Origin of the sequence: Curtobacterium sp. MCLR17_042, from assembly GCF_003234695.1 — a bacterium.
Classification (GTDB): domain Bacteria; phylum Actinomycetota; class Actinomycetes; order Actinomycetales; family Microbacteriaceae; genus Curtobacterium; species Curtobacterium flaccumfaciens.
The window spans coordinates 57,672-115,342 of the sequence record NZ_QKTD01000012.1; the positions used below are offsets into that span (position 1 = coordinate 57,672).

49 protein-coding genes and 1 pseudogene (2 of these 50 cut by a window edge) are annotated in these 57,671 nt (G+C 70.9%); 36 read left to right on the forward strand and 14 right to left on the reverse strand.

Translation table 11 applies throughout. From position 1 onward, the window contains the following. Positions 1-1,302, reverse strand: partial view of a CDP-glycerol glycerophosphotransferase family protein gene (locus tag DEJ02_RS12715; protein WP_111033324.1) — the beginning only. It extends 1,428 nt beyond the left edge of the window; 1,302 of the gene's 2,730 nt are visible here — the first part of the coding sequence; it begins with the start codon at positions 1,300-1,302; its stop codon lies beyond the left edge, outside the window. A 117-nt stretch (positions 1,303-1,419) separates the two neighbouring features. Between DEJ02_RS12715 and DEJ02_RS12720 the strand changes: the two genes are divergently transcribed. Both DEJ02_RS12720 and DEJ02_RS12725 read left to right on the forward strand, forming a co-directional pair. Continuing rightward, entirely contained in the window at positions 1,420-2,982 is a 1,563-nt protein-coding gene (locus tag DEJ02_RS12720) for a glycosyltransferase (RefSeq protein ID WP_181440353.1), read from the forward strand. Beyond that, positions 2,979-4,718 (forward strand): glycosyltransferase family 2 protein, encoded by a 1,740-nt coding sequence (locus tag DEJ02_RS12725; RefSeq protein ID WP_111033326.1) that lies wholly within the window; start codon positions 2,979-2,981, stop codon positions 4,716-4,718. Before DEJ02_RS12720 ends, DEJ02_RS12725 begins: the two co-directional genes overlap by 4 nt. On the opposite strand, the gene DEJ02_RS12730 is transcribed toward DEJ02_RS12725, so the two are convergent. Beyond that, positions 4,708-5,580: a DUF6270 domain-containing protein gene (locus tag DEJ02_RS12730; RefSeq protein ID WP_111033327.1), complete on the reverse strand. Its 873-nt coding sequence runs from the start codon at positions 5,578-5,580 to the stop codon at positions 4,708-4,710. The genes DEJ02_RS12725 and DEJ02_RS12730 overlap by 11 nt on opposite strands. A gap of 20 nt (positions 5,581-5,600) precedes the next feature. Further along, positions 5,601-6,716: a glycosyltransferase gene (locus DEJ02_RS12735; RefSeq protein WP_111033328.1), complete on the reverse strand. Its 1,116-nt coding sequence runs from the start codon at positions 6,714-6,716 to the stop codon at positions 5,601-5,603. A 50-nt stretch (positions 6,717-6,766) separates the two neighbouring features. On the opposite strand from DEJ02_RS12735, the gene DEJ02_RS12740 reads away from it, so the two are divergent. Beyond that, complete coding sequence (locus tag DEJ02_RS12740) at positions 6,767-7,345, forward strand: SGNH/GDSL hydrolase family protein (protein WP_111033329.1); 579 nt, start codon at positions 6,767-6,769, stop codon at positions 7,343-7,345. An 18-nt stretch (positions 7,346-7,363) separates the two neighbouring features. Here the strand turns inward: DEJ02_RS12740 and DEJ02_RS18500 are convergent, their stop codons facing one another. The 4 genes from DEJ02_RS18500 to DEJ02_RS12755 all read right to left on the reverse strand — a co-directional run bounded on the left by DEJ02_RS18500 (position 7,364) and on the right by DEJ02_RS12755 (position 13,063). Further along, positions 7,364-7,519, reverse strand: coding sequence for a hypothetical protein (locus DEJ02_RS18500; RefSeq protein ID WP_175529707.1), 156 nt, complete (start codon positions 7,517-7,519; stop codon positions 7,364-7,366). A 146-nt stretch (positions 7,520-7,665) separates the two neighbouring features. After that, entirely contained in the window at positions 7,666-10,254 is a 2,589-nt protein-coding gene (locus DEJ02_RS12745; RefSeq protein ID WP_111033330.1) for a glycosyltransferase, read from the reverse strand. Then, positions 10,254-11,708 (reverse strand): glycosyltransferase family 2 protein, encoded by a 1,455-nt coding sequence (locus DEJ02_RS12750; RefSeq protein WP_111033331.1) that lies wholly within the window; start codon positions 11,706-11,708, stop codon positions 10,254-10,256. Before DEJ02_RS12750 ends, DEJ02_RS12745 begins: the two co-directional genes overlap by 1 nt. Beyond that, entirely contained in the window at positions 11,705-13,063 is a 1,359-nt protein-coding gene (locus DEJ02_RS12755) for a hypothetical protein (RefSeq protein ID WP_146249285.1), read from the reverse strand. Before DEJ02_RS12755 ends, DEJ02_RS12750 begins: the two co-directional genes overlap by 4 nt. Positions 13,064-13,116: 53 nt before the next feature. Here DEJ02_RS12755 and hisD point away from each other — a divergent pair, with 53 nt between their 5' ends. From hisD to DEJ02_RS12770, 3 genes are read left to right on the forward strand one after another with little or no spacing between them, the layout of a single operon-like run. Further along, complete coding sequence (gene hisD, locus DEJ02_RS12760) at positions 13,117-14,424, forward strand: histidinol dehydrogenase (RefSeq protein WP_111033333.1); 1,308 nt, start codon at positions 13,117-13,119, stop codon at positions 14,422-14,424. Positions 14,425-14,437: 13 nt separating this feature from the next. Beyond that, entirely contained in the window at positions 14,438-14,938 is a 501-nt protein-coding gene (gene nrdR, locus DEJ02_RS12765; protein ID WP_111023127.1) for a transcriptional regulator NrdR, read from the forward strand. Continuing rightward, positions 14,935-16,011 carry a quinone-dependent dihydroorotate dehydrogenase gene (locus DEJ02_RS12770; protein ID WP_111033334.1) on the forward strand — a complete coding sequence of 359 codons (1,077 nt, stop codon included), beginning with the start codon at positions 14,935-14,937 and terminating at the stop codon, positions 16,009-16,011. The genes nrdR and DEJ02_RS12770 overlap by 4 nt, the downstream gene beginning before the upstream one ends. A 234-nt stretch (positions 16,012-16,245) precedes the next feature. Here DEJ02_RS12770 and DEJ02_RS12775 read toward each other — a convergent pair whose 3' ends face one another. After that, on the reverse strand, positions 16,246-16,821 hold the full coding sequence (locus DEJ02_RS12775) for a DUF3043 domain-containing protein (protein WP_110860179.1): 576 nt from the start codon (positions 16,819-16,821) through the stop codon (positions 16,246-16,248). A 52-nt stretch (positions 16,822-16,873) separates the two neighbouring features. Between DEJ02_RS12775 and DEJ02_RS12780 the strand changes: the two genes are divergently transcribed. From DEJ02_RS12780 to DEJ02_RS12805, 6 genes are all read left to right on the forward strand, one after another. Then, complete coding sequence (locus tag DEJ02_RS12780; protein ID WP_071405429.1) at positions 16,874-18,325, forward strand: dipeptidase; 1,452 nt, start codon at positions 16,874-16,876, stop codon at positions 18,323-18,325. Between the two features lie 58 nt (positions 18,326-18,383). Next, on the forward strand, positions 18,384-18,752 hold the full coding sequence (locus DEJ02_RS12785) for an iron-sulfur cluster assembly accessory protein (RefSeq protein ID WP_035808216.1): 369 nt from the start codon (positions 18,384-18,386) through the stop codon (positions 18,750-18,752). A gap of 292 nt (positions 18,753-19,044) precedes the next feature. Next, positions 19,045-19,947, forward strand: coding sequence for a cytochrome c oxidase subunit II (coxB, locus tag DEJ02_RS12790; protein ID WP_027465265.1), 903 nt, complete (start codon positions 19,045-19,047; stop codon positions 19,945-19,947). Between the two features lie 11 nt (positions 19,948-19,958). Further along, entirely contained in the window at positions 19,959-21,695 is a 1,737-nt protein-coding gene (ctaD, locus tag DEJ02_RS12795; protein ID WP_027465266.1) for a cytochrome c oxidase subunit I, read from the forward strand. 4 nt (positions 21,696-21,699) lie between these two features. Beyond that, complete coding sequence (locus DEJ02_RS12800) at positions 21,700-22,116, forward strand: cytochrome c oxidase subunit 4 (protein ID WP_111030352.1); 417 nt, start codon at positions 21,700-21,702, stop codon at positions 22,114-22,116. 158 nt (positions 22,117-22,274) lie between these two features. Next, positions 22,275-23,648 (forward strand): glucose-6-phosphate dehydrogenase, encoded by a 1,374-nt coding sequence (locus DEJ02_RS12805; RefSeq protein WP_071405720.1) that lies wholly within the window; start codon positions 22,275-22,277, stop codon positions 23,646-23,648. Positions 23,649-23,762: 114 nt separating this feature from the next. On the opposite strand, the gene DEJ02_RS12810 is transcribed toward DEJ02_RS12805, so the two are convergent. After that, positions 23,763-25,709, reverse strand: a complete 1,947-nt coding sequence (locus tag DEJ02_RS12810) for a glycoside hydrolase family 15 protein (RefSeq protein ID WP_258378731.1) — start codon at positions 25,707-25,709, stop codon at positions 23,763-23,765. 78 nt (positions 25,710-25,787) lie between these two features. Then, positions 25,788-26,852, reverse strand: a complete 1,065-nt coding sequence (locus tag DEJ02_RS12815) for an App1 family protein (RefSeq protein WP_111033335.1) — start codon at positions 26,850-26,852, stop codon at positions 25,788-25,790. A 270-nt stretch (positions 26,853-27,122) separates the two neighbouring features. On the opposite strand from DEJ02_RS12815, the gene DEJ02_RS12820 reads away from it, so the two are divergent. The 13 genes and pseudogenes from DEJ02_RS12820 (at position 27,123) to holA (ending at position 44,191) form a co-directional block, all read left to right on the forward strand. Then, positions 27,123-27,653, forward strand: coding sequence for a TetR/AcrR family transcriptional regulator (locus tag DEJ02_RS12820; RefSeq protein ID WP_181440354.1), 531 nt, complete (start codon positions 27,123-27,125; stop codon positions 27,651-27,653). A gap of 229 nt (positions 27,654-27,882) precedes the next feature. Beyond that, positions 27,883-28,809 carry an ABC transporter ATP-binding protein gene (locus DEJ02_RS12825; RefSeq protein WP_027465271.1) on the forward strand — a complete coding sequence of 309 codons (927 nt, stop codon included), beginning with the start codon at positions 27,883-27,885 and terminating at the stop codon, positions 28,807-28,809. Beyond that, positions 28,806-29,522, forward strand: coding sequence for an ABC transporter permease (locus tag DEJ02_RS12830; RefSeq protein ID WP_111033337.1), 717 nt, complete (start codon positions 28,806-28,808; stop codon positions 29,520-29,522). The genes DEJ02_RS12825 and DEJ02_RS12830 overlap by 4 nt, the downstream gene beginning before the upstream one ends. After that, positions 29,519-30,247: an ABC transporter permease gene (locus tag DEJ02_RS12835; RefSeq protein ID WP_111033338.1), complete on the forward strand. Its 729-nt coding sequence runs from the start codon at positions 29,519-29,521 to the stop codon at positions 30,245-30,247. The genes DEJ02_RS12830 and DEJ02_RS12835 overlap by 4 nt, the downstream gene beginning before the upstream one ends. After that, the gene (locus tag DEJ02_RS12840) at positions 30,244-31,167 is read left to right on the forward strand and encodes an ABC transporter substrate-binding protein (protein ID WP_111033339.1); all 924 of its coding nucleotides are present in this window, start codon (positions 30,244-30,246) and stop codon (positions 31,165-31,167) included. The genes DEJ02_RS12835 and DEJ02_RS12840 overlap by 4 nt, the downstream gene beginning before the upstream one ends. A gap of 273 nt (positions 31,168-31,440) precedes the next feature. After that, positions 31,441-32,853, forward strand: coding sequence for a cytochrome ubiquinol oxidase subunit I (locus tag DEJ02_RS12845; RefSeq protein WP_071405716.1), 1,413 nt, complete (start codon positions 31,441-31,443; stop codon positions 32,851-32,853). Between the two features lie 16 nt (positions 32,854-32,869). Continuing rightward, positions 32,870-33,874, forward strand: coding sequence for a cytochrome d ubiquinol oxidase subunit II (cydB, locus tag DEJ02_RS12850; RefSeq protein WP_071405715.1), 1,005 nt, complete (start codon positions 32,870-32,872; stop codon positions 33,872-33,874). A gap of 10 nt (positions 33,875-33,884) precedes the next feature. Next, a complete protein-coding gene (gene cydD, locus DEJ02_RS12855) occupies positions 33,885-35,561 on the forward strand; it encodes a thiol reductant ABC exporter subunit CydD (protein WP_111033340.1) in 1,677 nt (558 codons plus the stop codon). Continuing rightward, entirely contained in the window at positions 35,558-37,246 is a 1,689-nt protein-coding gene (gene cydC, locus DEJ02_RS12860) for a thiol reductant ABC exporter subunit CydC (protein WP_111033341.1), read from the forward strand. Before cydD ends, cydC begins: the two co-directional genes overlap by 4 nt. Before the next feature lie 50 nt (positions 37,247-37,296). After that, positions 37,297-39,858, forward strand: coding sequence for a leucine--tRNA ligase (leuS, locus tag DEJ02_RS12865; RefSeq protein ID WP_111023137.1), 2,562 nt, complete (start codon positions 37,297-37,299; stop codon positions 39,856-39,858). Positions 39,859-39,966: 108 nt separating this feature from the next. Further along, positions 39,967-40,755, forward strand: coding sequence for a ComEA family DNA-binding protein (locus tag DEJ02_RS12870; protein WP_111033342.1), 789 nt, complete (start codon positions 39,967-39,969; stop codon positions 40,753-40,755). A gap of 570 nt (positions 40,756-41,325) precedes the next feature. Then, positions 41,326-42,549: pseudogene (locus DEJ02_RS18785) on the forward strand (ComEC/Rec2 family competence protein); the annotation flags it as partial. A gap of 622 nt (positions 42,550-43,171) precedes the next feature. After that, complete coding sequence (gene holA, locus DEJ02_RS12880) at positions 43,172-44,191, forward strand: DNA polymerase III subunit delta (protein ID WP_027465301.1); 1,020 nt, start codon at positions 43,172-43,174, stop codon at positions 44,189-44,191. Positions 44,192-44,368: 177 nt separating this feature from the next. Here holA and rpsT read toward each other — a convergent pair whose 3' ends face one another. After that, on the reverse strand, positions 44,369-44,629 hold the full coding sequence (gene rpsT / locus DEJ02_RS12885) for a 30S ribosomal protein S20 (protein WP_017886662.1): 261 nt from the start codon (positions 44,627-44,629) through the stop codon (positions 44,369-44,371). 222 nt (positions 44,630-44,851) lie between these two features. Between rpsT and DEJ02_RS12890 the strand changes: the two genes are divergently transcribed. Then, complete coding sequence (locus DEJ02_RS12890; protein WP_111033343.1) at positions 44,852-46,018, forward strand: pyridoxal phosphate-dependent aminotransferase; 1,167 nt, start codon at positions 44,852-44,854, stop codon at positions 46,016-46,018. Positions 46,019-46,309: 291 nt separating this feature from the next. After that, positions 46,310-48,157: a translation elongation factor 4 gene (gene lepA / locus DEJ02_RS12895; protein WP_111033344.1), complete on the forward strand. Its 1,848-nt coding sequence runs from the start codon at positions 46,310-46,312 to the stop codon at positions 48,155-48,157. Between the two features lie 7 nt (positions 48,158-48,164). Here lepA and DEJ02_RS12900 read toward each other — a convergent pair whose 3' ends face one another. Then, positions 48,165-48,662 (reverse strand): hypothetical protein, encoded by a 498-nt coding sequence (locus DEJ02_RS12900; protein ID WP_111033345.1) that lies wholly within the window; start codon positions 48,660-48,662, stop codon positions 48,165-48,167. A gap of 131 nt (positions 48,663-48,793) precedes the next feature. Here DEJ02_RS12900 and DEJ02_RS12905 point away from each other — a divergent pair, with 131 nt between their 5' ends. Then, positions 48,794-49,441 (forward strand): DUF1990 family protein, encoded by a 648-nt coding sequence (locus tag DEJ02_RS12905; RefSeq protein WP_035808235.1) that lies wholly within the window; start codon positions 48,794-48,796, stop codon positions 49,439-49,441. A 96-nt stretch (positions 49,442-49,537) separates the two neighbouring features. Here the strand turns inward: DEJ02_RS12905 and DEJ02_RS12910 are convergent, their stop codons facing one another. Beyond that, entirely contained in the window at positions 49,538-50,230 is a 693-nt protein-coding gene (locus DEJ02_RS12910; protein WP_181438084.1) for an HAD family hydrolase, read from the reverse strand. A 28-nt stretch (positions 50,231-50,258) separates the two neighbouring features. Here DEJ02_RS12910 and hemW point away from each other — a divergent pair, with 28 nt between their 5' ends. Continuing rightward, positions 50,259-51,512, forward strand: a complete 1,254-nt coding sequence (hemW, locus tag DEJ02_RS12915; protein WP_111033347.1) for a radical SAM family heme chaperone HemW — start codon at positions 50,259-50,261, stop codon at positions 51,510-51,512. A gap of 42 nt (positions 51,513-51,554) precedes the next feature. On the opposite strand, the gene DEJ02_RS12920 is transcribed toward hemW, so the two are convergent. Beyond that, on the reverse strand, positions 51,555-52,028 hold the full coding sequence (locus DEJ02_RS12920; protein WP_307804735.1) for a DUF4870 domain-containing protein: 474 nt from the start codon (positions 52,026-52,028) through the stop codon (positions 51,555-51,557). Positions 52,029-52,138: 110 nt separating this feature from the next. Between DEJ02_RS12920 and hrcA the strand changes: the two genes are divergently transcribed. The 7 genes in view from hrcA to DEJ02_RS12955 are tightly spaced (at most 38 nt apart) and all read left to right on the forward strand, a layout consistent with a single transcriptional unit that may run on beyond the window. Further along, entirely contained in the window at positions 52,139-53,158 is a 1,020-nt protein-coding gene (gene hrcA, locus DEJ02_RS12925; RefSeq protein ID WP_027465308.1) for a heat-inducible transcriptional repressor HrcA, read from the forward strand. Positions 53,159-53,191: 33 nt separating this feature from the next. Beyond that, positions 53,192-54,304: a molecular chaperone DnaJ gene (dnaJ, locus tag DEJ02_RS12930; RefSeq protein ID WP_017886671.1), complete on the forward strand. Its 1,113-nt coding sequence runs from the start codon at positions 53,192-53,194 to the stop codon at positions 54,302-54,304. Beyond that, entirely contained in the window at positions 54,304-55,041 is a 738-nt protein-coding gene (locus DEJ02_RS12935) for a 16S rRNA (uracil(1498)-N(3))-methyltransferase (protein WP_111033348.1), read from the forward strand. The genes dnaJ and DEJ02_RS12935 overlap by 1 nt, the downstream gene beginning before the upstream one ends. 38 nt (positions 55,042-55,079) lie before the next feature. Further along, positions 55,080-55,433, forward strand: coding sequence for a histidine triad nucleotide-binding protein (locus tag DEJ02_RS12940; RefSeq protein ID WP_027465310.1), 354 nt, complete (start codon positions 55,080-55,082; stop codon positions 55,431-55,433). Then, positions 55,423-56,565, forward strand: coding sequence for a PhoH family protein (locus tag DEJ02_RS12945; protein WP_111033349.1), 1,143 nt, complete (start codon positions 55,423-55,425; stop codon positions 56,563-56,565). The genes DEJ02_RS12940 and DEJ02_RS12945 overlap by 11 nt, the downstream gene beginning before the upstream one ends. After that, positions 56,562-57,023 (forward strand): rRNA maturation RNase YbeY, encoded by a 462-nt coding sequence (ybeY, locus tag DEJ02_RS12950; protein WP_017886675.1) that lies wholly within the window; start codon positions 56,562-56,564, stop codon positions 57,021-57,023. Before DEJ02_RS12945 ends, ybeY begins: the two co-directional genes overlap by 4 nt. A 3-nt stretch (positions 57,024-57,026) precedes the next feature. Continuing rightward, a protein-coding gene (locus DEJ02_RS12955) for a hemolysin family protein (protein ID WP_110864648.1) crosses the window boundary here: on the forward strand, positions 57,027-57,671 show its 5' portion. Its footprint extends 678 nt past the window's final position; 645 of the gene's 1,323 nt are visible here — the first part of the coding sequence; its start codon is at positions 57,027-57,029; its stop codon lies beyond the right edge, outside the window.

The window sequence follows — 57,671 nt, forward strand, 5'->3', positions numbered from 1 at the left end:
CAGGGTTGCGTAGTGGTTCGGCACTTCACCCCGGGCGAAGACGACCTGCTGTCCGTCCACGTGCATCTCGGTGACGTGGCCGCGGGGGATCCAGATCACGCGCCGGCGAACCAGCGGCCGGCCGTAGAAGACGAAGTCCTGGACGGTCTCGAACTCGGGGACGACCTCGTGTCCGTCGACAGCGATCTGTTCCGCCGGGATCTCGCCGGTGAACCAGTACTGGAGCTGCACGAGTTGGTGGGCCTCATCGACCTGAGCGAGGTTGACGGTGTTCGGGCGGTCCGGTTCGTCCCGGTACCCGACGAGCATCGCCCGCCGCACCGCGAACTCGACGGGCAGCAGGTCGAAGGAGCGCACCGCTTCCGGACCGACCCGCTGCAGGACCGCAGCCGCCAGCTCGTGGAACTCGTCGAACGCATCGGCGGGGGCGAGGGCCGAGGGCGACCGGATCGCACGCTCGCGCCGGAAGTACCCGACGAGGTCGTAGAGGACGGTGTTCGCCACCCAACGATCGATGCGTCCGGTCGCCGACGCCTCGTCGAGGAGCCCGAGGTGACCGTGACGGAGCACGTCGGTGTACTTCCGTCGGTCCTCGTGGCTGGTCTGCATGGTGGAGCTGCCGTCGCCGCGCTGACGGTAGCGGTACTTGGCCGAGGCCATCAGACCGATCCGGTGCAGTCCGTTGCGGAGCAGGTAGCGCGCGACGAAGTGGGCGTCCTCGAACGTGGGTCGGACACGACCGTCGAACCGGAGACCCGCCGCCTCGACGAGGTCACGACGCATGAACGCCGCGTTCACGCCGGTCTGCACGATGGGGTCCAACCGCATGTCGACGATGCGCGATCCCTTCTCGAAGCGCTTGCGGGACGGGTGCCCGTCCGTCACGCCGCCGTCGTCGTCCAGGAGGAGCTGATGGGCCGCCAGGAGCGCGACGTCGTCCGACGCGTGCAACTCGATGAACTTCGCGACCTCTTCGAAGTACCGTTCCTCCAGCTCGTCGTCGGCGTCGACGAAGGTGACCCACTGCCCGGTGGCCCGGGCCAATCCGGTGTTCCGTGCGTCGGCGATCCAGGCGTTGTCCTGGTGGATCACGGTCACGTCGGCTCCGGCAGACCTTGCCCAGTCGTCGAGGAGCGACCCGGTCGAGTCGGTCGACCCGTCGTCGACGAACACGAACTGCACACGGTCGTGGTCGAACGTCTGCCGTTCGAACGACCGCAGGAGCGTCGGGAGGTACCGTTCCACGTCGAGCGCCGCCACGACGACGGAGATGAGTGGTGTGGTCCGGATCGCTGAGTCCATCGGTCGATCGGCTCCCTGTCGTCGTGATGCACGTGCTGCGATAGTTTAGGGCTGAAGTCGAGGTTGGCTCGTCGCGCACTGCGCAACCCGAACGTGATGAACTCCAGGAGAAGTGCTGTGGGCGGACCCCTTCCCCTGCTGTCGGTCGTCGTGCCGGTCGGCAGCGTCGGCCCGTGGTTCGACGTCGCGCTGGAGGCGCTCCGGTCGCAGAGCCACCGTCGGCTCGAGATCATCCTCGTGCTCGACGGGCTCAGCTCCGGGGTGACGGAGTCCGTCCGGTCGCTCGCCACCGAAGACCCGCGCATCGTCGTGCTCGAGATCGGGGAACGTGGCGGAGCCGGCAACGCCAGGAACACCGGGCTGCGCGTCGCGACCGGCGACTTCGTCGTGTTCGCGGACGCCGACGACCTCGTGCCGCCCGCTGCCTACGAACGGCTCCTCGCCGTGTTCGCCGAGTCCGGTCCGGTGCTCGTCAGCGGGAGGGCTGAGCAGTTCACCGGGGACGGGCGCGAGTCGACCTACTGGACGACGGACGACGCACTCTGGACGACCGGGGGGACCGGCCTCCGACTCTCGGACACGCCGCAGCTGGCCTTCGACCACACACCCTGGAACAAGGTCTTCAACCGCACGTGGTTGCTCGAGTCCGGCGTCGAGTTCCCGACCGGCACCACCTGCGAGGACGTTTCCTGGTGGGCGCGGCTCGCGGTGGGAGCGAGGGTCGACGTGCTGCCCGAGGTGGTGTACCGCCACCGGCGACACGACGAGTCGGTGACGTCGGGCATCGGCCGGGGCGACGACCTGGACGACTGGGTCGAACAGACCCGTGCAGCAGTCGAGACGTACGCGGCACACGGGGCGGACGGGGCGACGACGGCTTTCGGACGGCGGCTGATCCGCCGAGAGGCGTGGACGCGGGTCCGCGGGATCGGCGTGCTCGACCCGGCCGGCGCCCGCCTGCTCGCCGATTTCGTGCGGTGGATCGGCACCTGGGTCGACGAGACCGAGTTCGACGACCTCAGCGCCTACCCCGGCGCCGCCTACGCCCTGCTCCGGGCGAAGGAGCCGGGACTCGCGGCCGAGCTCGTCGAGACGTTCGACCGCCCGGCAGAGGACGTCGTCCTGCGGTGGGGCAGTCTCGCCGCCGAGTGTGAGCGGGCCCTCGGTCCCGACACGGAGCGCGGCGCTGACCTGTGGCGCGAACGCCTGTTCCGGCCGGTCGTCGATGCCGCACAGCGTGGCGATCCGCTCCCTGTCCGTCCAGAGCTCGTCGCGGCGTTCTGGGACGAGTTCGTCGGCCGTGGGCTGGACGAGCACGAACAGGTCGTGCTGTCCGCGTTGCGGGACGGAGCAGTGGACGACGTCGTGTTCCTCCGACGCAATCGTCGCGTCCGTGCGACCGCCGACCGACGCCGTGGTGGTCTCTGGATCAGCATGACGGGTCTCGAGCACCCGGCACCGGGAAGTGTCGTGCTCGAGCGCGACGGAACCCGGACGGCAGTGCACCGGGGCGTGCTGTCATCGGACACGGTCGTGTCGTCGGCGAGGCCTCGGCCGGGTGACAGGTGGAGCGTCGAGTTCACGCTGCGCGACGGGCGGATCCACCGTGTCGAGGTGGCCGTCGCACCGTCGGCACTGCGCCGCGTCGCCGCCGTGCTCAGGACGAGGAGTCGGCCGTGAGCGCACAGCTCTCCGTCGTCATGCCGGTGCACGACGTCGCGCCGTGGATCGAGGAGCAGCTCGACTGTGTCCTGCGGCAGGATGTCGACCTCGAGGTGATCGTCATCGACGACCGGTCCACCGACGAGACGGTCGCGATCGTGGAGCGGATCGCGTCCGGCGACCCCCGTGTGCGACTGCACCGATCCCGAGCAGCGGGGGGAGGCGCCGCCCGCAACCAGGGGATCGACCTCGCGCAGGGCGAGTACCTGGTGTTCGCCGACGGTGATGACCTGGTACCCGACGGGGCGTACCGGACGCTCATCGACGCAGCCGAGCGCAGCGACGCCGTGATCGCGCTCGGCCGGCACCTCAAGTTCAGCTCCGGGTCGACCTGGGAGCCCATGTCCAGTTCGTACGACGTCCTGACCGAGTCGGTGACGGACCTCCAGGCCATGCCGAGGCTCTTGGCGAACCGCGCGTGCTGGAACCGGGTCTTCCGCGCCGACTTCCTGCGCGCGTCGGGCGTCCGGTTCCCGAACGCCCCGCGCTCCAACGACATCGTGCCGATGGTCCGCGCGTTCCTCGCCGCGGACCGTGTCGCGGTGGTGCCGGAGGTCGTCTACCTCTACCGCGAGCGTCCGGGAGCCTCGTCCATGACCGCGAGGGCGTCGGGCATCGATGGCGTGCTGAGCTACTTCGATCAGGAGATCGAGGTGGCATCACTGCTCGCCGACGCCGCCCCGGAGGTCCGCCGCGCGCACGCCGAGGTCGTCCTCGACGCCGACGGGTACGTCCACCTCGAACGGTTCCTCCGCGGCCAGCCGGATGCGAACGACCTGCACCGGGTCATCGGAGCGGTGCACGATCTGCTCGCGGTCGTGCCGACCGCCGATCGTCAGGCGCTCCGTGCCGAGCGACGAGCGCTCTGGTTCGCGGTGGCCAACGGAGCGGGGGAGATCGCCGTGCGCCTCGCGTCTGCGCTGCACGACGCGCGCGACGACCGCGACGTGCCGCCGGTGCTGCTCCGCGCCTGGGTGGACGTGATCCGCTCGGTCGGTGTGCTCGGAGAGGAAGCGGTCTTCGCACTCGGTCGCGGATCCCTCGTGAACGACGGGCCGTTGGTCCTGCTGGCGAACCGCGCGGAGCACACCGACGTGTCGGTGCTCGGATCCGCCGTCACGGACCTGGGTCCGCTGACGGCAGGGGTCGAAGGGAACTCCGAACTCCTGCGCGCGATGGCGGGTGCCGTCCACGGGCAGGACCCGCTCGCAGTGCAGCTCGTCTCGATGGTGCGGCACCTCGCACCGCTCGTCGTCGACGAGGCGCACCCGGACGCCGGCGGCCTGACCTTGAGCGGACCCGTGGCCGGGACGGTGCCTGACGGGGTCTCCCTCGACATGGTCCTGACCGCAACCCCGACCGAAAACGCCACTCTGACCGGAGCCGGGGCAGCGGGTACCCAGGCCGTCCTCCGGGTCGATCACCGCTCGTCCCGCTGGTCGCTGCGCCTGGAGAACGGCGACATCGCCACCGGCAGACACCGTGCCGTGGTCCGGATCTCGTTCCGTGGTCTCGGGCTCGACTTCCCGGTCGTGACCGCGAGGATGCCGCTCCCGCCCGTTCCGAGCGGCGTGCAACTGCAGCCCCTGGCCGACCGTACGGACGGCTGGCGGTTCCTCGTCGACCGTCGGGTGCCGAGCGGGCACTTCGCCCGACGGCTCCTGCGCGCAGCGCGCGCCAGGCTCAGGAACTGAGGCCGGCGAGTTCGTCGGCCGGGTCCCCGGCGGTCAGGGCATCGCCGATGACCATGCGGTCGAGGTCTGCCATGAAGTCCTGGAAGAACGGTCGGCCGAAGTGCCAGGGCGAGATGCCGTAGGGGTGCGCGCCGTCGGAGTGGTACGAACGGTCGCGGTTGTCGATGGTACGGAGGTCGTGACGGGCGGCGATCGAACGGTAGAGCGAGTCGTACCGGTCGTTCTCCCGCAGTAGCCGCTTGTACAGGTCGTCCCGTTTCTGGTCTCCGCGGTACTTCACGAACTCCAGGTCGCCGGTGCTCGTCCGGTAGTACGAGCTGTACCGGAAGCAGTTCAACACCAGGGTCGTCTCCGGGAGCGCCTGTCGCTGCCATGCCACGAGCTCGTCGACGGCCTGCTCGAGGAGCGGCACGTACTCGGCGCTCGCGTTCGCCATGTGCAGGGTCGTGAAGCTCTCACCCGCCGCGAAGAAGTCCGTCTTCCGGAAGCTGTTCGGGTTGTTCGTGATGGTCGCGTCGCCGATCCGCGCGAGCCCGTACCGGACGTCGGAGTAGAGGTCGAACAGCAGGTAGTCGGGCGCGAACGACTCGAGTTCTGCGCGGTCCGACTTGGCGATGTCGCGCGCCATCGTGCGCGCCCCGTGCTCGTTGACCTTGTCACCCGGCTGGATCCGTTGCGCGATGTCCGGAGCGACGGGCGCCGACAGGAAGCTCACGAGACCGGTCTGCCACGCGAGCGGACCGAGGTCGTAGACGTCCTTGTAGTGCGGGTTGTTCCGCGTGATGAACGCTTCTCGCGTGACGCACGAGCCGATGATGGCCACCTTGATCCGTGACACCGAGTTCTCCGTTCGATCGAGCATGAGCCAGCAACAAGGGTTGATTATGCCTCAGGGCGCGTGGCGGTCCGCGTCGGCAGGCCAGCCGTCGTGTGCCGCAGGAGCGCCTCGTACCGGCGGGAGACCGCGAACGGCGCGAGCCGGGCCGTGAACCCGAGTGCGGCACCGCCTTCCGGCAACGGCTCCGACAGCACCCGGGCGAGCGCGCCGGCATCACCGGGTTCGAACCACCGGACCCAGGCTTCACCGCCGAAGTCGCTCCGGAGGTGCGCTTCGTCGGGCAGCACGACCGGCACGCCGAAGGTCGCGGCGAGGTGGAGGCTGCCGGAGTTCAGGACGCGCCGGTACGGCAGCACCGCGACGTCCGCGGCGTCGAACCAGCGCTTGACCTCGGCGTCGGCCACGTAGTCGTGGTGACGGACGGTGCGGAGCCCTTCGGGCAGGAGCCGATCGATGGTCGCTTCGTCCTCGGCCGACGTCCTCCCGGCGAGCAGGAGGACGAACCGGTCGGCGGCGGACGCCTGCTGCAGGGCCTCGATCAGGACGTCGACTCCCTTGTACGGACGAATCTGTCCGAAGAAGAGCACGGCGACGTCGTCGTCATCGAGTCCGAAACGTGCTCGTGCCTCCGTCCGGGACCCGTTTCCGTCGTAGATGCCGCGGTAGCTCGGGTGGGGGAGGTGTTCGACCGTTCGCCCGGAGAGGTCGTAGAACGGTGCCACCACGTCGCTCGTGCGGGAGTTCATGACGTGCACCGTGTCCGCGGTCACGGCCAAGTAGCGGTTCAGCGCGATCTCTTGCTCCTCGTGCCGGACGTCGTGCGCGAGCGCGTTGTGGATCGTCCAGACGACTCGTGCGCCGTGTGCCCGCGCTCCGTCGACCGCGGCTCGGAACCGACCGAGTCGGGCAACGGCCTCGGCGGCGTCGTCCGCACGCTGCACGATCGGAGCCGTCCAGTGCACGTGCACGACGTCTCCGGTGCCGAGGGAGCTCAGGTCGTGCTCGAAGCGCTCGAGCCTCGCGGACTCGAGGACGTCCCAGCCCGAGGCGCGGGGAGCCAGGAGCATGAGGTTCAGGTACGGGTTGTCGCGGTAGACGGGGAAGACCGCGAGCCGCGGTGGACGGCCGTCGCGAGGACGCGAGCGCGCTGTTGGAGCCACATGGCGATCCTACGAGGGGTCGCCGGTGCTCCGGTCGATAGCATCGAGGGATGTTCAGAGCTCGATCCAAGATCACCACCGATACATCGCTGACCTTCGCCGTGTCGGGTGACTCGGTCACGGCCCGCCCCGAGTCCTGGCGTGACCAGCTCGGCGATCGCCGTCTTCGGCTGGTCGGTGGCTTCGCCGAGGACGGTGCGACGTCCGAGCGTGCGTTCGGCCAGGTCCGTCGTTCACTGGCTGACGTGCTCGTGGTCATGATCGGCATGAACGACGTCAGGGAGGGCGTGCCCTTCGAGGAGATGACCGCGAACATCGAGAAGATCGTGCGGTTCGCGGAGTGTCAGACACCCCTGATCTGCTTGGTCCCGCCGAACAACCGCACCAACGGCACGGTGAACCAGCGCGCGAACGGGGTCGTGGCGAACCGGCACCTGTTCGACCTCGGAGCGCGACGAGGGTGGGTGGTCGCGGATCCGTTCGCCTTCGCCCGAGCCTCCAACAACTCGTGGGGTGGCGGCATGTCCGAGGACGGCGAACATCCGCTCCCGCACGTCTCCGCGGAGGCGGCGGTCCGCATGCGCCTGTTCATCCGGCAGGCAGCGGCGACGATGGGGCTCAACCAGTGAGATGAGGTCGGTCGGCGCTCAGTCCAGCGTCGCGACGATGTACTCGGCCTCGTGCAGGACCGAGCAGAACGCCAGCCCCTCGTGGTCGAGCGCATCGCGCTTCCGGATGACCGCGCCGCACACAGCGCACTTGGTCGTGAAGGTCGACCGCATTGCATCCGAGAGGAGCGACATGCGAGCAGCCTGCTCCGGCAAGGTGAACAGCAGGCCTCGTTTGTCTCGGAACCTGGTGAACGTGCCCGAAGAATCCGCCTCAGAGTCGAAACACGCTCAGCTCCGCGGGCTCGTGGTGTCCGCTCGCCACGCGCGCCGAGAAGCGCTCACAGCGACCGGACGACCTGCCCCGCCTCCGCCGCAGCCCCGACCACGACGGCGAAGTCCCCCTCCGCGACGGACTGCCCCTCCGCCAGCCACACGACGTTCCGCGCCCCCGGCTGCGGCACGAACGACGAACCACCCGGCCCCGAAGACGGTGCCCCCACGACCAGCACGGTCACCTCGTCCAACCCGCTGGATCCCCGGTACCAGGACGTCGGCATGTCGACCTGCACCACGTGTCCCGCGGCTTCGAGCGCGATGACCAGTGCGGACACGTCCGCGACGCGCGTGCCGTCGTGCTTGACGGCGACACGGAAGCCAGCAGCCCCCTCCTCCTGGACGACGACCGGTCGCGAGGACCGCACCATCACGCCGTGGCCCTTGGGGAGCCCGGGGGCCACTCCGAGGTAGCGCAGTCCGGCTGCGTCGTACCGGTCGACGGCGTCGGCGTCGGGGTACCGCCCGCGCCATCGCTCGTCGAAGATACGGCGGTTGTCGACGCGGGCGTCGTCCCGGCCCGGCGTGCGGCTCTCGTGGTGGACGACGACCGACGACGGGACGACGACGAAGGCGGAGCCCGCCGGTGACGTCGACAGTGCGCGGAGGCACAGGTCCACGTCCTCCAGCCCGTTGGCGTACACGGGGTCGAACCCGTGCCAGCGGATCAGGTCGGCGGCACGGAACGCCGCGGCGGCCGCGGTGATCGCCGAGAACCGCACTGCGCCGGCGGAGCCCGACCCGAACACGCGGTCGGCGTCGTGTCGCGGGTGGTCGCCGAGGAAGTGCCAGGGGAGCACCTTGTCCCCGCCGAAGACCGTGCCGGCGGCCTGCACGACGCCGTCCGGGTACACGAGCAGGGGCTGCGCGCCGAGGACCGACGGGTCGTCCAACGCGCCGACGAGCGGCCGCAGCCAGCCGGTGGTGACCTCGGTGTCGTTGTTGAGCATGACGACGGTGCCGCCCGAGGACCGGGCGAGTCCGAGGTCGCTGCCCAGGGCGAAGTTCCGGTTCCGGTCCTCGCGCTGCAGGACCACCCGGGGTTCGTCACGGAACCAGGCACCGAGGATCGCGGAGACCGATCGCGGAGAGCCGTTGTCGACCAGGACGACCTCGACGCGGTCGCCGTCGTGGTCGGCCGCGCCGAGGACGGCATCGACGGCGCGCCGGGTCATCGTCCAGTCGCGGAACACCGGCACGACGACCGAGACGAGTCCGGTGTCGCGCGTCGGTGCTGCGGACGCCAGGGCGTCCCAGTCGATGCGGTGGCGGGCGAGCGCGACCTCCTGCCACGACGGGGGCTGGGCGGAGGAGACCCGTCGCTGGTCCCGCACGTTGTCGTAGTCGACGCCGATGACGGGGACGTACGCGGGCACCCCGAACCGCTGCCCGATGCGGAGCAGCCACTCCCAGTCGATCCAGCGTCGGAGCGTCTCGTCGAACGGGCCGACCCCTGCGGCGACGTCACGGCGGACCACGAGCGCGTTGAGGTCGATGAAGTTGCCCGCGAGCAGGTCGTCGAGCGTGCCGTCCTCGCCGCGGTACGTCTCGACGGGCGCGGTCCGGTCGTCCGCGTTGTTCGCGCCGACCATCCGCAGACCCGTGTGCACGGCGGGCCCGTCGGTCTCGAGCAGTGCCGCGAGGGCTGCGGTCAGGTGTTCGGGACGCCAGGTGTTGTCGGCGTCGAGGAACGCGACGAAGTCGCCACGCACGGCCGCGAGTCCGGTGTTCCGGGCGGCGCCGGCACCGCCGTTCTCCCGCTCGAGGAGCCGGATGCGCCCGTCTTCGGCAGCGAGCCCGCGCACGACGTCGACGGTGTGGTCGCCGGACCCGTCGTCGACCACGACGAGTTCCCAGTTCGTGTGCTGCTGCCCTCGCACCGAAGCGATCGCCGCACCGACCACGTCGGCGCGCCGGTACACCGGCATCACGATCGACACGAGCGGTTGCTCCGCGTCGCGCCGCGCGGCACCGTGCGGGTACCGGCCGAGGGCCTCGGCGACCTCGGGCCCGTCCCACGTGGACCGGTAGCGTCGCCGGGTGCGGTGCTGCGCACCGGCGAAGGCGCGCGCATCGGCGACGGCTGCCTCGCGTGCGGCGCCCCAGGTGGGAGCGTCGCCACGGCGGCCTGGAGGCACGGGGAGCGTGGTCGCGTCGGTCGCGTTCCGCAGGAAGTGCCGGAGCGCATCGAGCGTGGTCGCCGGGCGGGCGGCTCCCGGCACCGAGGCGGCGTACACGCCTGCGTCGAAGAGCGGCCCGGTCTGGAAGAGCTCGGGCCCCTCCTGGTGCAGGGCGTCGTACCAGGACATCGCGGGGACGGGCTGGTGCTCGCGCATCCACTCGTGCTCGATGAGCGGGTGCAGCGAGAGCCCACGCTGCCCGTCGTTGTGCACGTAGAACGCGACGGCGTCGGCGTCGGTGTCGAACGTCCGTCCGGTCTGTGCCTCGAAGTACACGCGGTCGAGCACCTCGAACTCGGCGATCCGCCGGGCCCAGCGGTCGAGCCGGTCGGTCACGGTCAGCGGTCGGTCCGGGCCCCGGAAGGGTCGGGCGAGGCGCCGTGCGACGCGGCCGATGCCCTTCGCCTCGGCCATCAGCGGCGCCCCGGCAGTCGTGCGGCGACCTTCGCGATCGCCTGGCCGGTGCGGAATGACCTGCTCGCGCGCAGGTCGGTGAGCTCGCGGCGCAGGCGCACGACATCGTCCGCTGCGCTGGCGGCAGCGACGTCGGCGGCCGTGAGGTCGAGGGGGAGCAGCGCCGCCCACCGACGTTCGAGCGCGTCGGCCGTGCCCGCGAGCGGGGCCGTCAACGCGTCCTCGATGGGTGCACGGGCGTCGGTGACCGCGCCCGGTGCGACGACCACGGCGAAGTGGTCCACGACGGCCGCGAGGGTGTCGGCACCCGTCCGGTGCGCTCGCGACGACCACGGCACCGCGTTCTGCTCGGCCCGCACGACCACCAGGTGGAGCGCCCGGCGGTTTGCCGTGACGACGTCCGCGGGCGCCGGGTCCACGAGCACGGCGACGGTGACGAGGTCGTCGGGGCTGGGGTCTCCGGTGGTGACGGTCCACGCGGCCGGTGCCGACGTGCCGGCGGGGAGCCGGGCCTCCAGGTCGAAGCCGTCCCCGAAGGCCGCGTCGACCTGGCGGACGAGCGTGTCGGCGTCCTCGACGTGCCGCAGGTCGACGGCGAGCCGCGGGCGCTGCCCCGAGGGGACGAGGACGTCGGCGAACCGCTCGGTCGCCGTCATGCCGTGCCGCTGGTACGCGGCCACTGCGTCCGGCAGGAACGGGTAGCGACCCTCGAGCACGCGCTGGTGCGCGGCGCGCAGCGCGCTGCGGTTGCCGGAGAAGCTCTTGCCGCCGGCGTGCAGGACCAGCGCGCGGTTGGCGATCTTGGCGAGCCAGCCGTGGGCGGCGATCCGGAGGCAGTAGTCGTTCTCCTCGCCGTAGCCGGGCGCGAAGGCCTCGTCGAACAGACCGTGCTCGGCGATCAGCTCCCGGCGGGTGAGGAAGCAGAAGCCCATCGCGACGGGCAGGACCTGGGACACCGGGAGGAGTGGTGCGAGCTCGCCCCAGACCCGTCGCGTGCGGTCCTCGGTGCGGGCGGCTCCCCGGTTGGTCAGGCGGTAGGGGATGCTCGCGATCGTCGCGTTGTCACTGCGCGCGGTCACGACGCCGGTGCGGTCCTCGTCGAGGACCACGAGCATCGCGTCGAGGAACCCCGCGGTCGGCACGGCGTCGCTGTTGAGGAGCAGGACGGCCTCGGTGCCGGGCTCGTCGCTGCCACGGTCGAGTTCGTCCACGGCACGGTTGCACGTGCCGACGAACCCGAGGTTGTGGTCGTTCCGCTCGTACCGGAACCCGGGGCGATCGCCGATCCGGTCGAGCAGCGCCCGCTCGATTGTGTCCGCCTCGGGCCCGCAGTCGTTGACGAACAGGGCGCGGTGCCGTTCGGTGTCCAGGTGCTCGAGGAGCCCGTCGACGCACCGCAGCAGGGAGTCGAGGTCGCCGTACACGGGCACGACGACGAGGGTGGAGCGGGTCATCGGGTGGACTCCTCAGCTTCGAGTGCACGTGCGAGGGCGTCCACGGCGGTCTCCAGCGGGCCACCGAGCACCCCCGCGGCCAGGGGCACGTGCCGGGTCGGGCCGTGCGCAGCTGCCTGCCGGACGGCGTCGGCGACGGCCAGGCCGAGGGAACGGGCATCGGCGGGGACCGCCTCGAGGTTCGGGTGCAGGTGCGCGCGGGTGCCGCGGAACTCGTTCGTCACGACACGTGCGCCGGACACCGCGCCGTCGAACGGTGGGTGGCTCGGGTGCGGGCTGTGCTGGAGCGACAGCACCACGTTCGTCGATGCGATGAACCGGAAGTAGTCGTCCCAGGGCATGGTGCCGTGCGAGACGAGCTTCGCGTCGCCTCGGCCCCCGTCGAGCTCGACGTCGCCGTGCTGTTCACCGGCCGAGTGGAACTCGACCCGGATGCCGTCGGCGGCCAGCTCCTGCACCGCGACCCGCAGCGCGGCGACGCCGAGGCGGAACAGGTTCCGGTGCTTGCTCGGACGGCCGTAGAAGAGGACCCGGACCACGTCCTCGTGCCCCCGGGCAGCGGCCACGCGTTCGAGCAGCTCGAGGTCGAGGTGCGGTGCGAAGGTGTGCTCGGAGGGGACGTCGAGGCCCTCGACGTCGGCCAGGTACCGGCGCAGCGGCTCGGAGTTCACGAGCATCCGGAAGCCGGCGCGGTAGGTCGAGGCGGCGACCGCGTACTCGGTCGACCACGGGCTGAAGCCGGGTTCGTAGTCCTGCACCAGGTACACGACGCGGTGTCGGGGGACCACCCCGGCGGTGACGGCGACGTCGATCGGGTGCGCGGTCTTCCAGTGCGTGGCGACCCAGACGTCGTCGCGGCCGAACTCGGTGTCCAAGATGTCCTCGCGCCGGACCACGCGGACCCCGGGACGTCCGTCGACGCGCGACTCCGGGAACCGGTCGGCGACGAGCGCCTCGGCTGCGGCGGCACTGTTGCCGGGTGTCGTCCACCGGACCATGACGACCCGGACCCGCCGGCCGAGGCGGTCGCCGAGCGCCAGGGCGACGGCCAGGGCGGTCTGCACCCCGGCGAAGGCGGCACCCTCCCGGAGTTCGTCGACCACGAGCACCACCTCGGGATCGCGGTCCACGGTGCGGATGCCGGCGAGCGACAGGCTCGTCTCCACCAGGCCGTCGAACGGGCGCGCGGCCAGCGGCGCACGATCGCGTTCCCGCCGAGCCACACCGACGTCGACCCGGGACACCGTCCGGCCGAGTCGCTCACGGACGTCGTTGCGGTAGTGGCCGTCGCGGGCGTACCGCTCGTTCACCCGGACGAGGTCGCTCACGAGGCGCCGTGCCTTCTCGAAGTTCATCAGCCCTCACGTTACTGGGCGTCGGCGTTCGGCTCGGTAGGATCGGACCCCTCATGATGCAGCGAATCGACCTCCGCGGCGGCCTCCCCGCCCGTGCCGAACTCCTCCGACTCATGCCCCGCGCCGCGGGTGACGTGTCGCACGCGGTCGACGCCGCGCGCGAGTTGATCGAGGACGTCCGACACCGTGGGGCCGCTGCCCTGCACGACCAGGCCGAGCGCTTCGACGGCGGGGCTCCCACGAACGTCCGGGTGCCCGCTGCCGAGATCACCGCCGCCGTGGCCGGGCTCACGCCCGAGGTCCGGGCAGCCCTCGACGAAGCCGTCCGCCGGGTCCGGGCCGCGAGTGCCGCGCAGATCCCCGCCCCGTCCGTGACCACCCTGGCCGACGGCGCCGAGGTCCACCAGCGCTGGCAGCCGATGCGCCGCGTGGGGCTCTACGTGCCCGGTGGCAAGGCCGTCTACCCGTCCAGCGTCGTGATGAACGTCGTCGCGGCCCAGGTCGCGGGCGTGCCCTCGATCGCCCTCGTGTCGCCGCCGCAGCGCGACCACGGCGGCGCGGTGCACCCGACGATCCTCGCGGCGGCGGGGCTGCTCGGCATCGACGAGGTCTACGCGATGGGCGGCGCCGGAGCCGTCGGCGCGCTGGCGTACGGCGTCGCCGAGATCGACCTCGAGCCGGTCGACCTGGTCACGGGGCCGGGCAACAACTACGTCGCCGCCGCCAAGCGCCTGGTGCGCGGGGTGGTGGGCATCGACTCCGAGGCCGGGGCGACCGAGATCCTCGTGATCGCGGACGACACTGCCGACGCCGGGTTCGTGGCCGCCGACCTCATCAGCCAGGCCGAGCACGACGAGCAGGCCGGCAGCGTGCTGGTGACGACGTCCGCGGCGTTCGCCGACGCGGTGGAGCAGGCCATCCCGGAACGCACGGCGGTGCTCGGGACGGCTGCGCGCCTCCAGACCGCTCTGGACGGACCGCAGTCCGCGATCGTCCTGGTGGACTCGCTGACGGACGCCGCGACCGTGAGCAACGCCTACGGGCCCGAGCACCTCGAGATCCAGACGGTCGACGACGACGCCGTGCTGGCCGACATCGACGCCGCCGGTGCGGTGTTCGTCGGGCCGAGCACGCCGGTGAGCCTGGGGGACTACCTGGCCGGGTCGAACCACGTGCTGCCGACCGGTGGCCAGGCCCGCTTCGGGTCAGGGCTGTCCGCGTCGACGTTCCTGCGGCCCCAGCAGATCGTCCGGTACACGCCCGAGGCCCTGGCCGAGGTCGCGCCGCACATCGTCGCGCTGTCCACCGAGGAGCAGCTCCCCGCGCACGGGGCCGCCGTGACGGAGCGCACGAACCGATAGCCTGGGGAACGACATGTTCTGCCCCTTCTGCCGCCACCCGGACTCCCGCGTCGTCGACTCACGGACGAGCGACGACGGAACCTCCATCCGCCGCCGTCGACAGTGCCCCAACTGCGGCCGACGGTTCTCGACCACCGAGACCGCCTCGCTCAACGTGGTGAAGCGCAACGGGGTCACCGAGCCGTTCAGTCGCGACAAGATCGTCTCCGGCGTGCGCAAGGCGTGCCAGGGGCGCCCGGTCACCGACGGTGACCTGGCCGTGCTCGCGCAGCGCGTCGAGGAGACCGTGCGGTCCTCCGGGTCCAGCCAGATCGACGCGAACGACATCGGCCTCGCGATCCTCGCGCCCCTCCGGGAGCTCGACGAGGTCGCCTACCTGCGGTTCGCGAGCGTCTACCAGGCGTTCGACTCGCTCGAGGACTTCGAGGACGCCATCGGCCAGCTCCGCCGCGACCACCACGCGGCATCCGACACGGCCGCCGGGTCGTCCACACCGTCCGGCACGCGCGCGTGAGCGGCATCGCCGAACGCATCGTGCGCGGCGGCTACCGCGTCGTGTTCCGCTCCGTGTTCGCGAACATGGACCCGGAACGTGCCCACCACCTGGCCTTCGCCGTCATCGCCGGGCTGCCCCGCGTGCCGTTCCTGAGCGGCGTCGTCGAGCGGTACTGCCGTCCCGCGGCGGCCGACGGCATCACCACGATGGGCATCCACTTCCCGTCGCGCTTCGGCCTGGCGGCCGGGTTCGACAAGGACGCCCGCGGCATCGCCGGGCTCGGCCTGCTCGGCTTCGGCCACGTCGAGGTCGGCACGATCACCGCCAAGCCGCAGCCCGGCAACGAGCGCCCGCGCCTGTTCCGGCTGATCGGCGACCGCGCCCTGATCAACCGCATGGGCTTCAACAACCACGGCGCCGCAGCGGCCGCCCGGCGCCTCGAGCGCGCCCGCCGCAACCCCGGTCGCCCCGTCATCGGCGTGAACATCGGCAAGAGCCGGATCGTCTCCGTCGAGGACGCCATCGACGACTACCTCGAGTCCACCCGTCGGCTCGCGACGTTCGCGGACTACCTGGCGGTCAACGTCAGCTCGCCGAACACGCCCGGTCTGCGCGGACTGCAGGAACTCGACCAGCTCCGACCGCTGCTGTCCGCGGTGCGTGACGCCGCCGGTCGCACGCCGGTGCTCGTCAAGATCGCACCGGACCTGACCGACGAGCAGATCGACGCGATCGCGGGCCTCGCGGTCGAGCTCGGGCTGTCCGGGGTGATCGCCAACAACACGACGATCTCCCGGGACGGGCTGACCGCCGATCCGTCCGACGTCGAGGCGATGGGTGCCGGGGGACTCTCCGGTGCGCCGGTCGCCGCCCGCTCGCTCGAGGTGCTGCGTCGCGTCCGCGCCGCGGTGCCCGCCGACTTCTGCGTCATCGCCGTCGGCGGCGTGACCACCGAGCAGGACGTGCAGGACCGCATCGACGCCGGGGCCACGCTCGTGCAGGGATACACGGCGTTCCTCTACGAGGGACCGACCTGGGCGGCGCGCATCAACCGGCTGCGCCGTCGGCGGCTGCGTCGCGCCGCGCGGTAGACGCGACCACCTGACGGACTGGAGGCCCGTGGCGACACCGCCACGGGCCTCCAGTCCGTGCTGGGGGTGCGCCCACGGCCGCTTCGTGAGCAGGAATGGTCGGGTGCGCCCCGCCCACCCGACCATTCCTGCTCACGAAGCACGAGCGGGGGAGTGGGGGAGTGGGAAGTGGCGGAGCGGGAACGACGAAGCGCCGCCCGGCAGGTCGGGCGGCGCCTCGTCGTGTGCGTGTGGCTAGAGCGTGGGGTACTGCCCACGCCGGACCTGGGGCTTCGGCAGCCGCAGGAAGCGCAGCTGCCACGCCCGCGTGAGGATGTAGAGGAACGTGCCGCGCTGGAACTCGCCGAACTTGGTGGTGAGCTTGCGGCGGAGCGACAGCCACAGCACGACGCAGTCGATGATGAACAGCGCCACGAACGCCCACACCAGCAGGAGCGAGTAGGAGGCGATGACGGTCTGCGCGGCGGCGAACCCGACGATGAGGAACAGCACGAGCACGGGCATCATGACCTCGCCGACGTTCCAGCGGGCGTCGATCCAGTCGCGGACGAAGCGTCGCTGCTCACCGCGGTCCTTCGCCGGCAGGTAGCGCTCCTCGCCGTTGGCCATGCCGACCCGGGCACGCTCGCGCTCCGAGTTGAGGCGGGCACGGGCGGCCTTCTTGTCGACCGGCGTGTTGCCGACGAGGGGGCGGCGGTTCGCTGCCTCTCGCTCGCGGCGGGACGGCGTGGGGCGGCCCTTGCCCTGCTCGAGGAGCTCGGCCTCGGTCGGGTTGACGGTCGTGTTGGTCTTGGGGGCTGCCTTCGCCACGGTGCGTTCCTAACGGCGGTGTGCGTGCGGGATCTCCTCTAGATTACCGGGCATGACCGACAGCGAACAGCACAGCCCCGCGACCGACCCCGCGCTCCTCGACGCCCTGCGCGAACACGTGCAGGGTGCACTGCCCACGACGATCGCCGACCTGTCCGCGCTGGTGCGCCTGCCGTCGGTGTCCTGGTCGGCCTTCGACCCGGCGAACGTGCGCGCGAGTGCCGAGGCCGTCGCGGACCTCGCCCGGTCGACCGGGGTCTTCGGCGCGGACGACGTCCGGATCGTGCGGTCCGCGGTGTCCGGGTCGACGGCCGACGTCGCGGAGGCCGACGCGGAGACCGAGCTCGGCCAGCCCGCGGTGCTCGCGGTGCGCCCGGCGCGGAACGGCAAGCCGACGGTGATGCTCTACGCCCACCACGACGTGCAGCCCCAGGGCGACGAGGCCCTGTGGGAGACGCCGCCGTTCGAGCCGACCCTGCGCGGTGACCGCCTGTACGGCCGCGGCGCCTCGGACGACAAGGCCGGTGTGATGACGCACATTGCGTCGCTCCGCGCCGTGCACGCCCAGTTCGGTGACGACCTCGACCTCGGGATCGTGCTCTTCGTCGAGGGCGAGGAGGAGTTCGGCTCCCGCTCGTTCCGCACGTTCCTGCGCGAGCAGAAGGAGCACCTCGCCGCCGACGTCATCGTCGTGGCGGACAGCGACAACTGGTCGACCGAGGTGCCGTCGATCACCGTCTCGCTGCGCGGCAACGTCACCTTCAAGCTCACCTTGACCACGCTCGAGCACGCCAGCCACAGCGGGATGTTCGGGGGAGCAGCCCCGGACGCGATGATCCCGATGGTGCGGCTGCTCGCCTCGCTGCACGACGCCGACGGCTCGGTCGCCGTCGAGGGGCTGTCCTCGTACGAGGCCGACGTGCCGGAGCGCACCGAGGACGAACTCGCCGTCGACGCCGCTCTCGTGCCCGGTGTCCGCCCGATCGGCACCGGCGCCGTGCTGTCCCGCATGTGGTTCCAGCCGTCGATCACGGTGACCGGCATGGACGTGCCGAGCGTCGCGAACGCCTCGAACACCCTGCTGCCGACGGTCTCGGCACGGGTCTCGGTCCGCGTCGCCCCCGGTCAGGACGCCCGGCAGGCGTCCGCGGCCGTCGAGCGGCACCTGCGCGAGCACGTCCCGTTCGGCGCACGGATGGAGATCACCGAGCCGGACAGCGGCGACGGGTTCCTCGTCGACACCGCCGGCTGGGCCGTCCAGGAGGCCCGCACGGCAATGCGGGAGGGCTGGGGCGCCGAGGCGGTCGAGCAGGGCATCGGTGGGTCGATCCCGTTCGTGTCCGACCTCGCCGCGGAGTTCCCGGACGCGCAGATCCTGGTCACCGGCGTCGAGGACCCGGACACCCGTGCCCACAGCCCGAACGAGTCGCAGCACCTCGGCGTCCTGCACCGTGCCATCGCGTCGGAGACGATCCTGCTCGCCAGGCTCGCGACGCGCAGCTGAGGGTGCTTACAATCGACGCCAGGCGCGGTGACCAGCACCGCCCGGAGGGAGACGCGCGATGAGCGACACCATCACCGAAGCACCGGCGACCGAAACGCAGTCGCACGGCGTCCTCCTGAGCGACGCCGCTGCCGGCAAGGTGGCGAGCCTGCTCGAACAAGAGGGCCGTGACGACCTGCGCCTGCGCCTCGCCGTCCAGCCGGGTGGCTGCTCCGGCCTGATCTACCAGCTCTACTTCGACGAGCGCCTGCTCGACGGTGACGTCACCGCCGAGTTCGACGGGGTCGAGGTCGTCGTCGACAAGATGAGCGTCCCGTACCTCGACGGCGCGACGATCGACTTCGAGGACACGATCCAGAAGCAGGGCTTCACGATCGACAACCCGAACGCGCAGGGCAGCTGCGCCTGCGGTGACAGCTTCCACTGATCGCCAGCGATCCGACACGCGAGCGGGGAGCGACCGGAAGGGTCGCTCCCCGCTCGCGTTCGTGTGACCGGACGTGGCGCGCCGGGGCGCGGTGTGACCGGGCGAAATCGTGCCCGCAGACGTGCGGATCGAGGCCAGAACCGTGTCGTGTGTGCGCGAGCGGTACCGAGCTGCGAGTAAGCTAGGAGTGTTCCAATCAAGCTGGGAGCCAGCCATGCGCCGCCTTCGTGCGGCTCGCCGTCGGACTCGACGGGCTGACCTCCGAAGCTCACGTCTTTTGCGAGAGGTAACAGTGCGTTCGAATCGCCGTATACGTTGGGCGGCCGTCCCGGTGGCCGTCGGTCTGGTCATCGCACTGGCTGGCTGCACGCAGCAGCAGATGAACGGATGGCTCCCCGGCACGGAGGAGACGAAGAACGTCACCAACCACACGAGCCGCATCGTCGGCCTGTGGACCACCAGCTGGGTCGTTCTCCTCGCCGTCGGTCTCATCGTCTGGGGCCTGATCATCTGGGCCGCGATCGTCTACCGCCGCCGGAAGGGCCAGACCGGCCTGCCCGTGCAGATGCGGTACAACATGCCGCTCGAGATCTTCTACACGATCGTGCCGCTGATCCTCGTGCTCGGCTTCTTCGCCTTCACCGCGAAGGATCAGGCCGCGATCGAGAAGCCCTTCGCCGACCCGGACGCCACCGTGCACGTGTACGGCAAGCGCTGGGCGTGGGACTTCAACTACATCAACAAGGACAACCCCGAAGAGAGCGTCTACTACCAGGGCATCCAGGCCCAGGAAGAAGAGAACGCCAACGGGGCGATCGACGAGTCGCAGCTGCCGACCCTCTACCTGCCGAAGGGCAAGAAGGTCGCGATCGAGCTCTCCTCGCGCGACGTCGACCACTCCTTCTGGGTCATCGACTTCCTTTACAAGAAGGACATGCTCCCGGGTAAGACCAACTGGGAGTACTTCATCCCGGAGAAGCTCGGCACGTACCAGGGCAAGTGCGCGGAGCTCTGCGGTGAGTACCACTCGCTGATGCTCTTCCAGGTGAAGGTCGTCACGCCGGCGCAGTACCAGGACTACCTCGACACCCTGAAGGACCAGGGCAAGGTCGGTCTGCTCGGTGACGAGTACAACACCAACACCAACGAACCGAACAACAAGGCGCCGGTCGAGGCGTCCAGCGAGAACAAGTAGGGGCTCGTCAGATGACAACGTCACTCGTCGGCCAACCGACCCAGACCTCGTCGCCGGACTTCCAGGCGTCGAAGGTGGGTCGGAAGGGCAACATCGTCGTCCGGTGGATCACCTCCACCGACCACAAGACCATCGGGTACATGTACCTGATCGCGTCGTTCATCTTCTTCCTGCTCGCAGGTGTGATGGCCCTCGTGATCCGTGCCCAGCTCTTCGAACCCGGCCTGCACGTGGTCGCGACGAAGGAGCAGTACAACCAGCTGTTCACGATGCACGGCACGATCATGCTGCTGATGTTCGCGACGCCGCTGTTCTCGGGCTTCGCGAACGCGATCATGCCGCTCCAGATCGGTGCGCCAGACGTCGCCTTCCCGCGACTCAACGGCTTCGCCTTCTGGCTCTACCTGTTCGGCTCGCTCATCGCGGTCGGCGGCTTCCTCACCCCGCAGGGCGCTGCCTCGTTCGGGTGGTTCGCCTACGCGCCACTGAGTGACACGACGTTCACACCAGGGCTCGGCGGCACACTCTGGGTCTTCGGGCTCGGCATGACCGGCTTCTCGACGATCCTCGGCGCGGTGAACTTCATCACCACGATCATCACGATGCGTGCCCCGGGTCTGACCATGTTCCGCATGTCGATCTTCACGTGGAACACCCTCGTGACGGCGCTCCTCGTCCTGATGGCCTTCCCGGTCCTCGCGACGGCGCTCTTCGGCCTCGGGCTCGACCGCGTGTTCGACGCGCAGATCTTCAACCCGGCCAACGGCGGGGCCCTGCTCTGGCAGCACCTGTTCTGGTTCTTCGGGCACCCCGAGGTCTACATCATCGCGCTGCCGTTCTTCGGCATCGTCTCCGAGGTCTTCCCGGTGTTCAGCCGCAAGCCGATCTTCGGGTACAAGACCCTGGTCTACGCGACCATCTCCATCGCGGCCCTCTCGGTCACGGTGTGGGCGCACCACATGTACGTCACCGGCGGAGTCCTGCTCCCGTGGTTCTCGCTCATGACGATGCTCATCGCGGTCCCGACCGGCGTGAAGATCTTCAACTGGGTCGGCACGATGTGGCGCGGTTCGGTCACGTTCGAGACGCCGCTGCTCTGGGCCCTCGGCTTCCTGATCACCTTCACCTTCGGTGGTCTGACCGGTGTCATCCTGGCGTCGCCGCCGCTCGACTTCCACGTGTCCGACTCGTACTTCGTCGTCGCGCACTTCCACTACGTGGTCTTCGGAACCGTCGTGTTCGCGATGTTCTCCGGCTTCTACTTCTGGTGGCCGAAGTGGACCGGCAAGATGCTGAACGAGCGTCTCGGCAAGATCCACTTCTGGCTCCTGTTCATCGGGTTCCACACCACGTTCCTCATCCAGCACTGGCTGGGCGTCATCGGCATGCCGCGTCGCTACGCGACCTACCTGCCGAACGACGGCTTCACCTGGATGAACCAGCTGTCGACGATCGGCTCGATGATCCTGGCGATCTCGTTCCTGCCGTTCATCTTCAACGTCTACGTGACCGCCCGGAACGCACCGAAGGTCGCTGTGAACGACCCGTGGGGCTACGGCCGCTCGCTCGAGTGGGCGACCTCCTGCCCCCCGCCGCGCCACAACTTCACGTCGATCCCGCGTATCCGTTCGGAGTCCCCGGCCTTCGACCTGAACCACCCCGAGGCCGGTGTGCCGATCGGTGTGGGTCCCGCGAAGGACGCCCCCGATGCCCCGACCTACGACGCCGCGAAGGGCGAGGTGAAGTAACGCCATGCGCGCGAACACCAACCTGTTCTGGATCCTCTTCGGGTTCTTCATCCTGGCGGACGCCGCCTACACGATCTGGGCGCTGATCTACTACGGCGAACCCGAGTGGGTGGGCACCGTCGCGATCGGCCTGACCGGCCTGATGTCGGCGTTCATCGCCTTCTACCTCGGCAAGGTGATGGCCTCCCAGGGCGGCGTCCTGCCCGAGGACCGCCCGGACGCCAACATCGAGGACGGTGACGCCGAGCTCGGGCACTTCAGCCCCTGGTCGTGGTGGCCGATCCTGCTGGCCGCCGCGGTCGCCGTGTGCTTCCTCGGCGTGGCCGCCGGCCTGTGGATCGTCCCGATCGGACTCGTCCTCGTGGCGATCACCCTGGTCGGCTGGGTCTACGAGTACTACCGCGGCAACTTCGGGCACTGACCCGGCGCTGCAGCGCACCTGACACTTCGGGCGGCACCAGAACGGTGCCGCCCGAAGTGCGTCTAGGAGACGATCTCCGGTCCCGATCCGGAACAAACGGGCCCGCCCGCGACTTGACTGGAGCGGACCTCCCACCACAGCGAAAGGAGTCACCTCAGGTGACCGACAAGCGCACCCTCATCATCTTCGGCGCGACGGGCGACCTCGCCTCCCGCCTGCTCCTGCCGGGCCTCGGCACGTTCCTGCAGAGCGGCCGTGCCGTCCCCGTGCAGCTGATCGGCACGGGCCGCAGCGAGCGCAGTCCCGAGAAGTGGAAGGACATCGTCACGCAGTCCTTCGCGTCGCAGGACGTCAAGGGGCCGGAGGTCGACGCGACCATCGAGTCGACGCAGTTCATCCAGGGCGACCCCACCGACCCGAAGCACCTCGAGGCGCTCCTGGCCGCGGCCGACTCCGAGCCGATCCTGTACTTCGCCCTCCCGCCGCAGATCGCCTCCGACATCTGCGAGGCGCTCGAGCACGTCGAGCTCCCCGAGGGCACGACCCTGGCCTTCGAGAAGCCCTTCGGCACCGACGTCGCCAGCGCCCAGGCCCTCAACGAGACGGTGCTGAAGCTGGTCCCGGAAGAGCGCGTGCACCGCACCGACCACTTCCTCGGACGCACCACGGTCCTGAACATCATCGGTCTGCGCTTCGCGAACCGCCTGTTCGAGCCGATCTGGAACGCCGACAACATCGAGAAGGTCGACGTCTTCTACGACGAGACCCTCGGGCTCGAGAACCGCGCTCAGTACTACGACGAGGCCGGCGCGATGGTGGACATGATCCAGTCGCACCTGCTGCAGATCCTCGGCATCGTGACGATGGACGCCCCGGCGGACATCGACGCGGTCGAGTTCCGCTCGTCCCTGGCCCGGGTGCTCCGTTCGACCCAGCTCAAGGGCGGCGACCCGAAGATCGCGTCGCGTCGCGCCGTCTACACGGCCGGCACGATCGACGGCAAGGAGCTGCCGTCGTACCAGGACGAGGACGGCGTCGACAAGTCGCGGAGCACTGAGACGCTCGCCGAGATCTCGGTCGAGGTCGACACGGCCCGCTGGAAGGGCGTTCCGTTCACGCTGCGGTCCGGCAAGGCACTCGGCAACAGCCGGAAAGAGGTGCTGATCACCTTCAAGCCGGTCACGCGTCTGCCCTCCGGTCTGAGCGGTCGCCCGAAGGCGGACACGCTCCGCATCGTCCTGAACCCGGACGAGATCGAGCTGACCGTGTCGGCAAACGGCGGTGGCAACCCGTTCGAGATGGGCCAGGTCACCCTGTCGTCGTCGTTCAGCGACGGCGAGCTCACCCCGTACGGCGAGGTCCTGAACGGCATCTTCCACGACGACCCGCTGCTCTCCATCCGCGGCGACGTGGCCGAGCGCTGCTGGGAGATCGTGGAGCCGGTCGTCGCCGCGTGGAAGGCCGACGAGGTCCCGCTCGAGGAGTACCGCGCCGGTTCGCGCGGCCCGGCGGACTGGGAGTCGTCGTCCTGACGGACGCGCTGCCGACGTCCTGAACGGACGCCCTGACGGACGGGAGGCCCGGTGCCAGCTGGCACCGGGCCTCCCGTCCGTCGTGGAGTCGCCATCAGGGCATCGCAAGACGCATCAGGCGGGGGAGCCGGCGCGCTCACCCTCGCCGGTCCACGACCGGGTGCCGCCGTCGTGGACGGGCAACCGCGTGCGGTGCCCGACGGTCGCGCCACGGGCGCGCTCGATGGCGTCCGCTGCCGACACGAGCGTCAGGTGCGACAGCACCTGCGGGGTGTTGCCGATGTGGTGTCCGGTGGCGACGTCGATCTCCTCGGAGAGCATGCCGACGTCGTTCGCGTACCCGACGAGCACGTCCATCAGTCGCTCGGCGTCCTCGACCCGACCCGAGGCGGCGTACTGCTCCACCAGCCAGAACGAACACGCCAGGAACGGGTGCTCGGCGCCGGACAGTCCGTCGAAGCCGGCCGTCGTGCGGTAGCGGAGCACGAGGCCGTCGTCGCCGACCCGCAGGTCCTCCTCGATGGCGCGCACGGTGCCCGTCATCCGGGGGTCGTCGGCGCGGCAGAACCCGACCTGCGGCAGGACGAGCAGGCTCGCGTCGACCTCGTCGGTGTCGTAGTGCTGGCGGAACGAACCGCGCTCCGCGTTCCAGCCGTGCTCCTCGATCTCGGCGCGGACCGTGTCGCGCAGGGTGCGCCACCGGTCGACGGGGCCCTCGAGGCCGAACTCCTCGACCGCGGCGACCCCGCGGTCGAACGCGGCCCAGATCATCACCCGCGAGTGCGTGAAGCTCCGCCGCGGCCCCCGCATCTCCCAGATGCCGTTGTCCGGCTCCTGCCAGTGCTCCTCGACGTAGCCGAGCAGTGCCCGCTGCAGCGCCCAGGAGTCGGCGTTCTCCTCGACCCCGAGCTCGCGGGCGTCGTGCAGTGCCGCGAGCACCTCGCCGAAGACGTCGCCCTGGTACTGCGTCGAGGCGCCGTTGCCGACGCGCACGGGTGTCGACCCGAGGTACCCGGGCAGCTCGGGCAGCTCCCGTTCGGGCAGCTCGCGTTCGCCGGCGATGCCGTACATGATCTGCACGTCGGCGGGGTCACCGGCGATCGCGCGCAGCAGCCAGCCGCGCCAGTGCGTGGCCTCGTCGCGGTAGCCGTGGGCGATGAGCGACGCGAGCGCGAGGGACGCGTCGCGCAGCCACACGTAGCGGTAGTCCCAGTTGCGTTCGCCACCGGGATCCTCCGGCAGGCCCGTGGTCGCGGCGGCGACGACGCCACCGGTCTCGCCGTGGGTCATCGCGCGGAGGAACACCAGCGACCGTCGAGCAGCGTCGGCGTACCGGCCGGTGGTCTGCGCCGGGGCGGTCCAAGCCGTCCACCACGAGATGGTGTGGGCGAGAGCCGCGTCGACGTCGAGCGGCTCCGGCGGCTCGCGGTGCGACGGGTACCAGGTGAGCACCGTGTCGAGCACGTCGCCGTCGTGGATCGTCGTGACGGCGGTGTGCCGGTGGTCGTCGGCGCGGAACCGCGGCCCCCGGACGATCACCGAGCCAGGGCCCGCCGTCGCGAGCAGCGCCGGTTCGTCCTCGTCCCCGATCTGCCGGATCCACGGCAGGGCCCGTGCGTAGTCGAACCGGATCCGGAGCGTCTGCCGGAGCTCGACGGTGCCGCGGAGCCCGCGCACCCGGCGGACGATCGAGGGGCGGTGCGCGCCGACGGGCATGAACTCGGTGACCTCGACCACACCGTCACGGGTGGTCCAGACGGTCGAGAGCACCAGGGTGTCGCCGTGGTACCGCCACTCGGCGGTGGCGTCGTCGTCGACGGGTCGCAGGGTCCAGTGGCCGTGGTCCTCGGTGCCGAGCAGCGAGGCGAAGGTGGACGAGCTGTCGAAGCGTGGCAGGCACGCCCAGTCGATGGTCCCGTCGCGGCCGACCAGGGCAGCGGTGCCGGTGTCGCCGATCAGGGCGTGGTCCTCGATGCGGTTCGGCGGTGTGGTCGGTGCAGCTGGGTGCGGTGCGGCTGTGTGTGGTGCGGCTTCGGGCGGTGCGGCCGGCTCGGTGCTCATGGACCGATCGAACACCCGGTGCCCGAGCGCCGCGGTCGACCACGGGGTTGCCGGGCGGCGATCGTGATGAAGGGTCGCTCAGGCCGGGTCGGAGGCGTCGGACTCGATGATGCCGATCCGCGCGAGTTCGCTCCACAGGCCGGCGCCGTCCGGTGCGTACACCCAGGGTGCCGACGAGTCACGGGAGCGTTCCTGCGCCCGCGACCGGCCACCGGCCAGGACCGCTTCGCTCGTGGACAGCTGCCGGATGGCGACGCCGGCGACGTTGTCCGGGTGCTCCCGCGAGAAGTCGCCGTAGAGGCTCTCGTCGTGCTGTCCGTCGTCGCCGACCAGGAGCCAGCGGATGTCCGGGAAGTCCTTCGCGAGCCGTCGCAGGTTCTCCTGCTTGTGCAGCTGCCCGCTGCGGAAGAACCGGTCGTGGGTGGGACCCCAGTCGGTGAGCAGGAGCGTGCCGGACGGGTACATGTTGCGCGACAGGAAGCGCTGCAGCGTCGGGGCGACGTTCCACGCTCCGGTCGACAGGTAGACCGTCGGGGAACCGGGGTGCTGCGCGAGGATCCGCTCGTACAGCACGGACATGCCGGGCACGGGGCGGCGGGCGTGCTCGGTCAGCACGAACGAGTTCCAGGCGGCGAGCATGGGGCGGGGGAGCGAGGTCACCATGACGGTGTCGTCGATGTCGGACAGCAGCCCGAAGCGGGTGTCCGGGTGCACGACGAACACGTCGGCCTCGACGTCGCGCCCGCCGCCCGCCGACAGCCGTACGGTGCGCCAGCCGGGCTCGAGGTCGATCGGGACGATGGTGTCGACGACGCCGCCACGGTCGGTCTGGACCACGTGGGAGACCCCGCCGGCGGTGACGGTGACCTCGGCGTGGTCGACGGCGACGCTCGTGAAGCTCTTCCAGCCGCGGACGCCCGCGTAGGAGACGTCGGAGGCGAGACCGCGGCGCGTCAGCAGCACACGGCAGAGGATGCGCACCCAACCGGGCGCGCCGTAGCCGGTGTACGGGACCACCGTCGGGACGAGTCCGCGACGGCGCGCACGGTGCTCGCGGAACTCCTGGACGGCGTCCTCGATGCGGGCCGCGCGGTGCAGGAGCGGCTCGGCCAACGACGGCTCGTGGGGCGTCGGGTCGGGCATGGCGTCATCCTCCCACGGGCGGCTGACGAAACCCGCGCGCTGTACAGAACTGGTGCGTCGCAAGTGGTGAGTCGCAGCCACGTTCCAGGTGTGTTCTGCGAAAGTTGTCCCCGTCACACCAACCAACCGCGCTGGAGCGCAAGAGGAGAACACGTGCTCGTCACCGAGGTAACGAACGCTCTGCCGGGGGGATCATCACTGCTCAGGAACGAGCCGGTCCAAGCCCGCAGTTCGGCGCGCCTCGCCGGCCTCCTCGACGCCGCAGCCGCGGTGATCGACGAGATCGGGTTCGAACGGCTCACGACCGCCATGGTCGCCGAGCGCGCGGGGGCGTCGATCGGCACCGTCTACCGGTACTTCCCGGACCGCATCGCCGTGGTCGAGGCACTCGCGATCCGCTGCACCCAGCGGCTCGCCTCCCGCTTCGTCGAGGCGCTCGACGCCAGCGGCGCCGAGACCTGGCAGGACGCCAACGACGCGCTCATCGACATGACCGCAGAGATGTACCGCACCGAGCCCGGCTTCCGGGCCATCCGCTTCGGCGACCCGGCGGACACCGGAACGGGCGACGCGGAGGACCGCATGGGTGCGCTCGGCGCGACCGTCGGCCAGATCATGCGCGACCGTTTCGGCCTGCCGGACGACGAGCGCATCACCCGCGCGTGGGTCGTCCTCGCCGAGTCCGGCCACGCGGTGCTGGCGCGGGCGCACCGCGACCGCGAGCACCCCGACACGGAGCTGATCGAGGAGTACCGCCGGATGAACCGCGCGCACCTGGAATCGGTGATCGCCGCGTCCTGACGATCCCGTCGGACCGGCGCGACACGCCGGAGACCGAACCGACCCGCCCGCGCCTCCGAACACCGAGGCGCGGGCGTCGTCGTCCCCCGTCGGATCGCGCAGTACCGGTGGTGTCCGCGGAACGAACCGTGGTCCGGAACCCGTCACGCGGCGTCGCGACCGAACCGATGTCGGCACCCCCGGGTACTCTCATCCGGAGTCGGGCTACCTCCGAACAGAAGGGCACCCCATGATCGAGTTCCGCTCGGTGCGCAAGACCTACCCGGACGGCACGACTGCGGTCGAGCACTTCGATCTGGTCATCCCGTCCCGGACCACCACCGTCTTCGTCGGATCCAGCGGCTGTGGCAAGACCACGCTGCTCCGCATGATCAACCGCATGGTCGACCCAACCTCCGGGACCGTCGAGATCGACGGCTCGGACGTCGCCGGGATCAACCCCGTCGAGCTCCGTCGCCACATCGGGTACGTCATGCAGAACTCCGGACTGCTGCCGCACCGAAAGGTCGTCGACAACATCGCGACCGTCCCGCTGCTGACCGGCGTCTCCAAGGCCGACGCTCGCAAGCGCGCCCTCGAGCTCATGGACACCGTCGGACTCGACCGTGCCTTCGCCGACCGCTACCCGTCGCAGCTCTCCGGCGGCCAGCAGCAGCGCGTCGGTGTGGCCCGCGGGCTGGCCGTCGACCCGAACATCCTGCTGATGGACGAGCCGTTCGGTGCCGTCGACCCGCTGGTGCGGAACGACCTGCAGGACGAGCTCATCCGCCTGCAGCGCGAACTCGGCAAGACCGTCGTGTTCGTGACGCACGACATCGACGAGGCGTTCAAGCTCGGCGACCAGGTCGTCATCCTCAAGAAGGGCGGCGAGATCGCCCAGCAGGGGACGCCGGCCGAGATCCTCGCCGCACCCGCCGACGACTTCGTCGCCACGTTCATCGGTGCCGGCCGCGGGCGCCGCGCGCTCCGCGTCGAGCAGACCCCGACCGGTCCGATCGTCGTCGACGGTGAAGGCCGCGCAGCCGGCGTGCTGACGGGCCCGGTCGGGGTCGTCGACGCCGCCGAGGCCGTTCCGCAGTCCGACTCCCGAGCAGCAGAGGCCGGAGCGTCCCACGACGCACCGGGTGCCCCGGCGCAGGGTGGGGGCACCCGGTGAAGTGGGTGCTGGCGAACCTCGACACGATCTGGGACAACACGGTCTCCCACCTCGCGATCGCGATCCCGCCGATCATCGTCGCCTTCCTGCTGTCGATCCCGATCGGGTGGCTGGTGGTCCGGCTGCAGCGACCCGGTGGGTCGCGCTTCGCGTCGGGTGTGGGCAGCAGCATCGTGACCCTCGCCGGTCTGCTCTACGCCATCCCGTCGCTCGCCCTGTTCGTGGCGCTGCCGAGCATCATCGGCACCGGCCTGCAGAGCCCGATCAACGTCGTCATCGGTCTGACGCTGTACGGCCTCGCCCTGATGGTCCGTTCCACGGTCGACGGGCTGACCTCGGTCGACTCCGAGACCAAGTCCGCCTCGACCGCCATGGGCTACTCGCCGGCGCAGCGGTTCTTCCGTGTTGAGCTCCCGCTCGCCGGTCCGGTCCTGCTGGCCGGGCTCCGGGTGGTCTCGGTCTCCACGATCTCGCTGACCACCGTCGGGGCGGTCCTCGGCATCCCGAGTCTCGGCCTGCTGTTCACCGACGGCCTGGGGCGCGGGATCTACGAGGAGATCCTCTCCGGTATCGTGATGGTGCTCGTGCTCGCCTTCGCCCTCGACGGCCTCCTCGTGCTGCTCGGGCGCCTGGTGATGCCGTGGACCGGGACGAACTCGGTGTCACGCAGACAGGCTCGCCGAGTCCTGCAAGCAGCGGAGGTCTCCTCGTGATCATCGGTCAGGCCTTCGCGTGGGTGTTCGACCCCACGAACTACGGCGGGTACAACGGCATCCCCACGCGCGTCTGGGAGCACGTCTGGATCACCCTGCTCGCGGTGCTCATCGCCGCGGTCATCGCCGTGCCGGTCGGGTACGCGATCGGCCACACCCGCCGTGCTCGTGGCTTCTCGATCGCGGTGTCCGGCGGAGTGCGGGCGCTCCCGACGCTCGGCGTGCTCTCGCTGTTCGGGCTGCTGCTCGGCATCGGGCTGCAGGCTCCCTTGCTCGCCCTCGTCATCCTGGCGATCCCGTCGGTGCTCGCCGGTGCGTACTCCGGCATCGAGTCCGTCGACCCGGGGGTCGTCGACGCCGCGAAGGCCCAGGGCATGACCGGCTGGCAGATCCTGTGGAAGGTCGAGATCCCGCTCGGGCTCCCGCTGCTGATCGGTGGCGTCCGCGCCGCGGTGCTGCAGGTCGTCGCGACGGCCACGCTCGCCGCGTACGTCGGGGCCGGTGGCCTCGGCGGCTACTTCTTCCTCGGCCTGAAGACCCAGGACTACGCCGAGATGCTCGGCGCCTCCATCCTCGTGATCGCCCTCGCGATCGCGTTCGAGATCGTGTTCGCCGTGCTGCAGCGGGCGGCGGTGCCGAAGGGCACCGCGGACCCGTCGGCCCGACAGCGTCAGGGGTCGCGTGAGCGAGCCCGCAATCCACTCCCGGAAGGAAATCCCTCGTGATCACAGCACCCAAGATCCGCGCCGGTGTCGCCGCCGCGATGGCGGTCGGCGTCGTCGCCGCCCTCGCCGGCTGCGCGTCGAGCGACCCGCTCGACAGCGGTTCCAGCGACTCGTCCGACTCGAAGACCATCGTCGTCGGCTCGCAGCAGTACTACTCGAACGAGATCATCGCCGAGCTGTACGCCCAGGTCCTCGAGAAGGACGGCTTCGACGTGAAGCGCAACTTCAACATCGGGCAGCGTGAGGTCTACATCCCGCAGCTCGAGAAGGGCGCCATCGACGTCATGCCCGAGTACAGCGGCAACCTGCTGCAGTACTTCGACAAGGACTCGGACGCCAAGACCGCCGACCAGATCGACGACGGGCTCGACAAGGCCCTGCCGAAGGGCCTCCGGGTCCTCGACGAGGCCGACGCGACCGACCAGGACAGCTACACCGTCACGAAGAAGTTCTCCGAGGACAACGACGTCACGAGCCTGGCCGACCTGAAGAACGTCGACGAGAAGCTCACCGTGGGGGCCAACTCCGAGAACCAGACGCGGCCGTACGGCCCGAAGGGGCTCAAGTCGGTCTACGGCGTCGACGTCGACTTCAAGGCGATCGAGGACGGCGGCGGTGCCCTGACCGTCAAGGCGCTCAAGGACGACACCGTCCAGCTGGCCGACATCTACACCGCTGACCCGAGCATCAAGGCGAACGGCTTCGTCACGCTGCAGGACCCGGAGAACCTGATCCTGCCGCAGAACGTTGTGCCGGTCGTCTCGAAGAAGGTCAACGAGAAGGCTGCGGACGCGATCGACTCGGTCAACGAGAAGCTCACGACCGACGCCCTGATCGAGCTCAACACCAAGAGCACGGCCGACAAGGAGAAGGCGTCCACCATCGCCGAGGACTGGCTCAAGGCCGAGGGTCTGCTGTAACCACAGCCCTGCGAACAAAGCGACAGGCGTCGGGTGTCCACCCGGCGCCTGTCGTCGTTCGTGGAGCAGGCAGCGCGAACATCCGTGCCGCACGGTTGTGCCGTGCAGGGGCTGTGCACGTTTGTGCACGGACTCGTTCTACAACTTGTCGAAGTGCGATGCAGCGCGATAGCGTTGGGGTGTCCCAAGGGCTGTGACACCTGATGTATCCGTTCCACAGGAAGCAACTGACGTGCACGAACAGCGCGCGGCCACCCGTCTCGGAATCGCCGCATGAACGACCTCCTCGATCCGCTCCTCCTGTCGCGGTGGCAGTTCGGTCTGACGACCATCTACCACTTCCTCTTCGTCCCGCTGACGATCGGCATGGCAGCCGTGGTGGCCGTGTTCCAGACCGCCTGGTACCGGACCGGCCGCGCGCACTACCTGCAGCTGACGCGGTTCTTCGGGCGGATCTTCCTGATCAACTTCGCGATGGGTGTCGTGACGGGCATCGTGCAGGAGTTCCAGTTCGGCATGAACTGGTCGAACTACTCGCGCTTCGTCGGCGACGTCTTCGGCGCACCGCTCGCGCTCGAGGGGATCCTGGCGTTCTTCTTCGAAGCGGCCTTCATCGGGATCTGGATCTTCGGCTGGGACCGGCTGCCGAAGGGCCTGCACCTGGCGAGCATCTGGTGTGTGAGCGCGGGCACGATCATGTCGGCGTACTTCATCATCGCCGCGAACGCGTTCATGCAGCACCCGGTCGGCTTCGCGATGAACGAGGCCAAGGGTCGTGCGGAGCTCACCGACATCTGGGCGGTGCTCGGCAACAAGGTCGCCCTGGCCGCGTTCCCGCACACGCTCTTCGCCTGCTTCATGGTCGCCGCGGCGGTCATCATCTCGGTCGCGGCCTACCACCTGGCCCGCAACCAGAACCTCGAGACGATGCTGCCGGCACTGAAGTTCGGCATGTGGACCATGCTCGCGGCCGGCGCGCTGACCGTCCTGACCGGCGACCAGCTCGGCCTGACGATGGTCGACACGCAGCCGATGAAGATGGCGGCGGCCGAGGCGCTGTACAACACCGCGACCGGCAAGGACGCCTCGTTCTCGATCTTCACGCTCGGCACCCCCGACGGTGTGCACGAGCTGTTCTCGATCCGGGTGCCGTACCTGCTGTCGTTCCTGTCGACGCACACGTTCAACGGCACGGTCGAGGGCATCAACGACCTGCAGGCGCAGTACACGCAGGTGTACGGCCCCGGCGACTACAAGCCGATCATCTGGGTCACCTACTGGTCGTTCCGCTGGATGATCGCCCTCGGTGTCGGCGCGGTCATGGTCTCGCTGGTCGGGCTGTGGCTGACCCGCAAGGGCCGGTTCCCGACGCAGCGCTGGGTGTGGCGCATCGCCACCTGGACGGTGCCGCTGCCGATGGCCGCGATGATCGTCGGCTGGGTCTTCACCGAGATGGGCCGTCAGCCGTGGCTCGTGTTCGGACTGCTCCAGACGAAGGACGGTGTGTCGCCGAACGTGACCGGGCTCGAGGTCCTCATCTCGCTGCTGGTCTTCACCCTGATCTACGGCTCGCTGGCCGTCGTCGAGTTCAAGCTCATCAAGAAGGTCGCGCAAGAGGGGCCCGCCGACCCGGACGAGGTCGACGAGGAGACCGGCGAGGTCAAGCACGAAGTGACGGTCTACTAGAAATGGACGCTGCCTGATGGATCTCCCCGTTCTCTGGTTCGCGATCGTCGGCGTCTTCTTCGTCGGCTACTTCGTCCTCGACGGATTCGACTTCGGTGTCGGCATGTCCCTGCCGTTCCTCGGCAAGGACGACACCGACCGTCGGGTCCTGATCAACACCATCGGCCCGGTCTGGGACCTCAACGAGACCTGGGTCATCGTCGCCGGGGCGTGCCTGTTCGCGGCGTTCCCGGAGTGGTACGCCACGATGTTCTCCGGGTTCTACCTGGCGCTGCTGCTCATCCTCGCTGCACTCATCCTGCGAGGGGTGTCGTTCGAGTACCGGCACCAGAACAAGCACCTCGAGTGGAAGCGCCGCTTCGACCTGATGATCATCGTCGGCAGTGCCGTGCCGTCGTTCCTGTGGGGCGTCGCGTTCGGCAACGTCGTCCGTGGCATCCCGATGGACGCCGGGCACAACTACACCGGCACGATCTTCGACCTGCTCAACCCGTTCGCGCTGCTGACCGGTGCCGCCACGCTGCTGGTGTTCTTCACCCACGGGGTCGTCTTCGTCGCACTGAAGACCGAGGGCGACATCCGCGTCCGCGCCAAGCGTCTGGCGACCCGGGCCGGCATCGTCACGATCGTCGTCGGCGCCGCGTTCCTGGTGTCGATGGCCTTCGTCCGGGCCACCCCGGCCTCGCTGGTGCTCTCCGTGGTCGCCGCCCTCACCCTGGTGCTCGCGGTGCTCTGCAACGCCTGGGGCAAGGAGGGGCGTGCCTTCACCCTGATGGCGGTCACCATCGCCGCGATCGTGCTCGCGATGTTCACGGCGATCTTCCCCGACGTGATGCCGGCCTCGAACGACGTCGCGAACAGCCTGAACGTGTACAACGCCTCGTCCGGGTCGTACACGCTGACCGTGATGAGCTGGGTCGCGCTGATCTTCGTGCCCCTGGTCTTCGCGTACCAGGCCTGGACCTACTGGGTGTTCCGCAAGCGCGTCTCCCGCGCCCAGGTCACCGCGGCCGCGCATTAGGCGGACGACGATGAAGCCCCTCGACCCCCGACTCCTGCGGTTGTCCCGGACGGCGCGCGGCTTCATCGTCGCTGCCGCCGGCACCGGTGTCCTCCGCACGCTCGCGACCATCGCGATCGCGTGGGGGATCGCCGCGGCCGTCACCCTCGGGGTCGACGCCGTCGGCGACGGCAGGGTGCCGGCGGCGTTCGGGCAGGCGCTCGCGTTGCTCGGCGGGGCGTTGGCCCTGCGTGCGGTGGCCGCGTGGGCGACCGACGACCTGGCGGCACGCGCAGCGGCGAAGGTGAAGAGCGAGATGCGCACGACGGTGCTCGCCCGCGCCGCCGAGCGCGGTCCGTCGTGGCTCGCCGGCCGGTCGAGCGCCGGCTTCGCCACCACGCTCGGCCCCGGGCTCGACGCACTCGACGCCTACTTCGGCCGGTACCTGCCGCAGCTCGCGCTCACCGCGATCGCGACGCCGATGCTCCTGGTCGCGATCGGCCTGGGCGACCTGACCAGCGGGCTGATCATCCTGTTCGCCCTGCCGGTGATCCCGGTCTTCATGATCCTGATCGGCCTGGCGACGCAGTCGCTGCAGCGGAAGCAGTCGGACGCCCTCGCGAAGCTGGGTGGCGCCTTCACCGAGGCCGTCGAGGGGCTCGCCACGCTCAAGGTGTTCGGCCGTGCCCGCCGCCAGGTCGGTCGCATCGGGGCGGTCACCGACGAGTACCGCCGGGGCACGATCGGCGTGCTCCGGCTGTCGTTCGTGAGCGGCTTCGCGCTCGAGCTCGCCGCGAGCCTGTCCGTCGCACTGGTCGCCGTCTCGATCGGCATCCGCCTGGTGGACGGCTCGCTCGGCCTCGGGGCCGCGATGTTCGTGCTCGTGCTGGCACCGGAGGCCTTCGCTCCCATCCGCCAGGTCGGCGCCGACTTCCACGCCGCCCAGGACGGCGTCGAGGCCTCGGCCGCGGTGCTCGACGTGCTGGCCGACGACGAGACCGCATCACCGTCCGCGACGGGCAGCAGCGGCGGCTGCGGGACCGACACGGACCCCGCAGCACCTGCATCCGCCCTGGACGTCCGCGGGCTCACCGTCCGCCGACCCGACGTCGTGATCGGACCGTTCGACCTGCACGCCGAGCCCGGCACCGTCGTCGTGCTGGCCGGCCCGAGCGGTTCCGGCAAGTCGAGCATCATCGCCGCACTCCGCGGTGTCCTGCCGCACGACGGTGCCGTCACCGTGCCCGGCCCGGCCGGCGCGTCCGTCGCCGAGCGCACCACCTGGGCCGACCAGCGGCCGCGTCTCGTCCGCGGGACGATCGCCGAGAACGTCGCGCTCAGCGCGACCCCCGACGACGCCGACGTGCGCACCGCCCTGGGCGACGCGGGGCTGGGACTCGACCCGGGCCTCCCGGTCGGCGCCGGTGGCAGCGGACTGTCCGGCGGCCAGGCCCAGCGTGTCGCCGTCGCACGCGCGCTGTACCGCGCGCGCCGCGCCGCCACGCCCCTCGTGCTGCTCGACGAGCCGACGTCCGCGCTGGACGCCGAGTCCGAGGAACGCGTCATCGCGGCAGCCCGAGGCCTGGCGGCCGACGGCGCCGTCGTCGTGGTCGCCAGCCACCGACCTGCGGTCGTCGCCGCGGCCGACGTCCGCGTGGACGTCGGCGCCGGCGGGTCCGTGACGGTCCGCAGGGGGGTGCGCGCATGAGCCGGGAGGCCCGTGGCGGCTCCGTCCTACGGCTCGCGATGCCGCACGGGTCGGGTTGGGCGAAGGCGGTCGCCGCCGGGTCGCTCAGCGCGGTCTGCGCCGTCGCGCTCCTCGCCGCGAGCGGCTACCTGATCACCCGTGCCGCCGAGCACCCGCCGATCCTGTACCTGACGCTCGTGATGGTCGGCGTGCGTGCCTTCGCGCTGGGGCGTGCCGTGCTGCGGTACGTCGACCGGCTCGCCGGGCACGACGCGTCCTTCCGGCAACTGGCCGTGGTGCGGACGGAGATGTACCGGCGGCTGGCGTCGATCGCGCCCGCGGGGCTCGGGCGGACCGGACGCGGTGACCTCATGACGCGCCTGGTGACCGACACCGACCGGCTGCAGGACCTGCCGATCCGCGTGGTCGGGCCGCTCGTCTCCGCGGGGGTCGTCGCGGTGCTGTCGGTCGTCGCCGTGGCGCTCGTGTCGGTGCCGGCGGCGCTGGTGCTCGTCCTCGCGCTGGCGGTCGCGGCCCTGGTCGGCACGATTGTCACCCGGTCGATCGCCGAGCGCTCGGACCGCGAGACCGCCGCCGACCGGGGTCGCGTCGCGGACCTCGTGCTCGACACCGTCCGGACGCTCGACGTCTTCGCCGCGTACGGCACCCTCGACGAGCGGCTCGCGCACATCGCTCGGCTCGATGCGCGCGTCACCCGGGCCGTCCGGCGCCGTGGCACGGTCGAGTCGCTCGTCGGTGCCCTGGTCGGCCTGGTCGGTGGCGGTGCGGTGATCGGGGTCCTCGCCGTCGGTGCCCCCGCGGTGGTGTCCGGTGCGCTCGACGGTCCGCTCTGGGCCCTGGCGGTCTTCGTGCCGCTGGCGCTCTTCGAGGTCGTCGGGACCGTCCCGCTCGCCGTCCTGACGCTCCGCCGGGTGCGTGCTGCGGCCGAACGGGTCGAGCAGGTCGTGCCCGCCGAGGTGCCCGTCGGCATCGTCCCCGAGCCCGACGAGGACGCCGACCCGGCGTCGCTCGTGGTCGAGGGGCCGGTCACGCTCGCCGTACAGGACCTGACCGTCCGCTGGCCCGGTGCTGCCGAGCCCGCGGTCGACGGGGTCTCGTTCACGCTCGCACCCGGTGAGGTCGTCGTGCTCGAGGGGCCGAGCGGTGCCGGCAAGTCGACGCTGGTCGACGCGCTCGTCCGGTTCGTGGAGCACGAGGGCTCCTACACGCTCGACGGCGTCGAGGCGAAGGCGATGCACCCCGACGCGGTGCGGGCCCGGGTCGGCCTGATCGAACAGGACCCGTTCGTGTTCGACCAGTCGGTGCGGCAGAACCTGCTCTTCGCCCGCGAGACCGCGACCGACGACGAACTGTTCGCCGTGCTCGACCGGGTCGGCCTGGGGGACTGGGTCGTCCGGCGGGGCGGACTCGACGCCTCGGTCGGGGAACGCGGCGTGCTCGTGTCCGGCGGCCAGGCGCACCGGCTCGCGCTCGCCCGCGCACTGCTGCACGCGTTCCCGGTGCTGGTGCTCGACGAACCGACCGCCGACGTCGACCCGGACCTCGGGGACACCGTGCTGCGCGACCTCGTCACCACGGCCCGCGCAGCGGGCCGGACGGTCGTCATCGTCTCGCACGTCCCGGTGGCGCCGGACCTGGTCGACCGCACCCTGCGGATGCGGGACGGACGCCTGCTCGCCGGGTGAGCCGACAGGCGGACGCGGGACGGGCCTCCCGGCTTGTATCGTTGACGACCGTGACCACCGAGCAGCACGCCGAGGACCCGAACGCCTACGACTTCCGTCGTATCCAGGAGAAGTGGCAGCCCCGCTGGGAAGAGCTCGGGCTCTTCACCACCGACCTCGACGACACCCGTCCGCGCAAGTACATCCTCGAGATGTTCCCGTACCCGTCCGGCGACCTGCACATGGGGCACGCCGAGAACTGGGCGCTCGGGGACTTCGTCGCGCGCTACTGGCGTCAGCAGGGCTTCAACGTGCTGCACCCGATCGGTTGGGACTCCTTCGGGCTGCCCGCCGAGAACGCGGCGATCAAGCGCGGGGTGGACCCGAAGGACTGGACCTACGCGAACATCGAGCAGCAGAAGGCGTCCTTCAAGCGCTACGCGCCGTCGTTCGACTGGACCACCGAGATCCACACCTCGGACCCCGAGTACTACAAGTGGAACCAGTGGCTGTTCCTGAAGATGTACGAGAAGGGCCTGGCGTACCGCAAGGACAGCTGGGTCAACTGGGACCCGGTGGACCAGACCGTGCTCGCGAACGAGCAGGTCCTGCCCGACGGCACCTCGGACCGCTCCGGCGCCGTCGTCGTGAAGAAGAAGCTCACGCAGTGGTACTTCAAGATCACCGAGTACGCAGACCGGCTGCTCGACGACCTGAACCAGCTCGAGGGGCGGTGGCCGGCGAAGGTCATCGCGCAGCAGCGCAACTGGATCGGCCGCTCGGTCGGTGCCGACGTCGACTTCGTGATCGAGGGCCGCGACGAGCCCGTCACGGTCTTCACCACCCGCCCGGACACGATCCACGGGGCGACGTTCCTGGTCGTCGCGCCGGACTCCGACCTGGCGGCTGAGCTGGTCGCCGACCCGTCGGTGCCGGCCTCCGTCCGTGACGACTTCGACGCCTACCTGACGGCGACGCAGAAGACGTCCGAGATCGACCGGCAGAACGCCGACCGCCCGAAGACCGGCGTGCCGCTCGGCCGGTCCGCGATCCACCCGCTCACGGGGGAGCGCCTGCCCATCTGGGCCGCCGACTACGTGCTCGCCGACTACGGCCACGGCGCCGTGATGGCCGTGCCCGCGCACGACCAGCGCGACCTCGACTTCGCGCGGGCGTTCGACCTGCCCGTCAAGGTGGTCGTCGACACGAACGCCGCCGTCACCGGGGCGATCCCGGTCATCCCCGAGGGCGCGACGCTCGACGACTTCGACGTGCCGACCCTCGACCCGGTCGCCACCGGCGAAGCGCTGACCGGTCAGGGCCGGATGATCAACTCCGGGCCGCTCGACGGCATGTCGAAGCAGCACGCCATCACCGCTGCCATCGCGCTGCTCGAGGAGCGCGGCACCGGCCGTGCCGCCAAGACCTACCGCCTGCGCGACTGGCTCATCTCGCGCCAGCGCTTCTGGGGCACCCCGATCCCGATCATCCACGGCGCCGACGGTACCGAGCACCCGGTGCCCGAGGACCAGCTGCCGATCGTGCTGCCCGACACCGAGGGGCTCGACCTCAAGCCGAAGGGCACGTCCCCGCTCGGTGGCGCGACCGACTGGGTGAACGTCCCGAACCCCGTCGACGGCACGCCCGCGCTGCGCGACACGGACACGATGGACACCTTCGTCGACTCGTCGTGGTACTTCCTGCGGTTCCTGTCGGCGAACGACGACACGCAGGCGTTCGACCCGGCAGCCGCACGCCGCTGGGCTCCGGTCGACCAGTACATCGGCGGCATCGAGCACGCGATCCTGCACCTGCTCTACGCCCGCTTCGTCACGAAGGTCCTGTTCGACCTCGGCTACCTCGACTTCACCGAGCCGTTCTCGGCACTGCTCAACCAGGGCATGGTGCTGTCCGGTGGCTCGAAGATGTCGAAGTCGAAGGGCGGCGTCTCGCTCGGTGACGAGCTCGACGCGAACGGCGTCGACGCCATCCGCCTGGTGATGGGCTTCGCCGGCCCGCCCGAGGACGACATCAACTGGGAGGACGTCTCCCCGTCCGCCTCCGCACGCTTCCTGGCGCGGGCGTACCGCCTGGCGCTCGACGTCACGTCCGCACGCGACGTCGTGTGGGCCGACGGCGACCGGGCTCTCCGCCAGGTCACGCACCGGTTCCTCGCCGACGCCCCCGGGATGATGGAGTCGTTCAAGTTCAACGTCGTGATCGCGCGACTGATGGACCTGGTCAACGTCACCCGCAAGGCGATCGACAGCGGTCCCGGTGCCGGTGACCCCGCCGTGCGCGAGGCCGTCGAGACCATCGCGCTCGGGCTGAGCGTCTTCGCGCCGTACACCGGCGAGGAGATGTGGGAGCGGCTGGGCTACGAGGCCACCGTCGCCACGTACGGCTGGCGGAAGGCCGACCCGACGCTGCTCGTGCAGGAGACCCTGACGGCCGTCGTGCAGGTCAACGGCAAGGTGCGTGACTCGTTCGAGGTGTCGAAGTCGATCGAGGCGGACGAGCTCGAGCAGCTCGCACGGTCGTCGGCGAACGTGCAGCGGTACATCGGCGACCGCGAGATCGTGAAGGTGATCGTCCGGGCGCCGAAGCTCGTGAACATCGCCATCAAGGGGTAGCGACCGTCGCTAGCATCGTCCCTCCACAGTGGGGGCGTGCATGGCACCCGTCCACGGGTGTGACCTCCGGAGCCCGGCCGATCGGCCGGGCTCCGTAGCGTTCGGGGCATGTCGTCCCCGTCGTCTCCCGGACCCTGGTGGTCCCGTCTCGCGCTGTCACCGCGGGCCGCCGTGGTGCTGGCGGCGGTCGTGGTGGTGGTCGCCGTCGTCGTGGTGCTCGTCGGGGCGTTGGTGTCGGGTGGTGGCGAGGGTGCCGGAGGAACGGGCGGGGTCGTCGTGCGTGGGGCGCCGACGGCCGGTGCGGCGTCGGGCGGTCCGTCGCCGTCGGCCCCTGCTAGTGCTGGTGCGGGCGTCGGGGCTTCGTCTGCTCCGGGTGTCGGCGCGGTCAGGGGTGCGGGGCGCGTCATGGTGCACGTGCTCGGGGCGGTGCGGCGGAGCGGTGTGGTCGAGTTGCCGGCATCGAGCCGGGTCGGTGACGCGCTCGAACGTGCCGGTGGGGCCACCGACGACGCCGACCTCGACCGGCTGAACCTGGCCCGGGTGCTGACGGACGGCGAGCGGTTGTACGTGCCGCGGGTCGGGCAACAGGAGGTACCGGAGGCGCTCGGACCGGTGGCAGACGGTGCTGCCGCCGGGCCGACTGCCGGGGCCGGGGCCGGGGCCGGGGGCGGCAGCGGCACTGGGAGCTCCGGGGGCGAGGGGTCGGCCGTCGTCGACCTGAACACCGCCGACCAGGCCGTGCTCGAGACCCTGCCCGGCATCGGACCGGGGCTGGCCGGGCGGATCATCGCCTGGCGTGACGAGCACGGCCGGTTCACCGCGGTCGAGGACCTGCTCGACGTCAGCGGCATCGGCGACGTGCGGTTCGCCGAGCTCCGCGATCGTGTGCGGGTCTGAGGGGCGACGGTGCAGCTCGCGCCGAGTGCGATCGACATCCGGGTCGCGGTGCCGGTGGCGGTCGCCTGGATCGCGACCGCCCTGCTCGTCGGCGTGCCCGACGTGGCACCCGTGGTCGCCGGGGCTGCGGCGCTCCTGACGGGCGTCAGCGGCATCGTGCTCCGGTGGCGACGGGGCACCGGGGTCGTGGTGGCCGTCGCCGGGCTGCTGCTCGTCGCGGGGGCCCTGGCGACGCTGCTCGCAGTGTCGGTCACCGTGGGGGAGTCCCGGCGGGCCCCGGAACCGCTGCGTTCGCTCGTCGCCGGTCCGGGGGCGGGGCACGTGGACGTCGAGGCGGTGCTGACCCGCGACCTCGTGCCGGGCGACCGCTCCGTCACCGCGTCGCTCGTGCGCGCCGACGAGCTCGACGGGCTCCGCGTGCCGGTCCGGCTCGTTCCCGACCAGCACGGCGGTGCACCGGGAGCCGTGCTGGCAGCCGGTGCCCGGGTCACCGTGACCGCCGCCGTGCAGCCGGACGAACCCGGATCGGCGACCGCGTTCGTGGCGTTCCTCCGTGGCACGCCGTCGTCGGTGCCGCCCGACGGACTGCTCGGCGCCACCGACACCGCCCGACAGGCCTTCGCGCGGGCCACTGCCGACCTGCCGCAGCCCGGAGCGGCACTGCTGCGCGGACTCGCGATCGGGGACCGCTCCGGCCTCGACCCGACGACCGAGGCGGCGATGGAGACCTCGGCGCTGACGCACCTGACGGCGGTGTCCGGGGCGAACTGCGCGGTGGTGGTCGGCCTCGTCGTGGTCCTCGGCCGCGCCTGTGGTCTGCCGAGAGGCCCCCGGGCCGCGGCGGCCGTCGGCGTGCTCCTGGTGTTCGTCGTGCTCGTGCGGCCCGACCCCTCGATCGTCCGGGCGACGGTGATGGCGATCGTGGTGCTCGTCGTGCACCTGGCCGGTCGACCGGTGCGGGGCGTCCCGCTCATCGCCCTCGCCGCGGTCGGCATGCTCGTCGTCGACCCCTGGTTCGCACGGTCGTTCGCGTTCGCCCTGTCCGTGCTCGCAACGAGCGGGATCGTGGTGCTCGGCCCGCCGCTCACCGAGCTCCTGGCTCGTCGTGTGTGGCCGCCGGTCGCCGCTGCACTCGCGATCCCCGTCGCGGCGCAGGTGGCGTGCTGGCCGGTGACGATCCCGCTGTCGGCGGCGCTCCCGACCTACGCGGTGCCGGCGAACCTGCTGGCGGAGCCGTTCGCGCCGGTCGTCACGGTGGTCGGGCTCGCCGCGTGTGGCCTCGCTCCGGTGTGGCCGGTGGGGGCGCACGGGCTCGCGGCCGTCGCGTGGGTCCCGGCCGCCGCCGTCGGGGGCATCGCACACGGGGCGGCCGCCCTGCCGTACGCCTCGGCGCCCTGGCCGGCCGGAGTGCTCGGTGTGGCCGCTGCCGTGCTCGTGTGCGGCTGCATCGCGGTCGCCGTGCTGGTCCGGGGGCAGCTCGGCTCCCGGCTGCTGCTCGCCGCGGGGGTCGTGGTCGTGGTCGGTGTCGCAGCGGTCACCGTTCCGGTGCTCGTCGTCCGGGGCTCGGTACCGGGCGACTGGTCGGTCGCCGCGTGCGACGTCGGGCAGGGGGACGCGGTGCTGCTCCGCGGCGATGACGCCGTCGCGCTCGTGGACACCGGCGACGACGAGGAACGGCTCCGGGCGTGCCTGGACCTGCTCGGGGTCACGCGGATCGACCTGCTCGTCCTGACGCACTTCGACCGCGACCACGTCGGTGCGGTGGGCGCGGTGACCGGCACCGTCGAGACCGCCCTGGTCGGACCCGTCGGCCGTGCGTCGGACGAAAGGGTGGTCGACGACCTCCGACGTGCCGGTGTCGACGTCCGAACGGCCGATGATCGCGTCTCCGGAACCCTCGGGCCGCTCGCCTGGCGCGTGGTGTGGCCGCTGGCCGGCGATCGTGCCGCCGGCAACGACGCGAGCATCGTGCTGGCCACGGGACCGGCGGACGGAGACTCCTGTCCGGCGTGCCTGACCGGGGTGTTTCTCGGCGACCTGGGGGAGTCGTCGCAGCGTCGGCTCCGGAACGCCGGGGAGCTGCCGGTGGGGCCGATCGACGTCGTGAAGGTGGCGCACCACGGCTCGGCGGACCAGGACCCGCAGCTCTACCGGGGGCTCACGGCGCGGGTCGGGCTCGTCGGGGTCGGCGCGGACAACACCTACGGACACCCGACGGCATCGGCCCTCGGCATGCTCGAGGCCGCGGGGACGCTGCCGCTCCGCACCGATGAGCTCGGCACCGTGGTGCTCGCCCGGTCCGGCAGCGACGAGGTGCGGGTGTGGACGGAGCGCTCGTCGTCGGCGGCCGCCCGTAGGATCGACGGTGCACCACTCGACCCGGCACCGTCCGGGCCGGCACCACCGGAAGGACGACATGGCCGCCAAGAAGCCCGCGCGCGCCGCAGCGAAGATCGACCAGGTGCCCTGGTCGGGGATCCGTCCGGCGCCCGTCGTGCTCATCACGGGGCCCGAAGCGTTCCTCGCCGACCGCGCCCGCGGTGTGCTGAAGGACCTGCTGCAGGGCGAGGACCCCGCGCTCGAGGTGCACGACCTCGAAGCCGACCAGTACGCCCCCGGGCTCCTCGCCACCCTCGCCAGCCCGTCGCTGTTCGGCGAGCCACGACTCGTGCAGGTCACGAACGTCGAGAAGTGCACCGACGCCTTCATCACCGAGACGATCTCGTACCTGCAGGCCCCCGCAGACGACGTCACCCTGGTGCTCCGGCACGGGGGAGGCGTGCGCGGCAAGAAGCTCCTCGACACGATCCGCAGCGGTGTCGGCGGCGGGGTCGAGGTGCTGTGCGACGAACTCAAGCGCGAGACCGACCGCATCGACTTCGTGAACGCCGAGTTCCGTGCCGCACGACGCCGGATCGCGCCCTCCGCCGTCCGCACCCTGGTGACCGCGTTCGCCGACGACCTCGCCGAACTCGCCGCCGCGTGCCGACAGCTCCTGGCGGACGAGGCCGAGGAGATCACCGACAAGGTCGTCGACAAGTACTACGGCGGTCGCGTCGAGACGAACGCGTTCAAGGTCGCCGACATCGCCCTCGCGGGCCGGTCGGCACCGGCGATCGTCGAGCTGCGGCACGCCCTGGCCACCGGCGAGGCACCCGTGCCGATCGTCGCCGCGTTCGCGAGCAAGATCCGCACGATGGCGAAGGTCAGCGCCTTCCGGGGCCCGAGCGGGCAGGCGGCCTCGGCGCTCGGCATGGCGCCGTGGCAGGTGCAGCGCGCGCAGCGTGACGTGGCCGGCTGGAGCGAGTCCGGGTTGGCCAACGCCATCATCAGCATCGCCGAGGCCGACACCGCGGTGAAGGGTGGCTCGCGCGACGCGCACTACGCGCTCGAGGTCATGGTCCGCACCATCGCCCGACGCGGCGAGCCCCGCTGAGGCGAGTCGGGCCTCCCGGCTGTCCCGCGCCGGTCGGCCGGCACTTCGTGAGCAGAAACGGTCGGGTGCGCCCTCGCGACCCGACCGTTTCTGCTCACGAAGCGAACCAAACGCCCCACGCACGACGAAGGCCCCGCACCAACGGTGCGGGGCCTTCGGACCAGAAGGGTCAGGACGTCAGAGCGACGAGACCTTCTTCGCGATGGCCGACTTGCGGTTCGCGGCCTGGTTCTTGTGGATGACACCCTTGCTCACGGCCTTGTCGAGCTTCTTCGACGCGAGGGCCAGGGCGGCAACGGCCTTGTCCTTGTCACCGGCGGCGACGGCGTCGTTGGCACGACGGATGTGCGTCTTGAGCTCCGACTTGTAGGCCTTGTTGCGCTCGGTGGCCTTGAGGTTGGTCTTGATGCGCTTGATCTGCGACTTGATGTTCGCCATGAATTGCTCCTGCTCGTCTCGTACGGGTGGGCGCGACCGCAGGGTAGAGGGGCCCTTGGTCGCATCGCGTTCCACCCGTGGGCGGGGAACGCGGAAGCCAGCCACCAACACTACCAGGCAAGCGGGCTGCCACCAAAGCACGAAACACCGCCGGATCGGCGGAAGCCCGCGGCCGACCGCGCCGAAACCCCACGGCAACACGCACCGGATACCGTGACGGACATGCCCTCCCTCGCACCGCGCATCGACACCGTGCCCGCCTCCGGCATCCGGAGGGTCTTCGAGCAGGCAGCCCTGCTGCAGTCGAGCGGCACCGACGTCACGATGCTCGTGATCGGCGAGCCGGACGTCCCGGTGGCGCCGCACATCGGCGAGGCGGCCCGTCGTGCCTGGACCGAGGACCGCACCGGCTACACCCCGAACGGCGGGATCGCGCCCCTCCGCGAGGCCGTCCGCGACAAGCTCCGCCGTGAGAACCGGATCGAGGCCGACCTCGAGCAGATCTGGATGACGATCGGTGCGACGCAGGCGCTGTTCCAGGCGATGACGCTGACGCTGAGCCCGGGCGACGAGGTGCTCGTGCCGGACCCCGGCTACACGACCTTCACGATGAACGCCCACATCATCGGGGCGACCCCGGTGCCGTACCGGCTGGAGCCGCAGCACGGGTTCGAGCCCGACCTGCAGGCCCTCGAGGCGAGCGTCACCGAACGCACCCGGGTCCTCGTCGTCAACTCGCCGTCGAACCCGCTCGGCTCGGTCTTCGGCGAGGAGACCCTGCGCGCGCTGCTGGCCTTCGCGAAGCGGCACGACCTCTGGGTCATCAGCGACGAGGTCTACGAGTACTTCACCTACGGCACCCGGCACGTCAGCCTGGCGGCGCTCGACGAGGACGACCGCGTGTTCTCGGCGTTCTCGCTCAGCAAGACGTACGCGATGACCGGCGTCCGCGTCGGCTACCTCGTCACCCCGAAGGGGCTCGGCGCGACGATGCGGACCACGCAGGAGGCCATGATCAGCTGCGTCGCCGAACCCGACCAGTACGCGGCCCTCGCGGCGATCGTGGGGGACCACTCCGCGGTGCGCGACGCCCGGGAGCACTACCGCGCGAACCTCGAGGTCGCGAAGGAGACGCTCGACGCCGCCGGCATCCGGTACCTCGACCCGCGCGGGGCGTTCTACCTGTGGATCGACATGTCGCACGCGTCCGACGGGGACATCGCCGAGTGGGCGCTGGGGTTCCTGCAGCGTGAGCGGGTCGCCGTCGCGCCGGGCAGCGCCTTCGGACGCACCGGCGAGGGGTGGATCCGCGTGTGCCTCGCAGCCACCGCGGACGACCTCCGGCGGGGCCTGGGCGCGCTGCCGGCTCCGGCACACGCGACCGTCTGACGCGCGGTCCACACGGCCAGGAGGCCCGGTGCCGGTCGGCAGGACGGCGCACGGTGCGTGGTCCTCCACCTGGTGCGAGGCTGCTCGCCCCGTGCCGCGCAGCATCCGGTCACCGGGCGGTCAACGGCGCACGGACCCGCCGACCTCGCACCGTGCGGGGTCCAGCACGCCGACGCGAGAGCGCACCGGGAGCGGATCAACCGCGCACCGTGCGCGGCTGACGCGCGCCGTGCCTCCAGGGCGGGTGAAGCGTGGGAGACTGTTGCGACCGTCCGACCCACCTGAGGAACCGTGAGCCCACAAGCATCCGCACCGCTGGAGCCCGCAGCGACCCCGGCCGACGCGATCCGCAACTTCTGCATCATCGCGCACATCGACCACGGCAAGTCGACGCTGGCCGACCGCATGCTGTCGATCACCGGCATCGTCGAGGACCGCGCGATGCGTGCGCAGTACCTCGACCGCATGGACATCGAGCGCGAGCGCGGCATCACGATCAAGTCGCAGGCCGTGCGCATGCCGTGGGAACTCGACGGTGAGGCCTTCGCGCTGAACATGATCGACACCCCCGGGCACGTCGACTTCTCGTACGAGGTCTCGCGCTCCCTGGCCGCGTGCGAGGGCGCGATCCTGCTCGTCGACGCCGCCCAGGGCATCGAGGCGCAGACGCTCGCGAACCTGTACCTGGCGCTCGAGAACGACCTCGAGATCATCCCGGTCCTCAACAAGATCGACCTGCCGGCGGCCGAACCGGACAAGTACGCCGCCGAGCTCGCACAGCTCATCGGTGGCAAGCCCGAGGACGTCCTCCGGGTGTCCGGCAAGACCGGCGTCGGCGTGCCGGAGCTCCTCGACCTGGTCGTCCGTCGTGTTCCGGCCCCCGTCGGCGACGCCGAGGCGGCGCCCCGCGCGATGATCTTCGACTCGGTCTACGACAGCTACCGCGGCGTCGTCACCTACGTCCGCATGATCGACGGCACCATCTCGCCCCGCGAGAAGGTCCAGATGATGTCGACCAAGTCGACGCACGAGATCCTGGAGATCGGGGTCTCGAGCCCGGAGCCGAAGCCCACGAAGGGGCTGTCCGTCGGCGAGGTCGGCTACCTGATCACCGGTGTGAAGGACGTCCGCCAGTCCAAGGTCGGCGACACCGTCACGAGTGCGCAGAAGCCCGCGACCCAGGCACTGCCCGGCTACACGGACCCGAAGCCGATGGTGTTCTCGGGCCTGTACCCGATCGACGGCAGCGACTACCCGGTGCTCCGCGAGGCGCTCGACAAGCTCAAGCTCTCCGACGCCGCACTGGTCTACGAGCCGGAGACCTCGGTGGCGCTCGGCTTCGGGTTCCGCTGCGGGTTCCTCGGGCTGCTGCACCTCGAGATCATCACCGAGCGGCTGTCCCGCGAGTTCGGGCTCGACCTCATCACCACTGCCCCGAGCGTGATCTACGAGGTCACGACCGAGGACAACGCCGTGACCGAGGTCACGAACCCCTCGGAGTTCCCGACCGGGCGCATCGTCGAGGTCCGCGAGCCGATGGTCCGCGCCGCGATCCTGGCCCCGAAGGACTACGTCGGCGCGATCATGGAGCTCTGCCAGCAGCGCCGCGGCTCCCTGCTCGGCATGGAGTACCTCGGCGAGGACCGCGTCGAGATCCGCTACGAGATGCCCCTCGGCGAGATCGTCTTCGACTTCTTCGACCAGCTGAAGAGCAAGACCCAGGGCTACGCGTCGCTCGACTACGAACCCACCGGCGACCAGGCCGCCGACCTCGTCAAGGTCGACATCCTGCTGCAGGGCGACCAGGTCGACGCCTTCAGTGCGATCGTGCACCGCGACAAGGCGTACGCCTACGGCACGCTCATGACGGAGCGGCTGCGCAAGCTCATCCCGCGCCAGCAGTTCGAGGTGCCGATCCAGGCTGCCATCGGCGCCCGCATCATCGCCCGCGAGAGCATCCGCGCGATGCGCAAGGACGTCCTGGCGAAGTGTTACGGCGGTGACATCACCCGCAAGCGCAAGCTCCTCGAGAAGCAGAAGGAGGGCAAGAAGCGCATGAAGACCATCGGTCGGGTCGAGGTCCCGCAGGAGGCCTTCATCGCGGCGCTCTCCGGCGACGTCGAAGAGAAGAAGAAGTAGCGCCGGTTCAGCCGGTCCGGCGGGCGCGGGCCCGCAGGGCGGCCAGGCAGAGGGCCGGGAGGCTCGCTGCGGCCAGTCCCGCCAGTGCGGTCCGCAGGATGGCCCAGTGGGCAGCCGCGTCGAAGTCGGTCTGCTCGCCGGAGGCCACCCCGGCGACCACGGCGCCGACCACCATCGCGAGCGTCACGACCGCGAGGACCAGCGCCAGCCGGCGGCCGCGCTGACGCCGCACCGCCGACACCAGCGCAGCACCGAACAGCAGCACCCCGGCGCCGGCGCAGCTCGCCCCGACGGCGGCGATGACGTTCGCGGTGTCGAAGCCGTTCCACGACTCGGGGGCGATCGCAGCGGTGGCGTACCGGGCGGGCGACGCCGCAGCCGAGGTCGTCACGTCCACCAGCACCCGGGCGGTCGCCGCCACGCCGAACGCGACGAGCGTGAGCGCGGCGAGGACGGCGGTCCGGCGGTCGACGGACCGCGGGCGGGCGGGGGTGGGGCGGGGCACCTGCTGACGATAGCCGCGGGGCGGACGGTTGTCGGGCCTCCAGTTCGGGGTGCACGGCGGGTGGGCCGACCAGGCGGAGGTGAGCACGGATCGGTTCGATCCGGGGCGGCCCGCCCAAGTAGCATGGCGGCATGAGCATCCGCGGGAGCTACCGGACCGCCCTGACGTACGGCGCGGTGGGGGCGACCCAGGCGTCGGACCTCATGACCTACCCGCCGGACGGCTTCACGCCGGCGGAGTCGCGCGCGCGGATCGGACACGGTGACCAGCGGTTCGAGACCGCCGTCGTGCAGGCGCTCACGTGGCAGATCCAGGAGCGCAGCGGTGTCCGTGTGCGCGTCGAGGAGCAGCCCGACGACGACGAGGTCCGGTACAACCCGGTCACCTTCGACGACGACGGTGTGCCGATCGCGCCGGCGTCCATCGGGACGCCCCGGGTCGAGAAGTTCGCGCCCGACGGCACCCCGCTGCTGACGGCGGGGACCAGTGCGACGCTGACGATCCACGCGTTCGGGCAGACCGTGCTGGCACCGGTGCGCGTCGTGTCGATCATCGACGAGCACGACCGCAAGGGCTTCGCCTACGGGACGCTCGAGGGGCACCCGCTCTCCGGCGAGGAGTCGTTCGTCGTCGAGCGCACCCCGGACGGCTCGGTGTGGCTGCAGGTCCGGCAGTTCTCGCAGCCGGCGAGCCGGAAGTGGCGCTTCGTGGCGCCGTTCGTGCGGCGGCAGCAGAAGGTCATGGCGGAGAAGTACCTGGCGGCGCTGCGGGGCGACTAGGCATCGCGGTCGCTGGCGGTCGCTGGCGGTCGCTGGCGGTCGCTGGCGGTCGCTGGCGATCGCTGGCGGTCGCTGGTGGTCGATCGCTCCCGCTCCTCAGCGGAGCGGCGGGAGCGCGGCGATCGCGTCCTCGATGAGGGCAGCGTCCTGCTGGCAGTCGCGTGCGACGGTCACGGCGTTCGTGTGCCGCAGCGCATCGACGTCGTAGACACCCGTCGCCACGGCCAGGAAGGGGATGCCCGCGGCGTCCGCGGCCTCGCCGTCGCGCGGGGTGTCGCCGACGATGACCGCCCGGGTGCCGACCAGTTCCGCGGCGGCGCGCAGGGTGACCCCGGCCCGCTCGACCTCGGTGTCCCCGAAGTACGAGTGCTCCCAGTCGAAGACGTCGGCGTCGAACCCGGCGCCGGTGAGCTTCACCCGGGCGCGGTACTCGGAGTTGCCGGTGAGCAGGCCGTTGCGCCACCCGAGTTCGGCGAACCGGGCCAGGAGCGCCTTCGCGCCGGGGACCGGGCTGCGGTGGTCACCGGAGGCGTGCCGTTCGGCGGTCAGGTCGTGCAGGTGCCGGCTGACCGAGGGGATCAGGGTGTCCTCGAACGCGTGGGCGCGCACGTGCTCGGCGATGAGCCCGGCGTCGGTCCGACCGTGCTGGTGTCCGACCCGGAGGGTGAGGTCGCGGCCCACCGCCCGCTCGAGGGCGAGGTGGTAGAGGTTGCCCGGGGACGACGCGTTCATCACGAGGGTGCCGTCGATGTCCCACAGGACCGTGGTGGGGACGGGATGGTGCTCCATGGCCCCATCATGACGGAGAATGGAGCCCATGCCGAGTGCTCTCCCGATCGCCGATCCAGCACCAGCGGACGGCCTGATCACCCCGTGGGCGGCAGCGAGCTCCGCTGCCGGGCCGGGGGCTGCTCCCGCCGCCGGTGACGTCCCCTTCGGCGTGTACGTGCACGTACCGTTCTGCCGCGTGCGCTGCGGCTACTGCGACTTCAACACCTACACGGCGTCGGAGCTCCGCGGCGTCCGCCGTGACGACTACGCCGGGCACGCCGTGCGCGAGATCGAGTGGGCCGCGACCGTGCTCGACCGTTCCGGCGTGCCGCGGCGGCCGGTGTCGACCGTCTTCTTCGGCGGCGGCACCCCGACCATGCTGCCGGCGTCCGACCTGGCGATGATCCTCCGCGCGATTGACGACACCTGGGGCATCCTGCCCGGGGCCGAGGTCACCACCGAGGCGAACCCGGACTCCGTCGACGCGGCGTCGCTCGAGACCCTGCGGGCCGGCGGCTTCAACCGGATCAGCTACGGCATGCAGTCCGCCGTGCCGCACGTGCTCGCCACGCTCGACCGCACGCACGACCCGCTCCGGGTCCCCGTCGTCGTCGACCTCGCGAAGCAGCAGGGACTCGACGTCTCGCTCGACCTCATCTACTCGACGCCGGGGGAGTCCCTCGCCGACTGGCGGACCTCGCTCGACGCCGCGATCGCCTGCGAGCCCGACCACGTGTCGGCGTACTCGCTCATCGTCGAGGACGGCACCGCGATGGGCCGCATGGTCGCCCGCGGCGAGCTCCCCGCCCCCGACGACGACCTGGCCGCCGACATGTACGAGCTCGCCGACCAGGTGCTCGGCGACGCCGGCTACTCCTGGTACGAGGTGTCGAACTGGTCGCGCGGCGACGCGCACGCGAGTCGTCACAACCTGTCCTACTGGAAGGGCCACGACTGGTGGGGCGTCGGCCCCGGCGCGCACTCCGCCGTCGCCGGCACGCGCTGGTGGAACGTCAAGCACCCGGCCGCGTACGCGAACCGGGTGCTGTCGGGGGAGTCGCCGGCCGCCGGCCGCGAGACCATCGACGACGAGACGCGGTACGTCGAGCGACTGCTGCTGGCGGCGCGGGTCCGCGGGGAGCTCGCGACGAGCGAGATCCGCCAGGAGGCCCGTGGCCGGGTCGCCGGGCTCATCGCACGCGGACTCGTGGACGGGTCGGCCGCGGTGCGGGGACGGATCGACCTGACCCTGCAGGGTCGCCTGCTCGCCGACGCGGTGGTGCGGGAACTGCTCGACTGAGGGGCGTGCGCACTGCTTGCTGCGCGCTGCTTCCCGGTGCCGCTACTGCTTGATGAACTCGATCGAGAGCGGGTAGCGGTAGAACTGGCCCTGGTTCGCGGCGACCGCCGCCATGATGCTGAAGATCAGCGAAACGATCGCAGCGGCGAGCACGATCAGGACCCCGATGCCGAACACCGACGTGAGCGAACCGACCACGTAGGCGATGCCCATCGTGATGTGGAAGTTCAGCGCGACGCGGGTGTGCTCCCGGACGAAGCCGCCGCGGTCGCGGAGGACCAGGTAGGCGACCAACGGTGCGATGAAGTTGAAGAAGATGCCGCCGATGTGCGTCAGCGTGGCCCACAGGCGCTGGTCCTCCGGGCTCATCGGCTGCGGCGGAACGTAGCCGGCCGGGTACTGCGGTCCGCCCGGGTACTGCGGTCCGCCGGGCTGCTGGGGCCCACCGGGGCCGTGGCCGTACGGGCCGCCGGGCTGGTCGGGTCCGGGGCCGTCGGGCTGCTGTCCGTAGGTCATGGCGGAAGCGTACCGGCCGACCGCCCGGAAGTCCCGGGCCGTCAGCGGTCGGGCGTAGGATCAGCAGTCGACACGTCCGAGTGCCAGGTCGATCGGGAAAGGAGGCGCTCGTGGTCAGTGAACGCAGCCTCGAGGTCCTCAAGGCCATCGTGCGCGACTACGTGGCGTCGCGTGAACCCGTCGGGTCGAAGACCATCGTCGAGCGGCACGCCTTCGGGGTCAGCGCCGCGACGATCCGCAACGACATGGCCCTGCTCGAGGACGAGCAGTTGATCGCCGCACCGCACACCTCGTCGGGCCGGGTGCCGACCGACAAGGGGTACCGCGTCTTCGTGGACCACCTGGCGGGTGCCCGTCCGCTCTCCAGCGCGCAGCGGCACGCCATCGAGACCTTCCTCGGCGCCCCGAACGACCTCGACGAGGTCCTCGGGCGCACCGTCCGGCTGCTCAGCCAGCTCACCAACCAGGTCGCCCTGGTGCAGTACCCCTCGATGGTGCGCGCCCGGGTGCAGCACGTCGAGCTCGTCCGGCTCGGTGACGCCCGGCTGATGGTGGTGCTCATCACCGACACCGCCCGAGTCGAACAGCGCGTGGTCGAGACCGACGTCCCGCTCGACGAGGACTCGCTGGGCGAACTCCGCACCGTGGTGAACGGCGCGACCGTGGGGCTCCTGCTGCAGGACGTCCCGACCGCGCTCCGAGCCGTGCCGCAGCAACTCCGCCCCGACGCCCAGACGCTCGGCGGGGTCGTCGTCGCCACGCTCATCGAGCAGGTCGCGGCGAACCGGCAGGACCGCCTGCTGATGGCCGGTGCGGCCAACCTGGCGAAGAGCGAACAGGACTTCTCCGGCGGCCTCTTCCCGGTGCTCGAAGCGATCGAGGAACAAGTCACCCTGCTCCGGCTGTTCGGGGAGATGCAGGTGGACGACATCGCGGTGGCGGCCAGCATCGGCGTCGAGAACGCCGAGTACGGACTCGACGCCACGAGCATCGTCGCCGGCGGCTACCTGGCCGGTGGCGAGGTGGCCCGCCTGGGCGTCCTCGGACCGACCCGCATGGACTACGGCACGAACATGGCGGCCGTCCGCGCCGTCGCCCGCTACCTGTCCAAGCTCCTGGGCGAACACTGACCAACCGACCGAACCCAACCGACTGAGGGATACGTGGCAGACCACTACGACGTCCTCGGCGTCCAGCGAGACGCCTCCGATGCCGACATCAAGAAGGCCTACCGCCGCCTGGCGCGTGAGCTCCACCCGGACGTGAACCCGGCACCCGACGCCGCCGAGCGCTTCAAGGACGTGACGCACGCGTACGACGTGCTGAGCGACCCCGAGCAGCGACGCCGGTACGACGCCGGCCCGCAGGCCGACAGCCCCTTCGGTGGTGGCGCCGGCGGCTTCAGCGACATCTTCGACGCCTTCTTCGGCGGCGGCGGTGGCGGCGGCCGTGGATCGGGCCCGCGCAGCCGTGCCGAGCGCGGCCAGGACGCCCTGCTCCGCATCGAGGTCGACCTCGACGAGGTCGTCTTCGGTACCCACAAGGACGTCGAGGTCGACACGGCGGTGCTGTGCGAGACCTGCCACGGCTCCTGCTGCGCACCGGGCACCAGCCCGCGCACGTGCGACATCTGCGGCGGCTCCGGGCACATCCAGCGCCAGGTCCGTTCGCTCCTCGGCAACGTGGTGACGAGCGCCCCGTGCGGCACCTGCCGCGGGTACGGCACCGTCATCCCGAGCCCCTGCCCGACCTGCCAGGGTCAGGGCCGCGTCCGCGCACGTCGCACCGTGCCGGTGGACGTCCCCGCCGGCGTCGACTCCGGACTGCGCCTGCAGATGCCCGGCCAGGGCGAGGTCGGTCCGGCCGGCGGTCCGTCCGGCGACCTGTACCTCGAGATCCGTGTGCGCCACGACGACGTCTTCAGCCGTGACGGCGACGACCTGCTGGCGACGCTCGAGGTCGGCATGACCGACGCCGTCCTCGGCACGACCACCACGATCGACGGCCTCGACGGTCCGGTCGAGCTCGAGATCCGTCCCGGCGTGCAGAGTGCCGACGTCCTCGTCATCAAGGACCGCGGCATCACGAAGCTGCGCGGGAACGGCCGCGGTGACCTGCGGGTCGGCGTGCAGGTCGTCACCCCGACCAAGCTCTCCCACAAGGAACGGCAGCTGGTCGAGCAGCTCGCGAAGTCGCACAAGACCACCGCCCCGCAGCTCGCCCGGTTCCAGCAGGGCATGTTCGGCAAGCTCCGCGACCGGTTCTTCAACCACTGATGGCGTCGCTGTACCTCGTCGACTCGCTGGACGGCGTCGCCGTCGGTGACCCGGTGTCGCTCGACGGTGCCGAGGGCCGGCACGCGGTCTCCGTCGCGCGCGTCCGGGTCGGCGAGGTCCTGCGGATCGCCGACGGTCGGGGCACCGTGGTGTCCGGGCCGGTCACCACGCTCGGCAAGGACACGCTGGAGCTCGCGGTCGAGACCGTCGAGCACCAGGACGCACCGCACCCGTCGCTGACCCTCGTGCAGGCCCTGGCGAAGGGCGGCCGTGACGAGATGGCGGTGCAGGCGGCGACCGAGATCGGCGTCGACCGGGTCGTGCCGTGGTCGGCCGCGCGCAGCGTCTCCCGGTGGGACGGCGCGAAGGTCGAGAAGGGCCGTGCCCGGTGGGCAGCGATCGCGCACGAGGCCGCGAAGCAGGCGATCCGTCCGCGCGTGCCCGTCGTCGCGCCGCTGGTGACGACCGGACAGCTCGTGTCCGCGCTCGGAGCGGGGACCGCCCTCGTCCTGCTCGACCCGACCGCGACCGTGCGACTCGCCACCTGGGAACCCCTGACGGACGCCGAGGACATCGCACTCGTCGTCGGCCCCGAAGGCGGCATCGACGGCGCGGAGCTCGACCGGCTCGAGGCCGCGGGTGCCGTGCGGGTCCGACTCGGCGACAGCGTGCTCCGCACGTCCACCGCCGGACCGGCGGCACTCGCTGTCCTGCAGGCGCGACTGGGCCGCTGGTGAGCCGGACCACGCCGTCGGGCGCGTCCTACGATGGAGCCATGAGCAGCAGCACGCCCAGCGTCTTCTCCAAGATCATCGCGCGCGAGATCCCGGCGACCATCGTCGCCGAGGACGACCGCGTGATCGCGATCGAGGACATCGCCCCGAAGGCTCCCGTCCACGTGCTCGTCGTCCCCAAGACCGAGCAGTACGCGAACGTCGGCGAGCTCGCAGCGGGCGACCCCGACCTGCTGGCCCACGTCGTCGCCACCGCGCAGCGCATCGCCGACGAGCGCGCCGACGGCCAGTTCCGACTCGTCTTCAACACCGGCGAAGCCGCCGGTCAGACCGTGTTCCACGTGCACGCGCACGTACTCGCAGGTGAACTGCAGGAAGGCACCCTTGCCGGTTAACGAACCAGTACAGCCCACCGCCGCCGACGACGAGCCCGTCTCGGTCTCGCTCCAGGTCGACGGCATCGCCATGGTGCAGCTGCTCGGCCCCCAGGACCGTCTGCTCAAGACGGTCGAGCGCCAGTACCCGGGCGTCCGGGTCGTCGTCCGCGGCAACGAGGTCACGCTGACCGGGCCCGAGCGCGACGTCGCCCGCGCGAAGGCGCTCGTCGACGAGCTCGTCGGCATGGTCAGGCGTGGGCAGGAGATCGGCCCGGCCGACATCCCGATGTCGGCACGGATCCTCGACGACGACCGCAAGCCGTCCGACACCTTCGGCACCCCGATCGTGTCGAGCCGCGGCAAGTCCGTGCGGCCGAAGACCGACGGGCAGCGTGCCTACGTCGACGCCATCGACGAGCACACCATCACGTTCGGCATCGGTCCGGCCGGTACCGGCAAGACGTACCTGGCGATGGCCAAGGCCGTGCAGGCGCTGCAGCGGCGCGAGGTCAACCGGATCATCCTCACCCGTCCCGCGGTCGAGGCCGGCGAGCGGCTCGGCTTCTTGCCGGGCACGCTGACCGACAAGATCGACCCGTACCTGCGCCCGCTGTACGACGCCCTCAACGAGATGTTGGACCCGGAGCTGGTCCCGAAGCTCCTGGCGGCCGGCACCGTCGAGGTCGCCCCGCTGGCGTACATGCGTGGCCGGACCCTCAACGACTCCTTCGTGGTGCTCGACGAGGCGCAGAACACCACGCCCGAGCAGATGAAGATGTTCCTGACCCGCCTCGGGTTCGGTTCGAAGATGGTCATCACGGGCGACATCACCCAGGTCGACCTGCCGGGCAACGTCTCCGGTCTCCGGCTCGTGACCCGCATCCTCGACGAGGTCGAGGACATCCACTTCGCCCGGCTCGGCAGCGAGGACGTGGTCCGCCACACCCTCGTCGGCCGGATCGTCGACGCGTACACCGTCTACGACGAGGAGCGCCTCGCCGAGCAGGCCGGGCAGCGCCCCGGTGGCCGTGGCACCGCCCCGGTCGGCAACCCCGACGGCGCCAACCGCGCCGAACGCCGTGGGCGCCCGCCGCAGGACCGCGCACGACCCCCGTACCCCCAGAACGACGCCCGAGGAGGCACCCGGTGAGCATCGAGCTCAACAACGAGTCCGGCGTCGAGGTGGACGAGGCCGCGATCCAGCGGCTCGCCGCGTTCGCCCTGGACGCGATGCACGTCCACGCCGATGCCGAGCTCGCGATCGTGCTGGTCGACGAGGGTGCGATGGAGCAGCTGCACGTGCGGTGGATGGACGAGCCCGGTCCGACGGACGTCCTGAGCTTCCCGATGGACGAGCTGCGTCCGGGCACCGAGGACGACCCCACGCCGGCCGGGCTGCTGGGCGACATCGTGCTCTGCCCGCAGGTGGCCGAGGAGCAGGCGAAGACCGCCGGGCACTCGAGCACCGACGAGATGCTGCTGCTCACCTGCCACGGCATCCTGCACCTGCTCGGCTTCGACCACGCCGAGCCCGACGAGAAGGCCGAGATGTTCGGCATCCAGGGCGAGATCCTGACCGCCTTCGCCGCCCAGCACCGAGGGCGGTAGCCGGTGGTCGTCGTCGCCGGACTCCTCGCGGTGGCGCTGGGGCTCGTCGTGCTCGGCGGACTCCTCGCCGCGAGCGACGCCGCGCTCTCGGTGGTCTCCCGTGCCGACCTCGAGGAGATCGCCAGGGGCAACAAGCGCCGCCGCGCCATCGAGGCGATCGCGGACGACGTCGGGGCGCACGTCAACGCGCTGAACTTCTTCCGCGTCCTCGCCGAGACCGCGGCCGCGGTGCTCGTGACGATCGCCCTCGTGCGCGCCTTCGACAGCTGGTGGCTCGCACTCGTGCTCTCGGCCGCGATCATGACCGCGGTGTCGTTCGTGCTGGTCGGGTCGAGCCCGCGCAGCGTCGGACGCGCCCACGCCGAGCGGTTGATCGGTGCGACCGGCGGCATCGTCCGTGGGGTCCGCATCGTGCTCGGTCCGCTGGCCGGGCTGCTCGTCCGGATCGGCGACCGGGTCACCCCCGGCCGCGGCCGGAGCGCCTCCACCGTGTCGAGCGAGGAGCAGCTGCTCTCGCTCGTCGACGAGGCCACCGAGAGCAACGTGCTCGAGGACGAGGACCGCGAGCTCATCCACTCGGTGTTCGAGTTCAGCGACACCCTGGTGCGCGAGGTCATGGTGCCCCGCACGGACATGCTCACCGTCGAC

Coding starts and splice junctions, on each gene's coding strand:
- DEJ02_RS12730 (WP_111033327.1), bottom strand. CDS start 5,580: ATGCTCGATCGAACGGAGAACTCGGTGTCACGGATCAAGGTGGCCATC.
- DEJ02_RS12740 (WP_111033329.1), top strand. CDS start 6,767: ATGTTCAGAGCTCGATCCAAGATCACCACCGATACATCGCTGACCTTC.
- DEJ02_RS18500 (WP_175529707.1), bottom strand. CDS start 7,519: ATGTCGCTCCTCTCGGATGCAATGCGGTCGACCTTCACGACCAAGTGC.
- DEJ02_RS12745 (WP_111033330.1), bottom strand. CDS start 10,254: ATGGCCGAGGCGAAGGGCATCGGCCGCGTCGCACGGCGCCTCGCCCGA.
- DEJ02_RS12750 (WP_111033331.1), bottom strand. CDS start 11,708: ATGACCCGCTCCACCCTCGTCGTCGTGCCCGTGTACGGCGACCTCGAC.
- DEJ02_RS12755 (WP_146249285.1), bottom strand. CDS start 13,063: ATGAACTTCGAGAAGGCACGGCGCCTCGTGAGCGACCTCGTCCGGGTG.
- hisD (WP_111033333.1), top strand. CDS start 13,117: ATGATGCAGCGAATCGACCTCCGCGGCGGCCTCCCCGCCCGTGCCGAA.
- nrdR (WP_111023127.1), top strand. CDS start 14,438: ATGTTCTGCCCCTTCTGCCGCCACCCGGACTCCCGCGTCGTCGACTCA.
- DEJ02_RS12780 (WP_071405429.1), top strand. CDS start 16,874: ATGACCGACAGCGAACAGCACAGCCCCGCGACCGACCCCGCGCTCCTC.
- DEJ02_RS12785 (WP_035808216.1), top strand. CDS start 18,384: ATGAGCGACACCATCACCGAAGCACCGGCGACCGAAACGCAGTCGCAC.
- ctaD (WP_027465266.1), top strand. CDS start 19,959: ATGACAACGTCACTCGTCGGCCAACCGACCCAGACCTCGTCGCCGGAC.
- DEJ02_RS12800 (WP_111030352.1), top strand. CDS start 21,700: ATGCGCGCGAACACCAACCTGTTCTGGATCCTCTTCGGGTTCTTCATC.
- DEJ02_RS12810 (WP_258378731.1), bottom strand. CDS start 25,709: ATGAGCACCGAGCCGGCCGCACCGCCCGAAGCCGCACCACACACAGCC.
- DEJ02_RS12815 (WP_111033335.1), bottom strand. CDS start 26,852: ATGCCCGACCCGACGCCCCACGAGCCGTCGTTGGCCGAGCCGCTCCTG.
- DEJ02_RS12825 (WP_027465271.1), top strand. CDS start 27,883: ATGATCGAGTTCCGCTCGGTGCGCAAGACCTACCCGGACGGCACGACT.
- DEJ02_RS12845 (WP_071405716.1), top strand. CDS start 31,441: ATGAACGACCTCCTCGATCCGCTCCTCCTGTCGCGGTGGCAGTTCGGT.
- cydB (WP_071405715.1), top strand. CDS start 32,870: ATGGATCTCCCCGTTCTCTGGTTCGCGATCGTCGGCGTCTTCTTCGTC.
- cydD (WP_111033340.1), top strand. CDS start 33,885: ATGAAGCCCCTCGACCCCCGACTCCTGCGGTTGTCCCGGACGGCGCGC.
- cydC (WP_111033341.1), top strand. CDS start 35,558: ATGAGCCGGGAGGCCCGTGGCGGCTCCGTCCTACGGCTCGCGATGCCG.
- DEJ02_RS12870 (WP_111033342.1), top strand. CDS start 39,967: ATGTCGTCCCCGTCGTCTCCCGGACCCTGGTGGTCCCGTCTCGCGCTG.
- holA (WP_027465301.1), top strand. CDS start 43,172: ATGGCCGCCAAGAAGCCCGCGCGCGCCGCAGCGAAGATCGACCAGGTG.
- rpsT (WP_017886662.1), bottom strand. CDS start 44,629: ATGGCGAACATCAAGTCGCAGATCAAGCGCATCAAGACCAACCTCAAG.
- DEJ02_RS12890 (WP_111033343.1), top strand. CDS start 44,852: ATGCCCTCCCTCGCACCGCGCATCGACACCGTGCCCGCCTCCGGCATC.
- DEJ02_RS12905 (WP_035808235.1), top strand. CDS start 48,794: ATGAGCATCCGCGGGAGCTACCGGACCGCCCTGACGTACGGCGCGGTG.
- DEJ02_RS12910 (WP_181438084.1), bottom strand. CDS start 50,230: ATGGAGCACCATCCCGTCCCCACCACGGTCCTGTGGGACATCGACGGC.
- hemW (WP_111033347.1), top strand. CDS start 50,259: ATGCCGAGTGCTCTCCCGATCGCCGATCCAGCACCAGCGGACGGCCTG.
- DEJ02_RS12920 (WP_307804735.1), bottom strand. CDS start 52,028: ATGACCTACGGACAGCAGCCCGACGGCCCCGGACCCGACCAGCCCGGC.
- DEJ02_RS12935 (WP_111033348.1), top strand. CDS start 54,304: ATGGCGTCGCTGTACCTCGTCGACTCGCTGGACGGCGTCGCCGTCGGT.
- DEJ02_RS12940 (WP_027465310.1), top strand. CDS start 55,080: ATGAGCAGCAGCACGCCCAGCGTCTTCTCCAAGATCATCGCGCGCGAG.